This is a genomic window from Halomonas sp. A11-A (assembly GCF_003182195.1).
GTDB lineage: Bacteria > Pseudomonadota > Gammaproteobacteria > Pseudomonadales > Halomonadaceae > Halomonas > Halomonas alkalicola.
In genome coordinates, this window is sequence record NZ_QGTM01000001.1 from 277,854 (window position 1) to 334,761 (window position 56,908).

Consider the following 56,908-nt stretch of genomic DNA (forward strand, 5'->3'; position numbering starts at 1 on the left):
CGAACACCGGGTGGCCGGAAAGCCCCCCGGCCTCCTCGGCGTGGGGCAGCCCCGCCACCGCCTCGCGGGAGATCGTGGTGTTGGTGGCGATCACCGCATCGATGGCGTTGCCGGCCAGGCAGCGCGCCACCAGGCCGACCTCCTCGGCCTCCATGTCCGGGGCGATCTTCACCGCCAGCGGCACCCGACGGCCGCCGTCGCGGTCGAGCCGGCTGCCCTCCTCGCGCAGCGCCGAGAGCAGGCCATCGAGCTGCTCGCCGAACTGCAGGTTGCGCAGCCCCGGGGTGTTGGGCGAGGAAATGTTCACGGTGATGTAGTGGGCATGGGCATGCACCTTGCGCAGGCAGGCGAGGTAGTCGTCCACCGCCTGCTCCACCGGCGTGGTGAGGTTCTTGCCGATGTTGATGCCGATCACGCCGTCATAGCGGCTCGCCCTGACCTTCTCGACCAGGTGGTCGACCCCGGCATTGTTGAAGCCCATGCGGTTGATGATGGCGCCGGCCTCGGGCAGCCGGAAGAGCCGCGGCCGCGGATTGCCCGCCTGGGGCTTCGGGGTCACGGTCCCGACCTCGACGAAGCCGAAGCCCAGCGCCCCCAGGACGTCGAGGTGGTCGGCGTTCTTGTCGAGGCCGGCCGCCAGGCCTACCCGGTTGGGAAAGCGCAGTCCCATCAGCTCAACCGGGTCCTCGACGCGCTCGCCGCCGAGGCGGCCCGCCAGCCCCAGGCGCCCGGCCAGATCGAGCCCCTTCAGCGCCACCCCGTGGGCGGTCTCGGCATCGAGGCGAAAGAGGATCGAGCGGGCGAGGGAATACATGGCGTCTCCAGGCGGCGAGGGGCTAGACGTGTCGGCGCAGGAGTATAGCAGCGCCCCCGCCCCATGACGACGCACCCCGCCTGGCGGCGGGGTGCGTCGATGCCGGAGGCAAGGCGCGCTCAGCTCTCCTGGCTGCTCTCCGCCAGGTCCACCAGCTCGCGCACGACCACGGCAAACAGCGGGAAGCCGCCCTGGCCACCGCTGCCCACCTGCTCGAGCAGCTTGCACCAGCGGCTGTGCATGCCGGCGTGCAGCTCAAGCCACTGATCGACCCGCTCGCCGGCCTCCCGAGCGCCGCCCTCCATGCGCAGCACGCTGACGGTGAGCGCCAGCTGCTGGCGGTCGACGTCGTCGCGGAAGGTGTCGCGGGCCTGGGCCTGCCAGCTGTCGCGCACCTTGAGGGCGGTAATCTGACCGATCAGCCACGGCAGCTCCAGGCGATCGCCGATCTCGTAGAACACCTCGGACACCCGCTGGGGCTTCTCGCCGGCCTGGCGGGCCGCCTGGATGATACCGAGCCCGGCATAGAGGCTGGCGGCCGCCGCCGAGGCGCCGGCCAGCGCCTCGGGCACGCCGGCCTCGATGAGCTCGGCGCGGCGCGCCTCCCAGGCCTTGAGCTCCTCACCGCGCAGCCGCTTACCGATGCCCTCCTGGAGCTGGGCCAGGCGCGGGGTGAAGTACTCGATGGTCTCGCGGGTCTCCATTCCCAGCCGGGCGCGTAGGAACCAGCGGGTCGCGCGGCGGATCAGGCGCATCAGGTCGATCATCATGCCGTACTGCACTGCGCTCGGCACCCGGTTGTCCAGGGCCTCGATCTGCTGCCACAGGCTGTCGAGCTGGAACACCTCCCGGGCGATCACATAGGCGCGGGCGATCTCGGCGCGACTGGCCCCGGTGGAGTCGATCAGCCGACGCACGAAGACGATGCCCATATGGTCGACGAGGTCGTTGGCCACCTGGGTCGCCACGATCTCGCGCTTGAGGCGATGCTCGTACATCTCGTCGCGGTAGCGCTCCACCAGCACCGCGGGGAAGATCCACTCCACGTGGCGCTCCATGACCGGATCATCGGGCACCTCGGAGGCGATCAGGTCGCCCTTGAGCACGCGCTTGGCATAGGAGATCAGCACCGAGAGCTCCGGCAGCAGCATGCCCTGCTGGTTGGCGGCGCGCTCCTCGAGCACCTCGTCGGCGGGCAGGAACTCCAGCTCGCGATCCAGCAGCCCCTGAGCCTCGAGCTCGCTGATGAAGCGGCGATAGGGGCCGATCCCTTCCCGGGAGATGATCTCGGCCAGGTCCAGCGCCTGGGTCTGGCGGTAGTTGTCGCGCAGCACCAGCTCGGCGACCTCGTCGGTCATGTCGGCGAGCAGCTGGTTGCGCTGCTTCTCGGTCATGTCGCCGCGCTTGACCACCTCGTCGATGAGGATCTTGATGTTGACCTCATGGTCGGAGCAGTTGACCCCTCCGGCGTTGTCGATGAAGTCGGTGTTGATGCGCACGCCGCGGGCGGCGGCCTCCATGCGGCCGCGCTGGGTGAAGCCGAGGTTGCCGCCCTCGCCCACCACCCGGCAGTTAAGCTCGCGACCATCGATGCGCAGGGCGTCGTTGGCCTTGTCGCCCACCTGGGCGTCGCTCTCCTCGCTGCCCTTGACGTAGGTGCCGATGCCGCCGTTCCAGATCAGGTCGACCTCGGACTTGAGCATGGCGCGGATCAGTTCGCTGGGCGAGAGCCGCTCCTCCCGGATGCCGAAGAGGCGCTTCATCTGGGCCGAGATCGGGATCGACTTGGCGCTGCGCTTGAAGACGCCGCCCCCCTCGGAGATCAGCGAGGCATCGAAGTCCTCCCAGCTGGAGCGCGGCATCTCGAACAAGCGCTGGCGTTCGGCGAAGGTCGCCGCGGCGTCGGGGTCGGGATCAACGAAGATATGCAGGTGGTTGAAGGCCCCCACCAGGCGGATGCGGTCGGAAAGCAGCATGCCGTTGCCGAAGACGTCGCCGCCCATGTCGCCGATGCCCACCACGGTGAACTCGTCCTGCTGGGTGTTCACGCCGAGGTTGCGGAAGTGGCGTTTGACCGACTCCCAGGCCCCCTTGGCGGTGATGCCCATCTTCTTGTGGTCGTAGCCGTTGGCGCCACCGGAGGCGAAGGCATCGCCCAGCCAGTGGCCATACTCGGCGGAGATCTCGTTGGCGATATCGGAGAAGGTGGCGGTGCCCTTGTCCGCCGCCACCACCAGGTAGGGGTCATCCTCGTCGTGGCGCACCACCGCTCTCGGCGGCACCACCTCGCCCCCCTTGAGGTTGTCGGTCACGTCGAGCAGGGCGCGGATGAAGGTCTTGTAGCACTCGATCCCCTCGCGCTGGTAGGCCTCGCGATCGCCCTCGGGCAGGCGCTTGCAGACGAAGCCGCCCTTGGCGCCCACCGGCACGATCACCGAGTTCTTGACCTGCTGGGCCTTGACCAGGCCGAGCACCTCGGTGCGGAAGTCCTCGTGGCGATCGGACCAGCGCAGGCCGCCCCGGGCCACCTTGCCGCCGCGCAGGTGAACGCCCTCGAGGCGCGGCGAGCAGACGAAGATCTCGAAGGCCGGGCGTGGCTTGGGCATGCCGGTGACCTTCGACGGCTCCAGCTTGACGGCGATGTAGTCCTTGACCCCGCCGTCGGCGCGCCGCTGGTAGTAGTTGGTGCGCAGGGTGGCGCGGATCAGTTCCATGTAGCGGCGCAGCAGCTGGTCGTCGTTGAGGCTGGCGACATCATCCAGCAGACGCTGGATACGCTCCACGCAGGCCGCCTCCTCGCCCTCGGCGGGACGCTCCTCGGGGTCGAAGCGCAGCTCGAAGAGGGTCACCAGCTCGCGGGTGATCTCCGGGTGGCTGGCGAGGGTGTTGGCCATGTACTCCTGGGAGACACCGAAGCGGATCTGCTTCATGTAGCGCGCATAGGCACGCAGCATGGCCACCTCGCGCCAGGTCAGGTTGGCGCCGATGATCAGCCGGTTGAAGCCGTCGTTGTCCGCCTCCCCCGCCCAGATGCGCTGGAAGGCCTCGATGAAGGGCTCGCGCATCTCCTGCAGGTTCACCTCGACGCTGGTGTGGTGCTCGAGGTCGAAGTCGTGGATCCAGTAGACGACATCGCTGGCCTCTATCTCGTAGGGGCGCTCGCCGATCACCCGCAGGCCGAGGTTCTCCATCATCGGCAGCACGTCGGAGAGCGGAATCGGCTTGTCGCGATGGAACAGCTTGAGGTTGACCCCGCTACCCTCCTCCTCCACCAGCCGGTAGAGCGACAGCGACAGCGGTGCGCCATCGTCCAGCTCGCTGATATGCTGCAGATCGTAGACGGCGGTGCGGGCGCTGAAGTCGTCGCGATAGCTGGCCGGGAAGGCATCGCGGAAGCGGTCCATCAGACGGTTGGCCTGCTCCTCGCCGAAGCCCTCGATGCTGGCGGCCTGCAGGTCGTCGCGCCAGTTGCGGGCCAGTTGGGCCACCTTGGCCTCGAGCCGCCTGACGTCATACTCCACCGGCCGGTCGCCCTGGAAGCGCAGGATGAACTGGATGCGGGCCAGCACCGACTCCGAGAGGTAGGTGTTGAAGTCGCCGAAGGTGGCATCGAGCTCCTCGCAGAGCAGGTTCTGGATGCGCACGCGCAGCTCGGTGGAGAAAACATCCCGCGGGATGTAGGCCAGGCAGGAGTAGAAGCGCCCGGGGCGGTCCTCGCGAATGAAGAGCCGCACCCGGCGCCGCTCGCGGATGCTGAGGATGCCCAGCGCGGTCTCGGCCAGCTCGTGGGTGTCGATCTGGAAGAGGTCGTCACGGGGATAGACCTCGAGGATCTGCAGCAGCTGCTTGCCGTTGTGCCCCTTGGGGTTGAAGCCGGCGATCTCCATCACCGCCTTGAGCTTGCGGCGCAGGATCGGCACGTTGCGCGGCGACTCGTTGTAGACGGTGGCGGTGAAGAGCCCCAGGAAGCGGTGTTCACCGATCAGGTTGCCCTGCTCGTCGTAGCGGTCGACGGAGATGTAGTCGGGGTAGGTCGGACGATGCACCCGGGCGTGATGGGCACTCTTGGCAAACGACAGCAGCTCCGGCACCAACACGAACCGGCCATTCTCGACGCCGAGCTCGGTGCGGATGCGCTCGCGATAGCGCGGCTGGTCGAGCCGGAAGACCCCCAGCTCGCTGCCCTTGACCTTGACCAGCTGCTGCTGGCCGCCCTTCTCGATGACCTGGTAGGCGTCGTAGCCGAGGAAGGTGAAGTTGTCGTGCAGCAGCCACTCGAGGAAGGCGATCGCCTCCCGGTGATCTTCCGGGTCGATCTGAGCCGGACAGGCAGCGCGCAGCTCCTCCAGGGCGGCCTTCATCTGCTCGCGCATCGGCTCGAAGTCGGTGACCGCGGTACGCACGTCCACCAGCACCTCATGCAGGCTGGCCTGGAGCTCGGCCAGCGCGGCCGGGTCGGAGCGGCGATCGATCTCGATGACGATCAGCGACTCCCGGCCGCTCGGCGCATCGGCATCGCGGGGCGAGGCGACCCGAGTCAGGCGAGTGTCTGTGCCGCGCTCGGTGGCCAGCACGGCATTGTGAATGGCATGCACGGTGATGCCGCGACGGTTGAGCTCGATGCGCACCGAGTCCACCAGGAAGGGCATGTCCTCATGCAGCACCATCACGAAGGTGTGGGGCGACTGCCAGCCGTGCTCCTCGTAGTCGGGATTGAAGACCCGCACCTTGGGGGAGGCAGCGTCGAACTGCTGGAGGAAGTGCCAGACCGACAGGGTGGCCCCGTAGAGGTCGTCCAGGCAGCGATCCTCGAGGTCATCAAAGGGCACGGAGGCGTAGAAGTAGCGAGCGAAGGCGCCCACCTCCGCCGCCTTGCGCTCCTCGAGTCGGGCGTTCAACCGCTCGGAGAGCTGCTTGAGAAAGTCCTGTCTGGCGTCGTCGTTCGCAACATTCAGCATCCTTCACCTCGTGCCTTGGGCCGCGACAGCGACCGGAAGTGTTCGACATGGCGCCCGCCCCGGGCGCCCTGTCGCCAGCTTACGCCACTCTCCGCACCGGCCCCACCGGGATGCCAACATGCTCATGGAGCATGACGGTTGGGCATCGCCACTTGACAGGCACGCCCCGCGACCCGGTCAGTCGCGCCGCTCCAGCAGCACCCCGCACTCGCAGTGGTGGGTCCAGGGAAACTGGTCGAACAGCGCGAAACGGGTGATGGCGTGGGTCTCGGTCAGTCGCTCCAGGTTGTCCGCCAGCGTATCCGGATTGCATGAAATATAGACGATGCGCTCATAGCCGCTGAGCTGGCGGCAGCTGGCCTCGTCCAGTCCGGCGCGGGGCGGATCCACCAGCACGGTGGTGAAGTCGTAGTCGTCCAGGGCCCACTCGGCCACCCGCCGGCCGCCCTTCTCGCCCTGAAGTGCCGCGGCGAACTCCTCGGCCGACATGCGTCCCACGGTGACGTTGTCGAGGCCGTTGGCGGTGAGGTTCTCGCGGGCGCTGGCCACCGAGGTGCGCGAGATCTCGGTGGCCAGCACGCGGCGGAAGTTCTCGGCCAGCGCCACGGTGAAGTTGCCGTTACCACAGTAGAGCTCCACCAGGTCGCCGGCCTGGCTGCCCCGGGTCACCTCCCGCGCCCAGGCGAGCATCGAGCGGCAGATCTCGGCATTGGGCTGGGTGAAGCTGTTCTCCACCTGCTGGTAGACGAACTCGCGCCCCTCCACCGTCAGGCGCTCCCAGACGTGGTCGCGCTCGAGCACCAGGCGCTGCTTGCGGGCGCGCCCGATGATCATCACCCCGAGCGTCTCCTGGAGGCGGCGCGCCTCGGCCTCCCAGGCCTCGTCCAGCGGGCGGTGATAGACCAGGGTCACCAGCGCCTCGCCGGCGAGCGTGGTGAGGAACTCCACCTGGAAGAGCTTGCGGCGCAGCAGGGGCACCCCACGGATGGCGTCGAGCAGGGCCGGCATCAGCTCATTGATACGACGGCTGGCCACCGGGTACTCGTCGAGGCGAATCACCCTCTTCGTCTTTTTCTTCGGCTCCTCGGGGCCCGCCTCGGACTCCTGTATCTCGAACATGGCATAGAAGAGGTCGTCACCCTCGTGCCAGATCCGGAACTCGCAGCGCTGGCGGTAGTGACTGGGCGGCGAGGGATAGACCTCGAGGGTCGGCGGCGAGAAGCGCGCAAAGTCGCGGGTGATGCGCTCGCGCTTGGCCTCGAGCTGCTGGTCATAGCGGGCGGGGTCGACAACAGGAATGGCCAAGAAGCCTCCTTCGGGGAATGGCAGGAAACGGATGGGGGACTGCGCTCAGTCCAGCACCAGAAGTCGCGGCTCGGCAAAGCCGAAGCGGGCAAGGCCCGCGGTCAGCCGGGGGTCCAGGGCGGTGACATGGCTCTCTCCCGGACCGCGCCGGGGGGCCACGCCGCGCGCCACCTGGGCGGTGCGCCGGGCGATGGCCTCGCTGGAGTCGATCCACGCAATCTCGCGGGGGGCAGCGGCGGCCAGGAAGTCCCGCAGCAGGGGAAAGTGGGTGCAGCCGAGCACCACGGTATCCAGCAGCGGATCCTCCCACAGCGGCGCCAGGGCCCGGCGGATCACCGCGGGGTCCGGGGCCTCGCCGGCCAGCCAGCGTTCGGCTTCGCGCACTAGCTCATCGGCGGCCACCCGGGTCACCCGGCAGTGGGCGGCGAAGGCCTCGATCAGGCCCAGGGTATAGGGACGCGCCACCGTGGCGGAGGTGGCCAGCAGGCCGAAGTGGCCGCTGCGCGAAGAGGCCGCGGCGGGCTTGATGGCCGGTACGGTGCCGACCACGGGAATCGTAAGCCGGCTGCGCAGGGCATCCAGCGCCAGGGTGCTGGCGGTGTTGCAGGCCACCACCAGGGTCACGCAGCGGCTGGCCAACACGGCGGCCTCGCACACCCTCTGGATGCGCGCTACCAGCCAATCATCCTCGCGCAAGCCGTAGGGAAGCATGGCATTGTCGCAGGCGTAGACCAGCGCGGCCTCCGGCAGCTGATGGCGCAGGGCCGTCACCACGGAGAGCCCACCCACCCCGGAATCGAAGACCAGGATCGGTCCGCCGCTCATGGGCACGCCCCGTCAACGCCGCAGGCGGCATCACGGTCGGAACGACGAGAGAGCGTCGACAAGTGTCGGGAGTCTGGCATCACGAGGCACCGGCAGGGAGTGGCGCCATTCTACCCCAGCCGGCACGCGCTGGCAGCCCGGGTCAGGCGGGTTCAGGTGTCTCGCGCAGTTCGGCGTAGAGCTCCGGATAGGCCTCCTGGAGACGCTCCAGCTCGGCCTCGGCCCCCTCAGGAAGTGCCTGGGCGAGGCGATCGAGGTCCTGTTCATTGAAGTGCTCGCGAATCATCGGGAAGAGCAGCTCCCGCTCGTCGCGCAGGTAGGCGCGGTGGGCGTCCAGGTACGCCTTGAGGTCGTCGGCGAAGCGATCCATGGGGATCACCGCGTCCATCAGGATCATGTCGATATCGCTGGAGAGGCGGCCCAGCTGGACCTTCAGCGCCTGATAGTCGGCGGCGAGGCGCTCGGTTATCGGCCGGCTGCCAGGATCGAGCTCTGCCAGGCGCTCGCTGAACAGCCGCTCCAGGGGTAGGGTGAAGCCTTCCATGTAGTCCAGAATGTAGTCCACCACCTCGCGCACCAGCTGGAAGTTGGGGCGCTCGCCTGCCGCGAGGGTCTTATGCTTCAGCTGCAGAACGTGCAACATGCGAGCCATGTTGGCATGATCCAGACGCAGTTGGGTCAGCACGGGCATGTCGGGCCCTCCTGTGTAGTGACATCATTGCAGGGACAAGGGAGTAGGCACACGCTTTCATTGGATGCGCCATCCGGGACGAGGTTCATCGACTGCCTAGCCGGCGATGATCCTTCCCCACTCTAGCAGCCACTCCCCCGACCTGCCTCTGTCGAGATCAACGTAAGGAATCTGCCATGGATCTCTTCGCCGACGAGAGCGATCACGGCGCCCCGCTGGCCTGGCGCATGCGCCCCCGCACCCTGGCCGACTATGTGGGCCAGCGGGCGCTGGTAGGCCCCGGTAGGCCCCTGTCCCGCATGGTCGAGACCGGTGTGGTGCGCTCGATGATCCTGTGGGGCCCCCCGGGCAGCGGCAAGACCACCCTGGCGGAGATCCTCGCCGCCGAGTCCGGCGCCGAACTGGAGCACCTCTCGGCGGTGATGGCCGGCGTCAAGGAGATCCGCGCCGCGGTGGAGCGGGCCAGGGCGCGCCAGGCTCACGGCCAGGCGACGCTGCTGTTTCTCGACGAGATCCACCGTCTCAACAAGAGCCAGCAGGACGCCCTGCTGCCCCATGTGGAGTCGGGGCTGCTGACCCTGATCGGCGCCACCACCGAGAATCCCTCCTTCGAGGTCAACTCGGCGCTGCTCTCCCGGGCGCGGGTATATGTGCTCAAGCCGCTGGAGGAGGCGGAGCTGGTAGAGGTGCTCAGGCGCGCTCTGAGCGATGAGCTCCGCGGCCTTGGCGCACGGCGCCTGCGGGTGGATGACGATATCCTCGCCCTGCTGGCCCGGGCCGCCGCCGGCGACGCCCGCCGCGCCCTGGGCCTGCTGGAGACCGCCTGCGACTTCGCCGAACCCGACGAGCAGGGTGGCGAAGTGCTCCGGCGTGAGGCGCTGGAGGACGTCATCGGCCACCAGGCCAGCGCCTTCGACAAGCAGGGCGACCACTTCTACGACCTGCTCTCGGCGATCCACAAGTCGGTGCGCTCCTCGCGACCGGACGCCGCCCTCCTCTATATCGCCCGCTTCGTGCAGGGCGGCGGCGACCCGCTGGACGTGGTCCGGCGCCTGGCTGCGATCGCCTCCGAGGACGTGGGCAACGCCGACCCGCGCGCCCTGCCGCTGGTGATGGCCGCCTGGGACGCCTACCTGCGCCTGGGCGACCACGAGGGCCAGCGGGCCATCGCCCACGCCGCCATCCATCTGGCGGTGGCCCCCAAGAGCAACGCCATCGACCAGGCCTGGAAGCGCGCCCAGGCCTTCGTGGCCGGCCAGCCACGGCTGGAGGTGCCCGGCTACCTGCGCAACGCTCCGACGAAGCTGATGGAGAGCCTGGGCCACGGCCAGGGCTACCGCTACGCGCACCACGAGCCCCACGGCTACCCCGCCGGCAGCAGCCATGACTGCTGGCCGGCTGCCGTCCCTCACCGGCGCTTCTATGCGCCCACGGAATATGGCCAGGAGAAGCGCTACGGCCAGCTGATGGCCTGGCGGGAGCAGCTCGATGCCGAGGCGGACGACGGCGCAAAGCCGTAAGCCGTAAGCCGTAAGCCGTAAGCCGTAAGCCGTAAGCCGTAAGCCGTCAACAGCCTGAAACGAATCGCCCCCGTGGCAAGATCACGGAGGCGATCCTCTTACAGCTTAAAGCTTACCTGATTACACACGTTATTCAGCCATTGTCCCGGCTTAGGTCTATCCTGGAATCATACGGACAGTCAAGGAGATAATGCCATGGCTCGCAATCCCATCCAGTTCCAGCCCGGCCTGTCACTGCCGGCCTTCCTGGGTCAGTACGGCACGGAAGGGCAATGCCGGGAGGCGCTCTTTCGGCATCGCTGGCCGAGGGGCTTCGTCTGTCCTGACTGCGGCAACACGACCTTCTGCCAACTCTCGCGTGGGCTCTACCAATGCCATCGCTGCCATCATCAAACCTCGCTGACCGCCGGTACCATCTTCCATGGCACGCATCTGCCGCTGACCACCTGGTTCCTGGCGATCTACCTGCTCACCCAGCGCAAGAGCGGCATCTCGGCGCTGCAGCTGTCCCGGGAGCTCGGTGTCAGCTACAACACGGCCTGGAAGCTCAAGCACAAGCTGCTGCAGGTCATGTACGAGCGCAACCAGGGTGAGCGGCTCTCAGGGCGGATTGAGATCGATGACGCCTACCTGGGCGGTGAGCGGCCGGAAAAGCGCGGGCGCGGCGCTGATCACAAGTTCCCCTTCATCGCCGCCTTGCAAACCAATGAGGAGGGCCACCCACAGCGGGTTCAGCTGCGCCGAGCGAGTGGTTTTACCCTGACCGGGATCCGTCGCATGCCCGACATGCCGTTGTGCCTGGCAGTCAGGTGAGCAGCGACGGACTCGGGAGCTTCCGGGCCTTCGATGCGCCTCCCTATCCTCATGTGCGCCATATCACCGGCGGTGGGCGTGCCAGCGTGGCGAACCCGGAGTTCAACTGGGTCAACACGCTGCTCGGTAACCTCAAGAACGCGATCACCGGTACCTATCATGCCATATGCGGGCAGCACGCCCCGCGCTACCTGGCCGCCGAGCTCGAGTATCGCTTCAATCGGCGCTATGACCTCAAGGCCATGATCCCGCGCTTTCTCACGGCCACCGCCCGAACGCCGCCGATGCCGTACCGGTTCCTGAGGATGGCTGAGCTTTATGCGTAATCAGGTAATGTCTTGCTCATGCATTCTGCTTCTTTTGGGCGGCCAGCAGATCCAGCGCCACATCCACGATCATGTCTTCCTGCCCCCCCACCATGCGGCGTTTGCCCAGCTCCACCAGAATGTCCACGGGCTTCAGGCCGTACTTCTGCGCCGCCACTTCGGAGTGGCGCAGGAAGCTGGAGTACACACCGGCGTAGCCCAGGGCCAGGGTTTCGCGGTCAACGCGCACCGGGCGGTCCTGCAGTGGGCGCACGATGTCGTCAGCAGCATCCATCAGGGCGTACAGGTCGGTACCGTGCTCCCAGCCCATCTTGTCGAAGGCAGCCACACAGACTTCCAGCGGCGCGTTGCCGGCGCCTGCGCCCATGCCGGCCAGGGAGGCGTCAACGCGGTCACAGCCCTCTTCCACCGCCACGATGGAGTTGGCCACACCCAACGCCAGGTTGTGGTGGGCGTGAATGCCGGTTTCGGTTTCCGGCTTGAGCACGTCTTTTAGCGCCCGGAAGCGGTCACGGATGTCGTTCATGTTCATGGCGCCGCCGGAGTCGACGACATAGAGGCAGGTAGCACCGTAATCTTCCATCAGCTTGGCCTGCTCCGCCAGGCCCTGCGGGGTCTGCATGTGGCTCATCATCAGAAAGCCCACGGTGTCCATGCCCAGCTTTCTTGCGTGTTCGATGTGCTGCTTCGAGACATCCGCTTCGGTGCAATGGGTGGCAACCCGTACGATTCTGGCGCCGGCGTTGTAGGCGTTGTCCAGGTCGTGGACGGTGCCGATGCCGGGCAGCAGCAGGGTGGCGATTTTGGCGTGTTCGATGACTTCAGCGACCGCTTCGATCCACTCCAGATCGGTGTGGGCGCCGAAGCCGTAGTTGAAGCTGGAGCCCTGCAGGCCATCACCGTGGGCCACTTCGATGGAATCCACCTTGGCCTTGTCCAGGGCCCGTGCAATGTCCTGCACGTTCTTGATGGAGTACTGGTGACGGATGGCGTGGCTGCCGTCCCGCAGGGTCACGTCGGAGATGTAGAGTTTCTTGCCGGGATTGAATGTCATTGTTCGTTCCTCCTCAGTTGACCAGCGATTCGGCGATGCGCTCGGCGGTGCCGAGAGCCGCGGAGGTCATGATGTCCAGATTGCCGGCATAGGCCGGCAGGTAATGGGCGGCGCCCTCTACTTCCAGGAAGATCGAGGTCTTTAGACCGCTGAAGCGGCCCAGGCCCGGGACGTTCATGGGCTGGTCTTCGGGGATGTCGTCGAACTGCACTTTCTGCTTGAGGCGATAACCGGGCACGTAGCTGTTGACGGCCTTGACCATTTCTTCCACCGAGGCTTCCACTTCCGCCTGGTCGGCGGCATCGGAGAGCACGTAGACGGTGTCGCGCATCAGCAGGGGCGGCTCGGCCGGGTTCAGGATAATGATGGCCTTGCCCTTCTGGGCACCACCGACCACTTCGATGGCCTTGGAGGTGGTTTCGGTGAACTCATCGATGTTGGCGCGGGTGCCGGGGCCGGCGGATTTCGATGAAATGGACGCCACGATTTCGGCGTAGTGCACCTTGGCGACCCGGGAGACCGCTGCAACCATGGGAATTGTCGCCTGGCCACCGCAGGTGACCATGTTGACGTTGCCTTCGTGCAGGTTCTGCTCCAGGTTCACCACCGGTACGCAGTAGGGGCCGATGGCCGCCGGCGTCAGGTCGATGATCTTGATGTTTTCCTTGTGGCCCCGCAGGAACACTTCGTTGTGGCGGTGGGCGCCGGCGGAGGTGGCATCAAACACAATGTCGATGTCGGCAAATTCCGGCATTTTCACCAGGCCGTCCACGCCTTCGGCGGTGATGGCGACACCCATACGTGCGGCGCGGGCCAGGCCGTCGGATTCCGGGTCGATACCGACCATGGCGCCCATTTCAATATGCTTGCCATTGCGCAGGATTTTGATCATCAGGTCGCTGCCAATGTTGCCCGAGCCGATGATCGCTGCCTTGATTTTCTTGCTCATGAATTTTTCCTGTTGCTTATAGTTACTCGAATCGCACGGAGCAGCTTCCAATACCCGCCAGCGTCATCCGCAAATTGTCACCCGCATTGACCGGCACCATGGCGGACAAAGCGCCGGACAAAATGACATCACCGGCCTTCAGCGACATTCCCAGCTGGCCAAGGGTGTTGGCCAACCAGGCAACCGCAATCGCCGGAGACCCCATGGTGGCTGCACCTGCGCCCGTACCCACGATCCGGCCGTTTTTTTCCAGCACCATACCGGTTGTGAACAGGTCCAGATTACGGGGATCCACCAGGCGATCACCAAGTACGAACACGCCACACGACGCGTTATCCGCGATCGTGTCCTGAATCCGAATCTTCCAGTCGCGAATTCGTGAATCGACAATCTCAAAACACGCCATCACACCTTCGGTGGCCCTAAGCACATCAGCGACGGTGACACCGGGACCGTTCAGATCCCGCTTCAGAACAAAGGCGATTTCACCTTCCGCTTTCGGTTGGATCAGAGATTTCATGGCAATCGACTCGCCCTGGTTGATCACCATGCGGTCCGTCAGCTGGCCAAAATCGGGTTGATTCACACCCAGCATGTCCATGACAGCCTGACTGGTAACGCCTATTTTTTTTCCAATAACTCGCTCACCTAGCGCTAACCTCTTAGCAAGAAATAGTTTCTGTATTTGGTATGCATCTTGGACAGTTAGCTCTGGATATCGATCCGTAATACTCTGTATCGGCGTAGAGCTCTGGTACGCAGAAAAAAGTTCCTTTGCAATCCTGTCACTGGCACTAGAACACATATTTATTCCTCACCCCCCCATTTCCTCGCCTGAAGAAATTTGATTTCAAATCGGCGCCTTCAATAACTGCATCAATACAAATCCGAATTATTATTAACGCTTGCATCAAAGGCACCCGATTCTATCTACCCACAAAATTCAGCATACTACTCGTTGATCTCATTAAAGAAGTCAGCTACGAGACGGTTGAATCGATCTGTATGTTCAATTTGTGTCCAATGCCCACAGCGACCGAAAACATGCAACTGCGCACGATCTATGACTTCAGCCAAGTGCAAGCTGCTGGATAACGGGACAACCCGATCCTCTCTTCCATGAATAATCAATGCCTCATTGGAAAGACTTTTAAGCTCTTCGTCAGAGCTGGCTAACGAGTCTATCCACTGCTGGCGTGGGGCAGGGAACATACTTGCGAATGACTCCTGAACCCCAGGGCGAATACTTGCTTTATATCGCACCTCTGCTAATTCATCGCTCACCAGGGAACGGTCATAAGCGAAGAGATCGAGAAGCTTGCGCATATTCTCTATAGACGGTTGGTAACCCCAGACTGCATCCAGGCCCTCTGTGAGCTTGAACTTAGTGCCAGCTGCGCCCATCAGGACCAAACGACCCACTCGCTCCGGATACCTCAGAGCGGTAGCAATCGCGAGCCCCCCCCCAAAAGAATTACCTACGATGTGAGCCTTTTGAATATTCAAAGCGTCCATAACACCGATGATGTGCTGGACCCAATTATCCAGGGAAAATTCATAGCCCTCAGGTTGTTCGGTATAGCCGAATCCAACCATATCGGGCGCAATAACACGATAGAACTGGCTTAGATATGGAATATTAGGGCGCCAATTAGCGTAGGCAGTCACACCCGGTCCAGAGCCGTGAACCAGTATTACCGGGTATCCTTCTCCAACGTCGTGGTAATTGGTTTGGATACCTGCCGCTACAACGCTCTTACCGATTTCAGGGTTCGTCATCTCTCATTCCTCATTTTTCGAAATATTGGGTCACTAGGTTTCAGAAGGCGCACATAGATTCTTACAACCGCTATCCCAAAGAAGATATATGCAACTCGATCCGGAGTATCTCGAATAAATTACATACACTATCGATAGAACCTCCTTGTTCTATCCAAGCCGAGGGAAATTTAAAATCTATAAGTGTAAGCTAAACCAAAACTATCTTGGGAATGCTTAGCCCTTATTGGGTCAGAAGTGTTAGGCAGCCTAGAGTTCTCCATCGTCTCTTCAAAGGAGTGGGTCCAGGCAAAGTCCACTTTACTTGCCTTTGACCATTGATAAGAAAACCCCAGAGACCCGAAAGTATTAGGAATAGCAGGAATAACCGCAAGTAATGTATCTGAGCGTAGCGCCTGAGTCGCAAATCTGACACCGCCTCGCAGCGTCCACTTTCCCGTCATATAGGCAGCACCTAGCGAAAGCGCTGTTTGATCTTTATAATTCTGCGGAAGGAGAATATCGATATTTTGGCCAGTATCCGCCTCAAAAGCAACATCGATATCTTTCATTGCATCCTTCCAGAAGATCCGGGAGAGGTCAGCCGCCAGCAACCACTGGCTACCAACCTGGTGGCTTATCCCCAGATTCAATTGCGCGGGTGTTTGAAAGTCCCGAATTTTAACCGTTCCAGGCAGCGCTATTTGTCCTGCCACTGCATCAACCGCCGTCAGAACGCCATCACCCTTCATATCCCCGATATGGCTCTCCATGGAATAAGCAACGCCTATCCGGGTATCCGGGCTGTACTTGTAGATCATACCTACACGCCCTCCATAACCCCAGGCATCGACACCACTTGCAACCGGGTGGGTTCTTGAAAAGCTAAAATGCGCGCCACGAAGGTCGGGCAAACTTCCAAGTACAGGCAACAGTGAACCTCCCGCGCGACCAGACCCTATAAGCGAGCCCACTTGATCCGCCCCCAACAACGTTTCAAGGTTCAGGCCTTGCCACAGGGCATCCACGCTGGCCCCTACTATAAGCTGGTCATTAACCTCATAGCTGGCAGCAAACGGGATATTCATGGTAAGCAGCCGACTGGAAGACTCGAGCCCCGTATCAAGCCCCCCACTGGCGCGGGAGAGAAAACCGTCATTACCGTACTCTGTCCCTACCCCACCTTGGGCAAAGGCGCCAACACCAAGCACCAGAGGGCCGTTGTGATAGGTGTAGGCTAATTGTGGAGCAGCGTATGGGCCGCGGTTTTTTGAACGATCATCGGAGGATGAGACTTCCCCTGTGGCTTGGTCTTTAGCCTTGATGTCGGTCAGCACAACATCGAATCCTACATGAATCTCAGAACCCTGCCCCATCAAAGAGAGGGTCGCGGGGTTTGTCATCATGCCCGCTGCACCCACATCAAAGGCAGTCGCGGCCCCGCCCATCGCTGCGGAAATTGGACCATGTCCAACAAATCTCAATACGTCACTGACCGCCAGAACATTTCCGGAGATCATCATCAAGCCTGCAATAGCAGATATTTTTTTTATTTTTACCTTCATTTTTATTTTATCTCTGCCAATTCCCGTTAGTAGAAGCTGTTATTTTCTTCGTACTGACTTATGGCCCCACATGGCGGTTCGGTTATGGCGCGTCACTACCCAAGAGGGGTCTTTCACATCGCGAGCACCCCAACCAAATTCAAGCTCAAACCCGGATGGTGTTTCAGCATAAAATGAGACCATGTGGTCGTTAACGTGACGTCCGATCGTCGCAGTGATCATGCTAGATGTATTGTTGTCACTTTCCTCAGCCCGAAGGTTAGAGTCGGTTAATTTGTCTGACGAACCATCGAGTCGGTCGTAGGCATAACCTACATCATCAAGCGTCAAGGCTTGCAGCAAGAAATGGTGAACCCTCTTGGGTAACGGGGCCTCGGCGATAGCCAGGGTGTGGTGGCGACCATTGCAATGAAGGAAATAACCTCGCACAGTAATATCCGGGCCCATCGCGATGTCGATTACGTCGGATAACTGAAAGCCTAACAGTTCCGTGTAAAACGACAGGCCTTTCTCAATATCTGGAACCGCATAGAAATAATGTCCCGCTCCTTGCTCTCCGGTAACGAACCCGCTGACACCAGCGCTAGAGATAAAAGGCTGCTCAAATAACTCTGTGGCCCCATAGTAAAGCTCCAAGGACATCCCAAATGGATCATTGAATGAGATCAAATCCATCACGCCACGTTTTTCTGCCAGTTCAGTGTCGCCAGTCTTGACCTGGACCCCTGCTTCACGTAGCCGTTCCGTCATTAGCCTCAATGCCTTAGAATCAGCCACTTCATAGCCTGCAAACTCGAGGTCGTCAGAGTCACCTTTTTCTATCGCTATTCGCCACTCCCTTGAATCCATACGAAATAAGGCTTTCTCATCAGAGCCATTAACCTCCATCAATCCGATTTTCTTGGTGAGATAGGAGCGCCACGCTTGCACATCGCTTACAGAGAACCCCATGTAGCCCAGGCTTTTGATACCCATTTATATCTCCTTATTCGATTTATTCGATATTGAGCTTGTCAAGGAGGTCATTACCTCCAGCCACAGAAAAGAGCCCACGGACACCCATGCCACCGTCATAGTTTAACAGTGCACCAGTAGCGGGTGCGGAATCCCCTCTTGTGGCGAAAAACACATAAGCCCCTGTGTACTCATCAACATCGGGCATACGACCGATTGGTAGTACGCTTTCCAACATTTCCCCCAACGGGATTTCAGATATGGATTTCTCGTTCATACCTAATGAACCTGGCCCTGACAGGCTCGTATTCATCCCGCCAACGCCAACACCATTAACGCGTATGTAGGGTGCCAACTCAAATGCAAGTTCACGTACCAGGCCGACAACCGCGTGTTTTGTAGCCGTATATAGAGGTCCACCGCCATTGGGATAAAAGCCCGCATTTGAAATCGTACATATAATGCTGCCACGACTGGCAACGAGAGCCCGCAGGCAAGCCTTTACAGCGAGAATATAGCCCTTTACATTAATCTGAAATAATTCATCAAACGCCTTGTCGATATTATCTTCCGGTAAATCGACAAGCGGCATGTTGTAATCCCATATACCCGCATTGGGTATTAACACATCGATTTTTCCAAACGTGTCAACACATTGGGTGGCCGCTCTTTTCAGATCCTCCAAAGAACGCACATCACCGGCAATCGATACCACTGCTTTACCGTGCTCTTGCTCCAGCTGGCGAACTCGATCCGGAGATTTATCGAAAACTGCGACCTTGGCACCTTCCTTAACGAATCTATCTACCAGGGCACGACCCAACCCTGACGCACCCCCGGTAATAAAGACTACTTCATCTTGTAATTTCATAAATAGGCTTCCTAATTGAAAATCCTGTAGACCTTCAAAATTAATCTCGCTCGGCGTCGCTATGCCTTAGCCTTCAAAAAGTCCCTCAGACTGAATTGAGGATCAGCCAACTCTGGCGTGGAAACAGGAACACCTCGCGTCACCAGACGGCTTGCAATCGAAAAATCTCGCGGATCATCAATGGCTATGGCCGCTTCCACGCGGTTATCCAGGACCCTGAACAACAGACGGGATCTACTCTGTTCGTTATTGCGCACAACAATTTCGCCTGGGCCGTTAATATCACCTGCCATCTGGAGTCTGTGCCCTGCAATTTCAGTCCAGGAGGTTTGGGTCTGAGGCGAGGGTTGGGGCTTGCCCAACATAGCGAGGGCGGCAGTTTCCGCCTCTATTTGGCTGTTCAGGTATGTCTCAAGTGAGCGCCGCTCACCCGATCTCAGTGGCCAGGCAGCCACATCCCCAGCTGCGAACACGCTGGGATCTGAGCTTTTCCCAGTGGCATCGACGAGTACACCACCACCCGGTTGACACTCAATACCGGCTGCGCGAGCGAGATCATCGGCCGGCTCGGCCCCGATGCTTACCAGAACGGTGTCAGCTTCAATTTGTCGACCATCGGTGCACACAACCGCACGCACCCGCTCGTCGCCTTCGAAACGCAAAGCCTGCGCATTTCGCTCGACATGAACGCCAAAACGTTCCAATTCGTTACGGCACCACTCGCCAGTTTCACGGCCTAGAACACGTAACAGCAGTTCGTCCCCACACTCCAAAACGGTGACATTGGTACCAAAACCAATAGCGGTGGTTGCCACTTCACATCCGATCAGGCCGCCACCAACGATTACCAGGGACTTGGCCGTTGCCAGTGAATCCTTCAGCCTGTTGGCATCTTCGTATGTTCGCAGTGTATGGATGCCCGGCAGATTGCTGCCCTCAGCCTGGATGCGCCTTGCGCGTGACCCCGTTGCCAAGAGTACATAGTCGTAGGGAATGTGACCGTCGGACTGCAAGCGAACCTGCCGGTTTGCGATATCAATTCCAGTCACACGCTCCGCCAGATGGAGCGTTATGTTAGCTGACTTACTCCAGTCAGGCCCCAGGATCGCCGCCGGCTCGTTCACTTTTCCCGCCAGGAGCTCCTTGGACAGACACGGTCGATCATAGGCAATACAAGGTTCTTCTCCTATTAGGTGAATCGTCCCCTGATACCCTTCAGTGCGCAGACAGCGAGCCGCAGTTACCCCGGCAAGCCCGGCGCCAATAATAACAATTGATTTACTCATGGCGCATAATACCCGGCGTCAAAATCAACGAGGACATCATCGCCCTCGATTTTTAACGGAAACATTTTGAGCGGATCACATGGAGGTGCCGCTTTTACCTTGCCCGTGCGTACACAGAACTTACCCATATGCAGAGAGCATTCGACGATGTCACCTTCGAGGTAGCCCCCTTCAGATAAGGACCAATCTCCATGAGTACATCTATCCTGTGTCGCGAACAGCTCACCATCGACGTTGAAAATCGCGATAGCTCCCTCGCTACCTTCAACCTTCAGGGCCTCACCAACGGGAATGTCAGATACCTTACATGCTACGGAAAATGTCATTTCTTTATTGTCTCCTAACACTTGATTTGATCCGCGACTCAATTTACAGGTAGGAATTAATAAAATTCACCCATAAGAACCCATGTTTGGGGTCTTATGGATGAATGGCGGGTGCGTTATATCAATCAGAAGAATTGGCTAAGATTGTTAGCAGTAACCGTACTCTGGTCGAATAGGATTGTCCGTCGAGAAATCTTGAAACCGAACCCATCGGGCACACGGTGCAAAATATCTCTGCGCTCACCAACATATATGTCCGTCATACGCTCCAGTCGGTTTCTGTAACAAAGGAACGCGGAACTAACCTCCAACGTATCGGCATCCTCTGTTTCACGGACGATCACATTGGTGACAATGTGCCGACTGCGGGAAGCAGGATCTTCGGTCCAGTTCAAGCCTGACAACCTTCCGCGGATGCGCGCCCGTAAGCTCGCATAATCTTCGTCGAAGTGGGCATTGCCTCCTGGAGGAATGTACTCCAGAGCCTTGTCCCGGGTGGTGTGATTGGTTCGAAGCGGCATCCAGTACCGAATATCTTCGGTCATCAACCCCAGCCACTCATCGTATTTCTGGTAATCAAGCAACTGGGACTCGCGATAATAGAACTGTTCCACCGCATATTGCAGCTCACGATCAACGGGTTTCAGTGGCCATTCGATCGGTTTAGTAAGATCATTATTTGACATTTTATAATCCTTCTATCTTTCTTTTAGGCGCCGGCACCAGACTTAGTCTTTAAGCAAAGCGAACCCCTGACTTGGAACCGATGCCTTTGGATTTCAGCTAGACTAAAATCCGCAAGGATGAGTCGTTTATCTTTCACCGCCTCAACCCGCTTTCGCATTCCCTAGCTACACAAGCGACAGTAAATAGAGAATGCGATCACCTTTTCGGTGCTTTTAGTCCTTCGGCCACAGGGTTTCCCAGCTCGGCTCAGACATCATACGAGTCCAGTGGTGATAAAATCCTCGCGCGGCCTCTTCGCTATAGACGTAGCTAGTCTTTCCAGGAAACTCTGGGTTATTTTTATTCGGTACGCCGGCACCCATCTGAGCACAGAAGGGTTGACTTCTCGCTTTATAACCCCGCAGCACTCCTTGAACTTCTACCCAGTTTTCGCCGTCGTCCTGCTCATAGGTTCCACCCTGGTTGAAGGTGAAAATGTTCTTCCTGCGATACTCTTCCTTAATTTCCTCCGGTGCATCGGCATCCACTACAATGAAGGACCATACCTCGACCTCATGGGGCCCGCGCGGATGCCAAGTACGGACGGTGTTGATTCCGGGAAGGAATGAACAGGTCGGGAAAATTGTCATGTGCTGTGTAACCATCCGGTTAGCTGGGATCCCCAACCGTTGCTGAGCACGCTCAGCAGCAGGCCCTTTGGTCCAGTAATCGACCACTTTGGGCCCCATAATGGCTTGAAGGAGCGCGAAATCATCGTTGTACCAACCGGTTCCGTGCCCACCCCATTTGGCTCGAAACTGGTTGCCGGTTGACGGCAGCTTCACCTGAGACAGATCCACGTCGGGCGGAAGGCTGGATACCACCCCTGCCAGATGCGACATCGTGCCTGCGTGGTACATATCACTGCAGAACTGCTCGGCGGCAAATTTCCAGTTACATGGGATTACCGTTTTCTGCATGCCACTAATAACCTCGGTACCCGCCTCGGTCCGATCGAGCATTACATCCATATAGGGGGTTGCGTCACTCAAATAGGTGAGCAGATCCGGGGCCTCTTCATCCCAGTTGGCGAAAATCAAACCTTTATAGGTATCCACACGCGCTTGCAGCGGTCCCCAATCGGCCTTGTCGAACCCACAGTCACCCTCTTTCTTGTCACAAAAGGCTTCTTTCTCGAAGGGGACGTTGACTAGATTTCCGGCGGTATCGTAGGCCCAGCCGTGATATGTACAGGTGAATGATTTTGCGTTTCCGAAATCCGAACGCTCAATTCGCATACCACGATGCCGACACTGGTTCAGGAAGACCTTGATGCTCCCATCTTTCTGCCGAACGACGATAACAGGATCTTCACCCATATAAGTTGTGATGTAGTCACCAGCTTTGGGAATGTGCCCCTCATGCCCAAGAAGCAGCCAGGAACGAGCAAAGACTCTTTCAAGCTCAATCTCATACAGATCCTGGTCTGAGTAAATACGAGGATCTAGCAGCCCAACTTCCTGATCCACCAGCTTTCTGATCTGCTCATCAGACCAATGATGTACCCATTTGATAGGCTTTTCGGTCATTTCACTGTTGTTCATTATTGAACTCCTATGCTTTGTCTTCTCTCAAGATGCTCCAACGAAAGCATCTACCCTACCTGAATCCGTGAACCCGGCACCAAAAAACGCTCCTAACCCGCTGACCTGCATGGTAATATCGTCAAATCAGCCCTTCACCCGTAGCGTACCATGCCCAACATCCAGTTCCGCGCCAGTGGTCGTACCCTCACCAGCCATGCCGGCCTCTCGATCATCGGCCAGTGCGTCGAGATGGCCGGTATCGACAGCCTCGACAGTCGCTTCCCCATCTCGCAAGGAGTGCGTAACAGTGACATCGTCAAGGCCTATCTGGGGCTGCTGTGTCTGGGCATGAGTGACTTCGATGCCATCGAGAACTTCCGTCAGGACAAATCGTTCAAGCACTTGCTCAACCTGCACAAGGTGCCCAGCACGGCGACGCTGCGCCAACGCCTGGAGAAGCTCGCCACCCAAGGGCTTCAGGAGAGTACCGCGTCCTGGTCCACGACGCTGCTGTCGCTGGCCAAGGCACCGATCACCGCCGAGACGACACACGTCTGCCTGGACATCGACACCTTCGTCATGGACAACAGCAACTCCAAGAAGGAAGGCGTCTCGCGGACCTACCAGAAGGTCGATGGCTACACCCCGATCGCCGCTTATCTGGGCAATGAAGGCTGGTGTCTGGGCCTGGAACTGCGTCCCGGCAAGCAGCACACCATGAAGGAGAGCAACGCCTTCCTGGAGCGGGTGCTGCCCCGCGCCCAGGGCCTGACCGAACAGCCCCTCCTGCTGCGTGAGGACAGCGGCTTCGACAGCCAGGCGCATCTGGCGCTGCTTGAACAGCAACGCCGGGCCTGCGCCGAGGACGGGCGCGTGCTGGACTATCTCGTCAAGTGGAACCCGCGCCGCTCGGCCAAGGAAGACCTGGCCACCTGGCTGGCCGTGGCCGGGGACTACTGGGAGGAGCTGCGCCCGGGTAAGCGCCAGGCGCTGTGGACGCAGACCGTCTCAATCCGCGATGACGACAAGGTCGAATACGTCGTCAAGCGTGTGATGCGCCTGGTCGAGCGCACCGCCGATCGCGATGGCCAGCTGCTGATCGAACCGGACTATGAACTGGAAGGCTGGTGGACCAGCCTGGACGAGGCACCGCAGGCGGTGATCCAGCGCTACCAGGCGCATGCCACTCACGAGCAGTTCCACAGCGAGCCCGCGTCAGGTCGCGCACCGCCTCCTGCTCCGGCGTGGGGACCCATACCGGCGTCAGCTCACCGGAACGCGATAGACGTGCCAACATTTTCCTGATTACGCATTAAACTCAACCACGCTGGAGGATTTGCCACCTAAACGCCTACGATTCAAGCTCATGCGGAGAAAAACCCACATCGTGAATTTTGACCCAGACCGGCACCTCCAATGCAGTGATGATCATATATTTTTGAAAATTAAGGATTTTTCGATGGCTTTCGTAGCACAGCTGAGCGTCGTACGTAATCAGGAAAGCTTATAGCTTACAGCTCCGGGCGTAGCCCGGGATTACTGCGTATCGCGGATCACATCGGTGCCCTCGGGGATATCGAAGACGAAGCGGCTGTCGTCGATGGCCTGGTTCATGGTGGCATCGCGAAACTCGATGGCGGTGCGCTGCCCGGTGCTGTCGGTCATCTGCAGGGTGGTCAGCAGCTCACCGCGGAAGGTCATCTTCAGCTCCTCGAACAGGGTATCCGCCGACTTGGGCAGCAGGGTGAAGGTCTCGGCGCCCCCCTGCTGCTGGCGAGTCACGTCATAGCTGTCGACCAGGTCGCTGGCACTGCCGGAGAGCAGCAGGGCCGGGGTATGGGTGACGCGATGATCCAGGGCCTGGATGGTGGCCTGCTCCAGGTCGGGGTCGTGCAGCATCACCTCCTGGCCGTCGGAGATCACCTCCTGCTGGTAGGGAGCCTCCACCTCCCAGCGGAACTTGCCGGGACGCGCGAGCCACATCTGGCCGTGGGCTTCCTGGAGACGCTCGCCGCTGGCGTCGAGGATCTGCTGCTCGAAGCGCGCCTCGAAGGTCTGCAGCGGCTCGAGCATGCGGGTCAGGCGATCCGCCCCTTCGCTGGCCAGGGCCGCGAGCGGCATGGCCAGGGTCATGGTGATAACGGCAAGGGTCTTCTTCACTATCATGGTGCTCTGTCTCCCTGGACGGTTCCAACTGGAATCCTGTCACTCGGACTGTATGGACGCCGGCGGGTTGCAGGCCTGCCGGCGCTTTCATGCTGGTTGCATGGTTGAAGGGGGGCGTCTCCCAGGGGAGACGCCCGCGTCGGTGGCGGGCGCGCTGCTAGTCGCCCCCCGCTCGCGGGGACAGCACCTCGCGGGAGCCGTTGGTCCCCATGGTGGAGACGACACCGGCCATCTCCATGGCCTCCACCAGGCGCGCCGCGCGGTTGTAGCCGATCTTGAAGCGGCGCTGCACGGCCGAGATCGACGCTCGGCGCGAGTCGATGACGAACTGCACCGCCTCGTCGTAGAGGGCATCCTGCTCGGCATCGTCGCCGTCACCGACGCCCTCGGCCTCGAGGCCGGTGAGCGCCTCGGCGGAGACCCCGCCGGAGAGGATCTCCTCGATATACTCGGGCTCGCCGCGGCGCTTCCAGTCCTCCACCACCCGGTGCACCTCGTCGTCGTCGACGAAGGCGCCGTGGACCCGGGTCGGCAGGCCGGAGCCCGCCGGCAGGTAGAGCATGTCGCCGTGGCCCAGCAGGTTCTCGGCGCCGCCCTGGTCGAGGATGGTGCGCGAGTCGATCCGCGAGGAGACCTGAAAGGCCATCCGCGTGGGGATGTTGGCCTTGATCAGGCCGGTGACCACGTCCACCGAGGGGCGCTGGGTGGCGAGTATCAGGTGGATGCCGGCGGCCCGCGCCTTCTGGGCCAGGCGGGCGATCAGCTCCTCGACCTTCTTGCCGACGATCATGAACATGTCGGCGAACTCGTCGACCACCACCACGATATAGGGCAGCTTCTCCAACACCGGCGGCGCCTGGTGCATCTCCCAGGGCTGCGGCTCCCACAGCGGATCGGCCACCTGGGCGCCGGCCTGCTCCGCCTCGTCGAGCTTGGCGTTGAAGCCGGCGATGTTGCGCACCCCCATGGTCGCCATCAGCTTGTAGCGACGCTCCATCTCGGCCACGCACCAGCGCAGGGCGTTGGCCGCCTCCTTCATGTCGGTCACCACCGGCGCCAGCAGGTGCGGGATGCCGTCGTAGACGGAGAGCTCGAGCATCTTGGGGTCGACCATGATCAGCCGCAGCTGTTCGGGCGTGGCCTTGAGCAGCATGGAGATCAGCATGGCGTTGACGCCCACCGACTTGCCCGAGCCGGTGGTACCGGCCACCAGCAGGTGGGGCATCTTGCCCAGGTTGGCCACCACCGGGCCGCCGCCGATGTCCTGGCCCAGCGCCAGGGTCAGGGCGGAATCGGCCTGCTGGTAGCGGTCGGAGTCGATCACCTCGCGCAGGCGGATCATGGCGCGGTGTGGGTTGGGAATCTCGATGCCCACCGTGGGGCGGCCCGGGATCACCTCCACCACCCGCACGCTCTTGACCATCAGCGAGCGCGCCAGGTCCTTGGCCAGGTTGCTGATCTTGGAGACCTTCACCCCGGCGGCAGGCTTGATCTCGAAGCGCGTGATGACCGGCCCCGGCCAGGTGTCGACCACCTCGGCCTTGACGCCATACTCGCGCAGCCGCACCTCTAGGAGCTCGGCCATCTCGGCCAGCTGGTCACCGGTGTAGTTCTGCTGCTGGGGTTCCGGTGGCGTCAGCAGGCGCAGGCTGGGCAGTTCGCCCTCGGGCTCCGGCAGCTCGTCCAGCACCGGACGCTGGCTCTGCAGGTGCTCCACGGTCCACAGCCGCATGCCGGACTCGTCGGCGGCCTCCCGGGCCTGCTCGGCGGTGGCCAGGCGCGGCGTAGCATCGCTGCCCTGCGCGTCGCCATCGAAGGCCTCCTCGAACTCCTCCGGCTCCGGCGGCTGCAGCGCTGCGCTGCGCTGGGCCGGGGCCTCCGGCGCGGGTGGCCGGGGGGGCTCCACGGCGCTGTCCGCACGGTCCGCACTGTCGACCTGCTCGGGCTCGTCCCAGGCGAGCCTCGGCTCATCGTCATCCGTCTCGTCCCAGTCGATCTCCTGCCAGTCCACCAGGCCAGGCTCGCGACGGCCGCTCTCGCGCAGGGGGTGCGGCGAGGCCGCAGAGGAGGCACGGGCGGGCGGCATCTCCGGCTCGGCGGCGCGCAGCGGGTCGACGGGTTCGTCGCGGGGGGAAGGCTCGGGAGAGGCCGTGGCGCCCTCCTCCCGGAACGCCTCGGCGGAGGCCGGCGCTTCATGGCGGCTCGCCCGCAGCGAGGGGCCCTCCCAGGCGGCGGCGGGCTCATCATCGTCGGGAAGCATCGGCTCGGGCACCGTTTCCGGCCTGCGAGGCGTGCTGGCCTCGCCGGCGGGTGTCGCCGCCGGCGTTAGGGGCTCGGAGGCCTGGCCGGTGGGTGCCGCCGCCGTCGTTCGGGGCTCGGGGGCCTGGCCGGCGGGTGTCGCCGCCGTTGCTGCCGTCGCCTCGTCGTCGGGCCTGGCGGCGCCAGGCCGTGCCGCCGGAGCCGTCGGCGCGGGGCCGTCGGCGCGGGCCACCCCACCAGCCGAGGCGCCTTCGGTCGCGGCACTGGCCGCGCTGGCGGCCACGGCGGCCGCACCGGCCACTCCCCCGGCCCCCGGCACGCCGCCCGGCGAGCGATCGCTGTAGGCCGCTCCCGGCTGCTTGGCCGAGGGGGTCTTCTCGGGGACTTCCCAGGGGATCTCGGTGTCACCGTCGTTGCCGAAACCGGGCTCGCGACGGCCGGCGGCCTGGAGATCGATCTCGGGCTCACGGGAGCGGCCGCCGGGCAGCAGCCGCTGCCACCAGCGGGAGCGGCGGCTCGCCCCCTCCTCGGTGGGCGCCGCCGATTCCGCCTCGGCCATCGGCTCGGCGGTGTCCTCCCCGGCCGACCCTGCCGCATCCGGTTCGACGCGCTCATAGGCCGGCTCACGGGAAAAGGCGAAGCGCTCCGCCAGCCAGCTCCACACGCGCAGGGCGCGCAGCCCCAGCTCGTCCATCACCGAGAGCCAGGAGAGGCCGGTCAGCAGCGGCAGACCGCAGAGCAGCGCCGCCAGCGCCGCCAGGCCGGTGCCGCCGGAGCCCACCAGGGGCACCAGGGCGCCCACCAGCCCCTCGCCGAGGATGCCCCCCGAGGAGTAGGGCAGCACCGTTTCTGCCGGGGGACGATAGAAGTGCAGCGCGCCCATGGTGGTGGTGCCGAGCAGCACCAGCACCAGGCCGCCTCCGCGCACCGCCAGCGCCGTGGCGTCCCACTCCAGGACGATCCCCTGGCGGGCCCGCAGCAGCCGCCAGGCGGCATAGCCCAGCATGGCCGGCCACCACAGGGCGCTGGCGCCGAACAGCGAGTAGAGCACGTCGGAGAGCCAGGCCCCCACCGCCCCCATCCAGTTGTCGATGTGGGTCTCGGGCCCGCTGCGCGACCAGCCGGGATCACCGGGTTCGAAGCTGAACAGGGCCAGCAGCAGGAAAACGCAGCCGGCCAGCAGCACGATGGCCACCCCCTCCCGCGCCGAGCCCTGCAGCTTCACGCCGAAACGCCTGGCCGTCTCCCTGGCCTGGGCCGCGCTCACTCGACGCGGCGAGGACTTCTTGTTGACACTCAAGTGGTCATCCCCCTTGCGCCACCGCTGGCGTCTTCCAGTTGATTGGCGCCAATCATACCGAGCCAGGCCCGCCCATCACAGTGGCCCGAACGCCTTGAGCCGAGGCGCCGCGGGCGGCACACTGGCCTCCCCTACTGCTGGATGCCCGCCGATGGTGCCCTGGCTGCTCGAGCGCCCGATCCGCTTCCCGCCCGTCACGGCGGCCCTGCGCGACCCCGACGGTCTGCTGGCCGCCGGCGGCGCCCTCGATCCCGGCTGGCTGCTGGCCGCCTACCGCCGCGGCATCTTTCCCTGGTACGGGGACGATCAGCCGATCCTGTGGTGGAGCCCGGACCCGCGCATGGTGCTCTTCCCGGAGGAGCTCAGGGTGCGTCGCAGCCTCGCCAAGCGGCTGCGCCACGCCGGCTTCACGATCACCGCCAACCGCGCCTTCGACGCCGTGATGACCGCCTGCGCCGAGCCGCGTGCCGGGCAGCCAGGCACCTGGATCACCGACGAGATGCGTGCGGCCTACGTCCGGCTTCACGCCCTGGGGGCGGCACACTCCGTCGAGGTCTGGCAACGGGAGCGCCTGGTGGGCGGCCTCTACGGCGTCGCGCTGGGACCGGCCTTCTTCGGCGAGTCGATGTTCACCCGGGTGGCGGACGCCTCCAAGGTGGCCCTGGTGCACCTGGCCCGGGCCATGTCGTCGGGCGGCGGGCGGCTGATCGACTGCCAGATGCACACCGCCCACCTGGCAAGCCTCGGCGCCCGGGATATCGCCCGCGCCGAGTTCATCGGCTATCTTGAGAAGTGGCTGGGCAAGCCCCAGGATGTGGAGCCCGACGGCCTATCCTTCACCCCGGCCTGCTGGTCCTTCGAAGCCATCGGCGAGCCCCCCGGGGGGCCGCCAGTGAACGCCACCAGGAGCCGGAGAGAGTCGTCGTGAGCAGCAACGCCCCCCGCCAGCCCGTCCGGGATCTACGCTTCTTCCTGACCGTGCCCCATGCCTGCAGCTATCTGGCCGGGCGCGAGGCAACGACCCTGTTCCTCGACCCCCAGGAGTCGCCCGGGCAGGGCGTCTACGACTCCCTGGCACTGCTCGGCTTCCGGCGCAGCGGCCGCCATCTCTACCGCCCCCACTGCGAAGGCTGCAGCGCCTGCATCTCGGTGCGCCTACCGGTGGCGGAGTTTGCCCCGAACCGCAGCCAGCGCCGGCTGATCCGGCGCAATGCCGACCTGACCCTGCACCTGCGACCGGCGATCTTCGACCCGGAACACTACGGCCTCTATGCCCACTATATCCGCACCCGGCACGCCGACGGCGACATGTACCCGCCGAGCCACGAGCAGTACCGCACCTTCCTGACCCTGGATCAGGAGTATGCTCGGCTGCTGGAGTTCCGCCTCGCGGGCCGGCTGGTGGCCGTCGCGGCCTTCGACCAGCTCGAGCACGGCCTGTCGGCCATCTACACCTTCTTCGACCCCGACCCCGCACTGGAGCGGCGCTCCCTGGGCACCTTCGCGGTGCTCACCCTGGTGGAACAGGCGCGTCGCCGCGGCCTGCCCCATGTCTATCTGGGCTACTGGATACGCGAGTGCCGCAAGATGGCCTACAAGCAGGCGTTCCAGCCTCTGGAGATGCTCGAGGGCCGCCACTGGCGGCGCCTGATTCCCGCCTGACCTCCCGCCGCCGAGTGCGATGCTTTGCCATGTCGGCCGGCATGCGGCACAATATCGCGCTATTCTTTCAGGGCGGCAGCGCCCTGCCGAGCGTCATATCCATCAGCGAGGAACCGCCTATATGGCACGTGAAGACCATATCGAAATGGAAGGCGTCATCGTCGACACCCTCCCCAACACCACCTTCCGCGTCGAGCTGGAAAACGGCCACGTGGTCACCGCGCACATCTCCGGCAAGATGCGCAAGAACTACATCCGCATCCTGACCGGCGACAAGGTCAAGGTGGAGCTGACTCCCTACGACCTGACCAAGGGTCGCATCGTCTACCGCTCCCGCTGAGCCGCGGTCGAGCCTCCCCAAGCCCGACGCCAGCCGCACAGGACAACGCCCCGTCGATCGACAGGGCGCTGCGTCGTGTGCGGGTGTCGGCCGTCAGGGCGCGTCGGCCAGCTCCGCTTCGGTGGAGAGATGGAGTTCGCCCTCCTCCACGGTGACGTGCACCACGCCGCCGTGCTCCGACAGCTCGCCGAACAGGATCATCTCCGCCAGCGGCTTCTTGAGCTTCTCCTGAATCAGCCGCGCCATCGGGCGGGCGCCCATGTCGGGATCGTAGCCCTTCTCGGCCAGCCAGTCCCTGGCCGCCAGGTCCACATCCAGCTGCACCCGCTTCTCGTCGAGCTGCGCCTGCAGCTCCACCAGGAACTTGTCCACCACGCTGCGCACCACCGAGGCGGGCAGGGCGTGGAACTGGATGATGCCGTCCAGGCGGTTGCGGAACTCCGGTGAGAAGGTCTTGCGAATCACCTCCATGGCATCGGTGGAGTGGTCCTGATGCTGGAAACCGATGGAGCGCCGCGTGGCCTGCTCGACCCCGGCGTTGGAGGTCATGATCAGGATCACGTGGCGGAAGTCCGCCTCGCGGCCGTTGTTGTCGGTCAGACGACCGTGGTCCATCACCTGTAGCAGCAGGTTGAAGACCTCGGGATGCGCCTTCTCGATCTCGTCGAGCAGCAGCACGCAGTGCGGATGCTTGGTGATCGCCTCGGTCAGCAGGCCACCCTGATCGTAGCCCACGTAGCCCGGCGGGGCGCCGATCAGCCGCGACACCGTGTGACGCTCCATGTACTCGGACATGTCGAAGCGCACCAGCTCGATCCCCATGATCTTCGACAGCTGGCGGGCCACCTCGGTCTTGCCCACCCCGGTGGGGCCGGCGAACAGGAAGCTGCCCACCGGCTTGTCCGGCGCCTTGAGCCCGGCCCGGGAGAGCTTGATCGCCGCCGCGAGGCTGTCGATCGCCTCGTCCTGGCCGAAGACCAGCATCTTGAGGTCGCGATCGAGGTTCTCGAGCAGCTTGCGGTCGGAGCTGGAGACGCTCTTCGGCGGAATCCGCGCGATGGAGGCGACCACCGCCTCCACCTGGGCGGTGTCGATGGTGTCGATGCGCACCTCCGGCGGCAGCAGGCGCTGATGGGCGCCGGCCTCGTCGATCACATCGATGGCCTTGTCCGGCAGGTGGCGGTCGCTGATGTAGCGGTCCGCGAGCCTCGCGGCGCTCTCGAGGGCCGCATCGGTGTACTTGAGCCGGTGATGCTCCTCGAAGCGCGAACGCAGCCCCTTGAGGATGCGGATGGTGTCCTCCACCGAGGGAGCCGGCACGTCGACCTTCTGGAAGCGCCGTGCCAGGGCGCGATCCTTCTCGAAGATCCCGCGGTACTCCTGGAAGGTGGTGGAACCGATGCAGCGCAGTTCACCGGAGGAGAGCAGCGGCTTGAGCAGGTTGGAGGCGTCCATCACCCCGCCCGAGGCGGCACCGGCGCCGATCACAGTGTGGATCTCGTCGATGAAGAGGATGGCGTTGGGCTGCTTGCGCAGCTCCGCCAAAAGCCCCTTGAGGCGCTTCTCGAAGTCGCCGCGGTACTTGGTGCCAGCGAGCAGGGCGCCCATATCCAGCGAATAGACCACGGCATCGCTGATCACCTCGGGCACGTCCTCCTCGACGATGCGCTTGGCCAGCCCTTCGGCGATGGCGGTCTTGCCCACGCCGGCCTCGCCGACCAGCAGCGGGTTGTTCTTGCGCCGCCGAGCGAGGATCTGCACCACCCGCTCGAGCTCGTGCTCGCGACCGATCAGCGGGTCGATCTTGCCCATGCGGGCCTGTTCGTTGAGGTTGGTGGCATAGGCGGTGAGCGGGTTGGCCCCGTGCTCACTGCCCCCCTCCTCGCTCTCCTCGGACTCCGAGGGGGACGACGAGGGGCTCGGACCGTGCCCGGCCACCTTGGAGATGCCGTGGGCGATATAGTTGACGGCATCGACCCGCGCAACATTCTGCTGCTTCAGGAAGTAGACCGCCTGGCTCTCCTGCTCGGAGAAGATCGCCACCAGCACGTTAGCGCCGGTGACCTCGCTCTTGCCGGAGGACTGCACGTGGAAGACCGCCCGCTGCAGGACGCGCTGGAAGCCCAGGGTCGGCTGGGTCTCGCGGTCTGACTGATCCTCGGGAATCAGCGGCGTGGTGGAATTGATGAAGTCCTGCAGGTCGGAGCGCAGCTTGTCGAGGTTGGCCCCGCAGGCACGCAGCACATCGGCCGCCGAGGCGTTGTCCAGCAGCGCCAGCAGCAGGTGCTCCACGGTCATGAACTCGTGCCGCTTGGAACGCGCTACGGTAAAGGCCGTGTTCAGGGTCAGTTCAAGTTCTTTGCTCAGCATGGCAGTCCCCTTCTTGCCGCCCAGGGCATTGCGTCGGATCTTTCGTCATCCGGCATCATCAACATCGGGCACAAACGCCGCCGTTGCAAGCCTTGCTGCCAACGGCGGGCGGTGACCACCCGTCGCGACCATGTCCGGGGGGAGTCAGTCCGCCGCCTCGATGTCCGAGAGCAGCGGATGTTGGCACTCTCTAGCGTATTGATTGACCTGATGGCTTTTGGTTTCCGCGATATCGCGGGTGAAGATGCCGCAGGTCGCCTTGCCCTGCGTATGCACCGCCAGCATCACCTGCACCGCGGTCTCGCTGTCCATATGAAAGAAGGTCTGCAGCACCTCCACCACGAACTCCATGGGGGTGAAGTCGTCGTTGTGCAATACCACCTTGTACATCGGCGGACGCGCCAGCGCAGGCTCGGCGCTCTGCACCGCCAGGTCGCCCTCCTCGTCGGTCCCCGGAGGGCGGGTCATGCTGCACCATATCTGTCGTTGCCACATAGCGGGAGACTACTCGTTTCACGGGCCGGCTAGCGGGCAGGTCAGGACGTTTAGACGTCGCCCGGCCGGCGGGGTTCATCTTGCGCTTCAACGCAGCGCCAGGCCTCAACGCAACGGCCCCTGCCCGTCACCCAGGCAGGGGCCGATGCACGCGCGGCTGCCGGCGCTACGGCCTTCTCGGCATCAACGGCGCCGAGAGGCCGCTCAGCCCTTGACCGCTCAGTCCTTGGAAACCAGGGTCAGGGCGGCGTTGAACGTCGCGCTCGGGCGCATGGCCGCTTCGGTCAGCTCACGGTCAGGGTGGTAGTAGCCCTTGATGTCCACGGCCTGGCCCTGCACCGCATTGAGCTCCTCGATGATCACCTCCTCCTTGGCCTTGAACTCCTCGGCCAGCCTGGTGAACAGCGCCTTGAGCTCGGCATCCTCGTCCTGCGCCGCCAGGGCCTCGGCCCAGTACATGGCCAGGTAGAAGTGGCTGCCGCGGTTGTCCAGCTCGCCGACCTTGCGCGACGGTGACTTGTTGCTGTCGAGGAACTTGCCGTTGGCCTCGTCCAGCGCCTTCGCCAGCACCAGCGCGCGGCGGTTGTCGAAGGTCTTGCCCAGGTGCTCCAGGGAGGCGGCCAGGGCCAGGAACTCGCCGAGGGAGTCCCAACGCAGGTGGTTCTCTTCGAGGAACTGCTGGACGTGCTTGGGCGCAGAGCCGCCGGCGCCGGTCTCGAACAGGCCGCCGCCGTTCATCAGCGGGACGATGGAGAGCATCTTGGCGCTGGTGCCCAGCTCCAAGATCGGGAAGAGATCGGTCAGGTAGTCGCGCAGCACGTTGCCGGTGACGGAGATGGTGTCCTCGCCGCGACGGATGCGCTCCAGGGAGAACTTCATGGCCTCCACCGGGGACATGATGCGAATGTCCAGGCCGCTGGTGTCATGCTCGGCCAGGTAGGCCTCGACCTTCTTGATCAGTTGGGCGTCGTGGGCACGATTCGCATCGAGCCAGAACACCGCCGGGGTCTCGCTGTCGCGGGCGCGGGTCACGGCGAGCTTGACCCAGTCCTTGATCGGCGCGTCCTTGGTCTGGCACATGCGCCAGATATCGCCCTTCTCCACGGCGTGCTCGAAGATCACCTCGCCGGCCTCGCTGGTCACGCGCACGGTGCCATCCGCCGGGATCTGGAAGGTCTTGTCGTGGGAGCCGTACTCCTCGGCCTTCTGGGCCATCAGACCCACATTGGGCACGCTGCCCATGGTGGTCGGATCGAAGGCGCCGTTGGCCTTGCAGTCCTCGATCACCGCCTGGTAGATGGTCGCGTAGCAGCGATCCGGGATCACCGCCTTGGTGTCGTGGAGGGCGTCATCGGCACCCCACATCTTGCCGGAGTCGCGGATCATCGCCGGCATGGAGGCGTCGATGATCACATCGCTGGGCACGTGGAGATTGGTAATGCCCTTGTGGGAGTCGACCATGGCCAGGCGCGGACGCTCGGCGTAGAGGGCCTCGATATCGGCCTTGATCGCCTCCTGCGTCTCGACGGGCAGCTGCGCGATGGTGGCGTAGAGATCGCCGATGCCGTTGGTGGCATCGAAACCGACCTTCGCCAGGGTGTCGGCGTGCTTCTCCAGCACGTCACGATAGAACTCCTCCACCACGATGCCGAACATGATCGGGTCAGAGACCTTCATCATGGTGGCCTTGAGGTGCAGGGAGAAGAGCACGTCCTTCTCCTTGGCGTCGGCGATCTGCTCCTTGATAAAGGCCGTGAGCGCCTGGTGGCTCATCACCGCGCCGTCGATCACCTCGCCGGCCAGCACCGGGGTCGCCTCCTTGAGCACGGTGGTGGTGCCGTCCTTTCCAACCAGCTCGATCTTCACCGAACCCTCGGCGGCCAGGGTGGCGGACTTCTCGCTGCCGTAGAAGTCACCCTCGCTCATGCAGGCCACGTGGGACTGGGAGTCGGCGCTCCATTCGCCCATGCGATGGGGGTACTTGCGGGCATAGTTCTTCACGGACTTGGGCGCGCGGCGGTCGCTGTTGCCCTCGCGCAGCACCGGGTTCACCGCACTGCCCTTGATGCGGTCGTAGCGCGCTTTGATGTCACGCTCCACCTGGGTGGTGGGCTCATCGGGATAGTGGGGAAGTTTGTAACCCTGGGCCTGCAGCTCGCGGATGGCCGCCTTGAGCTGGGGCACCGAGGCGCTGATGTTGGGCAGCTTGATGATGTTCGCTTCGGGGGTCTTGGCCAGTTCGCCCAGCTCGGCCAGGTGGTCGCCGACCTGCTGCGCCTCGGTCAGGTATTCGGGAAACTGGGAGAGAATGCGGCCGGCCAGGGAGATATCGCGGGTCTCCACGATGATGCCCGCGGAGTCGGTATAGGCATCGATGATCGGCAGCAGGGAAAAGGTGGCCAGGGCCGGCGCTTCGTCGGTCAGCGTGTAGATAATCTTCGGCGTTTTGGACATATTGGCGTTGATCTCTCTGGTCACTGCGGTGGCATGAAACTGGATCGGTAGCGCGCGCTCACGATGTCTGGAGCGGGGGACCCGGTGTGCTCCACCACTGTGAGGATCGTGCGGGGATGCGCTCGGCATCGACCCGGTGGCGGAGTCTCGGCAGGTCCCGGAACGACGAGGGCGCTCCCGGCGAGCGGGCGCATTATATCAGCCTGCCCGAGCCGGCGCATGAGTAATAAGGCTGACGCGCCGCCCCCTGCCATCCTGCCCCGCTTGCCGGTAAGCTTGTCCCATGAGCACCCTCTATCTACTGCACAAGCCCTACCGCATGCTGTCCCAGTTCACCGACCGGGCCGGCGTGGACGGCGAGCGTCGCGCGACGCTTGCCGACGTCATCGGCGTGCCCGGCATCTACCCGGCCGGGCGCCTCGATCACGACTCCGAGGGGCTACTGCTGCTCTCCGACGACGGCGAGCTGATCCACCGCATCAGCCACCCGCGCCACAAGCAGCCCAAGACCTACCGGGTCCAGGTGGAGGGCGAGCCCGATGACGCCGCCCTGCAGGCGCTGCGCCAGGGCGTCGCGCTCGGTGACGGCATGACGAAGCCGGCCAAGGTGCGCCGCCTGGAGGTGAGCGGCCTGCCGGAACGCGACCCGCCGCTGGACCCCAGGCGCCACCCGGTGACCACCTGGCTGGAGATCACCATCAGCGAGGGGCGCAATCGCCAGGTCCGACGGATGACCGCCCACGTCGGCCACCCCACCCTGCGCCTGGTGCGCGTGGCCATTGGCCCCTGGCGCCTCGACGGCCTGGCCCCCGGGGAGTGGCGCCGCGAGACCCTGCATGCTCCGGCCCCATCGCCTCGCGGCAGGCCGGGTCAGGGCCGCGCCCCGCGCCGCCAGCCCGCCACGCGAGGCGGTAGACGATGAGCCGCTGGCAGCCCTATGTGACCGTGGCCTGCGTGGTGGAGCGCGCCGGCGCCTTCCTGATGGTGGAGGAGGAGCGCGGCGGGCCCACCACCCTCTTCAATCAGCCCGCCGGCCACCTGGAGCCGGATGAGAAGATCCTCGACGCCGCCCTGCGCGAGGTGGCCGAGGAGACCGCCTGGCGGGTCGGCCTCAGCGACTACCTGGGGATGTACGTCTACCGGGCGCCGGATGGCAAGACCTTCCACAGCCACGCCTTCTTCGGCATGGCGCTGGCCCACCTGGGCAGCGAGCTGGACCCGGCGATCCGGGCCGTGCACTGGCTCACCCTCGAGGAGGTCGAGGCCCTGGATCGCGAGGGTCGCCTGAGAAGTCCGCTGGTGCTGCGCCGCATCCGCGATGCCCAGGCCGGGCGCTTCTACCCCATGGACGTCATCCACGAACGCTGAGTGCGCCGCGCCCGGCGCTCAGATCATGTATAATCCTGCCCCATTTATCTCACACCGATTCCGAGGGCGCCCATGACCGCCACCCCAGGCAAGGTGATCGTCGGCATGTCCGGCGGCGTCGACTCCTCCGTCTCTGCCCTGCTGCTGCTTGAGCAGGGCTATCAGGTCGAAGGCCTGTTCATGAAGAACTGGGACGAGGACGACGGCACCGAATACTGCACCGCCAAGGCCGACCTGGCCGACGCCGAGGCCGTCTGTGACAGGCTCGGCATCCAGCTGCACACCGCCAACTTCGCCGCCGAGTACTGGGACAACGTCTTCGAGCACTTCCTGGCCGAGTACCAGGCCGGGCGAACGCCGAATCCGGACATCCTCTGCAACCGCGAGATCAAGTTCAAGGTGTTCCTGGAGTATGCCGAGATGCTCGGTGCCGAGAAGATCGCCACCGGCCACTATGTGCGGGGCGGCATCCGCGACGGCCGCCCGCGGCTGCTCAAGGGGTGTGATGCCAACAAGGACCAGAGCTACTTCCTGCACGCCGTGCCCGAGGCCGCCATCGCCCGTACCCTCTTCCCGGTGGGCGAGCTGGAGAAACCCGAGGTGCGCGCCATCGCCGAGCGCCACGATCTGGTGACCGCCAGGAAGAAGGATTCGACCGGTATCTGCTTCATCGGCGAGCGGCGCTTCCGCGACTTCCTGCAGCAGTACCTGCCGGCCCAGCCCGGGGTGATCGAGACCCCCGAGGGCGAGGCGATCGGCGAGCACATGGGGCTGATGTACTACACCCTGGGCCAGCGCCAGGGCCTGGGCATCGGCGGGCTCGCCAACCACCCGGAGGCCCCCTGGTACGTGGCCGCCAAGGACCTCGACCGCAACGTGCTGATCGCCGTGCAGGGCAAGCACCACCCGCTGCTCTACACCGACAGCCTGGCCACCGAGGCCATGGAGTGGGTGGCCGGCGAGGCGCCGATGGCCGAGGGGCGGCTCACCGCCAAGACCCGCTACCGCCAGGCCGATGTGCCCTGTGTCTTCCGCTCCCGGCCGGATGGCGGCGTGGAGGTGCGCTTCGACGACCCCCAACGCGCCGTCACCCCCGGCCAGTCCCTGGTGCTCTACGACGGCGAGATCTGCCTGGGCGGCGGGGTGATCCGCGACACCTGGAACGCCGAGGAGCCTGCCCCATGACCGCCTCGACCCCGATCCACCGCGTCCCCGACGACCCTGTCACCCGCCAGGCCCTGGCCCTGGCCGGGGTCTTCCAGTCCGCCAGCCTGGTCGATGAACTGGCCCGCACCGGCCAGGTCGACCCGCGTAGCTGGGACACCCTGATTCGCGCCACCCTGGACACCAACCCCGAGAGCTTCGAGGCGATCTACGGCGGCCACCCCAACAACCTGCGCCGCGGCCTCGACGTACTCGAAGCCGTGGTGGGCCGCAAGCAGGCCAACCCGGTGGTGCTGCGCTATGGCTTCACCCTGCTGCTGCTGATGAACCAGGTGCGTAAGAACGACGCCATGCTGGGCGAACTGGGCAGCCGGCTGGTGCGCATCCAGGGGCAGGCCGAGCACTTCGGCGAGACCCACGAGAACGTCATCGCCAGCCTCGGCGAGGCCTACCAGGAGACGCTCTCGACCCTCAAGACCCGCATCGTGGTGCAGGGCGACCCCTCGCTGCTGCAGAGCCGGATGATGCCCGAGCGGGTGCGGGCCTGCCTGCTCGGCGGCATCCGCTTCGCCCTGCTCTGGCACCAGCAGGGTGGCCGACGCTGGAAACTGATCTTCCAGCGCGGCGCCCTGAAGAGGGCCCTGGACCAGCTCTCCTGACCCCTTACCCAGCCCGACACCCCAACGCTCATCGACCCGGAACCCGAACCATGCACGCCCTGTCGCACTCTTCGCTTCCCCTGTCCGCCCTTACCGCCCTCTCTCCCGTCGACGGCCGCTACGGCAGCAAAGCCGCCAGCCTGCGCGAGCACTTCAGCGAGTTCGGCCTGATCCGCGCCCGTGTGATCGTCGAGGTTCGCTGGCTCCAGCGCCTGGCCGAACTGGCCGGGGTCACCGAGGTACCGCCCCTCTCCGCCGAGGCCACCGCCTTCCTGGAGGCGCTGATCCGTGACTTCTCGCTGGAGGACGCCGAGCGCATCAAGGAGATCGAGCGCACTACCAACCACGACGTCAAGGCGGTGGAGTACTTCCTCAAGGAGAAGATCGCCGGCCAGCCGGAGCTGCACGCCATCACTGAGTTCGTGCACTTCGCCTGCACCAGCGAGGACATCAACAACCTCGCCCACGGCGTGATGCTCACCGACGGCCTCAAGAGCCTGCTGCCGGTGATGCAGCGGGTGGCCGACGAGATCGCCAAGCTGGCCCAAGAGCATGCCGCGCTGCCGATGCTGTCGCGCACCCACGGCCAGACGGCGAGCCCCACCACCCTGGGCAAGGAGATGGCCAACGTCGCCTATCGCCTGCGCCGCCAACTCGCCCAGATCGAGGGCGTCGAGATCCTCGGCAAGATCAACGGCGCGGTGGGCAACTACAACGCCCACCTGGCCACCTACCCGGAGGTGGACTGGGAGGGCAACGCCCGCACCTTCGTCGAGGGGCTGGGGCTGACCTTCAACCCCTACACCACCCAGATCGAACCCCACGACTACATCGCCGAGCTGTTCGACGCTATCTGCCGCTTCAACACCATCCTGATCGACTTCGATCGCGACATCTGGGGCTACATCTCGCTGGGCTACTTCAAGCAGAAGACCGTCGAGGGCGAGATCGGCTCCTCGACCATGCCCCACAAGGTCAACCCCATCGACTTCGAGAACTCCGAGGGCAACCTGGGGCTTTCCAACGCCATCCTCGGCCACCTGGCCCAGAAGCTGCCGATCTCCCGCTGGCAGCGCGATCTCACCGACTCCACGGTGCTGCGCAACCTGGGCGTCGGCCTGGCCTATGGCCTGATCGCCTACGAGGCCGCGCTCAAGGGCATCGGCAAACTCGAGGCCAACCCCGAGCGCATCGCCGAGGACCTCGACGCCAGCTGGGAGGTGCTCGCCGAGCCGATCCAGACGGTGATGCGCCGCTACGGCATCGAGAAGCCCTACGAGAAGCTCAAGGAACTGACCCGCGGCAAGCGCATCGACCAGGCCGGCTTGGCCGCCTTTATCGACACCCTGGCGCTGCCCGATGAGGTCAAGGCCGAACTCAAGGCGCTGAGCCCGGCGACCTATATCGGCAACGCCGAAGCGCAGGCGAGGAGCCTATGAGCCCCGACACTCCGCTGGCCATGCTCGGCGGACTCACGCCGGCCGAGTTCCTGGGCGACTTCTGGCAGCAGAAGCCGCTGCTGATCCGCGGCGCCTTTCCCGACTTCGAGTGCCCGCTGACCCCCGACGAGCTGGCGGGCCTGGCCTGCGAGGAGGGCGTCGAGGCCCGCCTGGTGGAGGAGCACGGCAAGACTGGCCCCTGGCAGGTCAGCCACGGCCCCTTCGATGAGCGCACCTTCGCCCGGCTGCCCGAGGGGGACTGGACCCTGCTGGTGCAGGCCGTCGACCACTATGTGCCGGAGGTGGCCGAGCTGCTTGCGGCCTTCGACTTCCTGCCCCGCTGGCGGCTCGACGACATCATGATTAGCTACGCCCCCCCGGGCGGCAGCGTCGGCCCCCACGTCGACCAGTACGATGTCTTCCTGCTCCAGGGCATGGGCCGGCGCCGCTGGCAGCTGGGCGGCCTGGTGCCCGACGACGCCCCCATCATCGCCGGCATCGACCTGCGCATCCTCGAGCGCTTCGAGGTGGAGGCCGGCAATGACTGGGTGCTGGAACCGGGCGACATGCTCTACCTGCCACCGGGTTGGGCCCACCACGGCGTCAGCCAGTCCGACGACTGCCTGACCCTCTCGGTGGGCTTCCGCGCCCCCTCCGCCGACGAGGCGATCACCTCCTTCGCCGACTACCTGGGCGAGCAGCTGCCGGCATCGCTGCGCTACTCCGACGCCGGCATGGCGGCTCCCGGCGACCCCGCCGAGCTCGATGACGAGGCCGTGGCGCGCATGCGCCGCTTCATCCTCGGGACCCTGGACGACCCGGCCCGCCTCGCCCAGTGGTTCGGCCGGGTGATGACCCAGCCCAAGTACGCCGACCAGCTGGTGGCCAACGAGACGCCCACCGACCCGGCGGCGCTTGTCGCCGCACTACAGGAGGGCGAGGAGCTGGTGCGCACCCCGGGCTCGCGTTTCGCCTGGCACGCCCTGGGCGGGGGTCGCGCCACCCTCTTCGCCGACGGCGACGGCGCCGAGTGCGCCCAGCCCCTGGCGCGGCGGATCGCCTCCGAGGCGGCGCTGGATGCCGAGCTGCTCGCCCACGAGGGGGCCGAGGTGCTGCTCGCCGCGCTGCTCGATGCCGGTAGCCTGGCCTGGGCGGATGAATTTGAAGAGTAGCGGCCTGCCACCGGATCAGCCCCGAGCAAGGGAAAGGATGACATGCAAGAAGCCAAACTGGAGATTCGCGAGGGGAGCTGGGAGGCGCTGGGCGCCGAGGCCACCGAGATCCGCCGGATGGTCTTCATCGAGGAGCAGCGCGTCCCCCTCGAGGAGGAGTGGGACGGCCGCGATCCCGAGTGCCGCCACTTCCTCGCCCTGCTGGAGGGGCTCCCGGTGGGCACCGCCCGCCTGCTGCCCGACGCCCATATCGGCCGGGTCGCGGTGCTCGCCAGGGCCCGCGGCTCAGGGATCGGCGCGGCGCTGATGGCGGCGGCCATCGAGGCCGCCCGCCGCGACGGCCACCCCGCCGTGGAGCTCGCCGCCCAGACCCACGCCCTCGCCTTCTACGCGCGCCTGGGCTTCACGCCCTTCGGTGACGAATTCCTCGACGCCGGTATCCTGCACCGCAATATGCGCCTTCCGCTGGCCGATTCCTGAGCCGGCTAACCACCTTTCAAACGAAAATTGACTACACGAGCGGGGCCGTTTCGGCCCTGCTTGTAGTCGAGTTACAACGCCTTCTTCCCCAAAGAGCCCATTGTTGAAGCCCATGGCCATGGGCCATAGTGCTTGCCATGGCGGACGACGAAACAACTGTTTGACACCGGCCCCACAAGCGCCTTCATACATTCGTTTCAAATTCGCCCGGGTTCGACCAAGGCCGCAGAGACAAGCCGGCGGCGATGAACGAACCTGACCCTACTTCGCAGGTGCAGCATAAGCGACACCGGCAAGCCAACGACCAGACCAGGACCAGGAGAGGATGACACCATGTCATACCAGGACGATATCAAGGCGCTGTCCCAGCTGCGTGAAGCCATGCAAGGCAAGTGGGCGAACATCAGCCCCGAGAACGCCGCCCGCATGCGTGCCCAGAACCGCTTCAAGACTGGCCTGGACATCGCCAAGTACACCGCCAAGATCATGCGGGAAGACATGGCAGCCTACGACGCCGACACCGCTCAGTACACCCAGTCCCTGGGCTGCTGGCACGGCTTCATCGGCCAGCAGAAGCTGATCTCCATCAAGAAGCACTTCGGCACCACCAAACGTCGCTACCTCTACCTCTCCGGCTGGATGGTCGCCGCCCTGCGCTCCGAGTTCGGCCCGCTGCCCGACCAGTCCATGCACGAGAAGACCGCCGTCCCCGACCTGATCGGCGAGCTCTACACCTTCCTGCGCCAGGCCGACGCCTGGGAACTGAACCACCTGTTCCGCGCCCTGGAAGAGGCCAAGCAGGCCGGCGACAGCGCCAAGGCCGCCGAGCTGGTGAAGCAGATCGACAACCACGAGACCCACGTGGTGCCGATCATCGCCGACATCGATGCCGGTTTCGGCAACGCCGAGGCCACCTACCTGCTGGCCAAGAAGATGATCGAGGCGGGTGCCTGCTGCATCCAGATCGAGAACCAGGTCTCCGACGAGAAGCAGTGCGGCCACCAGGACGGCAAGGTCACCGTGCCCCACGAGGACTTCCTGGCCAAGATCAACGCCGTGCGCTACGCCTTCCTGGAGCTGGGCGTTGACGATGGCGTCATCGTCGCTCGTACCGACTCCCTGGGCGCCGGCCTGACCCAGAAGATCGCCGTGACCAAGGAGCCCGGTGACCTGGGCGACCAGTACAACAGCTTCCTGGACGGCGACGAGATCACCTCGGCCTCCGATATCGACAACGGCGACGTGGTCATCAAGCAGAACGGCAAGCTGGTCAAGGTCAAGCGTCTGGCCTCCGGCCTCTACCAGTTCAAGCCGGGCACCGGCGAGGACCGGGTGGTGCTGGACTGCATCACCAGCCTGCAGAACGGCGCCGACCTGATCTGGATCGAGACCGAGAAGCCCCACATCGGCCAGATCGCCGGCATGGTCAACCGCATCCGCCAGGTGGTGCCGGACGCCAAGCTGGTCTACAACAACTCGCCCTCCTTCAACTGGACCCTCAACTTCCGCCAGCAGGTGTTCGACGCCTGGGAGAAGGAAGGCAAGGATGTCTCCGCCTATGACCGCGCCAAGCTGATGAGCCCGGAGTACGACGCCACCGAGCTGGCCCAGCTGGCCGACGAGTGGACCCGCAACTTCCAGCGCGACTCCTCTCGCGAGGCGGGCATCTTCCACCACCTGATCACCCTGCCGACCTACCACACGGCGGCTCTCTCCACCGACAACCTGGCCAAGGGCTACTTCGGCGACGAGGGCATGCTGGCCTACGTGGAGGGCGTGCAGCGCCGCGAGATCCGTCAGGGTATCGCCACCGTCAAGCACCAGGACATGGCCGGCTCCAACATCGGAGACGACCACAAGGAGTTCTTCCACGGCGAGGCCGCACTGAAGGCCGGTGGCAAGGACAACACCATGAACCAGTTCGGCTGATACCGGATCGGTTGATCATGGCACTGCGGTAAAACTGGAACTTGGGGGAGGCAGCTGCCTCCCCTTTTTTTGTGCCTGCTCGCCAGGCTTTCGCCGCCGTCGCTAGCGCAAACAGAAGGGGCAGCCCCCAGGCTGCCCCTTCTGTTACGTGCGGCGAGCGCCGCGTCGGCTGTCGGACACCGCTCAGTGCTGGTGACCGCCCTCGCCGTGCACGTGGCCGTGCTCGATCTCTTCCTGGCTGGCCTCACGCACCGAGGCGATCTCGACGGCGAAGTTCAGGGTCTGGCCGGCCAGCGGGTGGTTGCCGTCGACAGTGACGGTGTCACCCTCGACCTTGGTCACGGTGACCATCAGCGGGCCGCCCTGAGTCTGGGCCTGGAACTGCATGCCCGGCTCGATGCCCTCGACGCCCTGGAAGGCATCGCGGGGCACTTCCTGCACCAGCTGCTCCTGCTTCTCGCCATAGCCTTCGGCCGGTGATACCACGGCGTTGAGGGAGTCTCCCGCCTGGCGGCCTTCCAGTTCCTTCTCGAGGCCCGGAATGATGTTGCCGGCGCCATGGAGGTAGGTCAGCGGCTCGCGGCCTTCCGAACTGTCCAGCACCTCACCTGAGTCGTTGGTCAGGGTGTAGTGGAACGCGACAACGGAGTTCTGCGCAATCTGCATTAATGAACCTTTCGGTGAGTGCATGTCCCGGCATGGTAACGCGGCGCGGGGGTGGCTGTCAGGGGCATGGCGGATTTTCAGGATCGCAAACGGCATCCTGAAAGGCGTTCACGCACCCGGCCGGCAGCCGTCAGCCGCCGGTAAATGGCATGCCCTCAGGGTTGACCTATGGACGGTTGCGCCCGAGTGCGGCCGCGGCTAACCTAGCTCGCACCTTTTTGATGACCCGCCTTTCACCCCTTGTCTGGAGATCTGCCCATGATCCAAGTAGTGCTCTGGCTGATCGCTTTCGCAGCGATTCTCTTCCTCACCTTCAAGCGCTGGGACAGCGTGAGTCCGGCGCTGGACCGCGTGCTGCCCTCGCTGCTCAAGAGCCGCGGCGACAATCGCACCCTCTGGGGGCTTTCGCTTGCCATCCTGGGGGCCACCGTCCTGGTGCGTCCGGTGGACATCCTGCTGACCGTGGTGCTGGCCGTGATCATCGGCCTCGTCGGCTGGAAGCTTGCTAGCTGGGCGATGAACAAGGTCGACCTGCACTGAGCCAGCAGCGCTGCCGGAGTGGCAGCGCTTGATCGCCGAATGGCAGAAGGCCCGCGGATCTCTCCGCGGGCCTTCTGCTTTCAGCGCTGCGCTATGCCCGGCCCCGGTTAACCCGTAACCGGGCCAGGCGTCGCGGCGCTCAGTAGGGAGCCACGGTCATGTTGGCACCGCTGCCGATCAGGCGCACGCGCTGGCCGGTCTGGAAACGCTGGTCGGCCTTCTGGACGATCACCACGCGCTGGCCGTCATCGCGACGGATCTCCATCTCCAGGGCGTTGACGCGGTTGGTGGCCTCCTCGATGCGCGAGCCAGCCACGGCGCCACCGATCACACCGGCGGCAGTCGCCAGGTCGCGACCGCTGCCGCCACCTACCTGGCGGCCCAGCAGGCCACCGACCACGGCACCACCGCCGGTGCCGACGATGCCCCCGGCGCGGCTGTCGGCCTGGATCTGCACCTGGCGCACGGCCTCGATGGTGCCGAAGGTCACGGTCTGGGCGGTGCCGGCCTGGCTGCCACGGTAGACGTTGCCGCCCATCGTCGAGGTATTGGCGCAGCCAGCCAGGGTCAGGGCACCGATGGCAAGGATGGGAAGAAGTCGCTTCATGAAAAACCTCCTGAAGAAAGGCTGCCGGTCCCCGTCATGTGGGAGCAGGCTCCGGGACGTCCGGAGAGGAATGGCCAGATTAGTGAACAGTGTTTGCTAACGGGATTCTATGCCAGTCTGTAACGCTTTGACCAGCGCAGGCTATCTATGTGCGGCTCATTCTAGCCCGAAATCGCTCAAGGAATGTGAAAGTCCCCTGCCCGGCCTCCCGGGCGGGGCGGCCATGTAGTCGAGCTACAACCGGGGGTTCACCCAATGATGCATTGCGGCAAAAAAGGGCCTGGACCATAGTGACATCATGGATCAGGAGGGTGTGCCGCCATCCCGACTCCCCGCAGACAGCATTGACCAGCGCCGTGATGACCTGACACGAGGAAGACACCATGAACGCCACCGAACTGAGCGAACAGGCCGAGCGTATCGCCGACAGCTTCAGCAAGCAGGACCTGGCCAGGCTGGTGGTTGCCCTGAAGGGCGACCGACAGTCCCTCCAGCACGCTCTCGAAGTGGTCGACACCCTCGACTCCCGCCTGAGCTGCACCCTGGAAGAGGCCTGGGCCGAAGTCCGCGCCGGCGAGAACCGCGAGGAGACCGCCCACGAGGAGTGACAAGGCGTCACCCATCAGGCCGCTCCCCTCTCTTCGCCCCCTGCCATCGGCAGGGGTTTTTCATGGGCGCTGTCGTCGCCACAGCCAGGCGGCAATCGCCAGGGTGACGCCCAGCACCAACCAGGAGGCCAGCGCGACCCCGGGCCAGGCCCCGACCTGCCAGAAGGGTTCCAGCCAGAAGGCCCCCAGACTGGCGCCGCTGTAGTAGAAGACCAGATAGAGCGCCGAGGCGCTGCCCCTGGCCTGTCCGGCATGGCGTCCCACCCAGCTCGAGGCCATGGCATGGGCCAGGAAGAAACCAAAGGCGTTGATGGTCAGGCCGAGCACGATCAGCGCCAGCGACCCCGCCAGGGTCACCAGGGTCCCACCCATGAGGATCAGGATGCCCAGCATCATGCAGGCTGGCGGTGTCAGGCGCCGCGCCAGCCGGCCGGAGAGCGATGAGCCCAGGGTGCCCCCCAGATAGGTCAGGAAGACCAGCCCCAGCACGCTCGGCCCCAGCTCGAAGGGCGCCTGGGCCAGGCGGAAGGTCAGGTAGCTGTACTGGTTGATGAAGATCAGGAAGTTGAGCCCGCCCAGCAGGTAGGCGGCCAGCAGCAACGGGTTACGCAGGTGCCCGGCGAGATCTCGCGCTGCGCCGCGCAGCTCGAAACGGCGTGGCACGAAGCCCCTGGCCGCCGGCAGCAGCTTCCAGAACACCACCAGCCCCACCAGTGTGATCACGCCTACCGCCAGGAAGCTGGCGGAACTGCCGGCCACCTCCCCCACGGCCCCGCCCACCAGGCGGCCGCTGATCCCGCCCAGGGAGTTGGCACCGATATAGAGGCCAATCGCCGGCAGCATCGCCGAAGGCTCGAACTCGTCCCCCATCCAGGCGATGGCCACCGCCGGCAGCCCGCCCAGCACGAAGCCCTGCAGCCCGCGCAGCACCAGCAGCACCTCGAAGCTGGGTGCCAGTGACAGACCCAGCGACAGCGCGCCGGCCGCCAGGAGCGTCAGGCGCATGATGGCCGCGCGACCGATGGCGTCCGACAGCGGACCGAAGACCAGCAGCGAGGCCGCCAGGGCAAGGGTCGCGACCGACATCACCAGCCCCACGGCCAGGGTGGAGACCCCATAGGCCTCGCGCAGCTCCGGCAGCAGCGGCTGAGGGGCGTAGAGATTGATGAAGACGAGGAAGGAACCCAGGCTGAGAGCCAGGGTAGCGCGCCACCAGGCGCGGGTTCGAATCTGGATCATGGCGTGAACGCCTGCGGTCATGGGAGCAGCGAGCCGGTCCGCGATGACGGTCGCCGCCGCGCCGCGACCGCCAGGCGACTCAGCCCTGGTCGCCGACCAGCACGCGCTGGGCCAGGGTGGTGGGCTCCAGGGTGCGGCGGGCCTGCCAGTAGTAGCGCTGCCAGTAGCGGTTGTCGAGTTCGGAGATCATCACCCCCCGGGAGGTGGAGGCATGCAGGAAGCGCCCCTCGCCCAGGTAGATGCCGACATGGTCATAGCGGCCCGGCGGGCGGAAGAAGACCAGGTCACCGGGCACCAGCTCGCCGCGTTCGACCGGCACCCCCTGGTGGACCTGCTCGCCGGTGGTGCGCGGCAGGGAGACGCGGAAGGTCTCCTCGAAGACGCTCTGTACCAGCGCCGAACAGTCGATCCCACTGGAGGAGGTGCCGCCGATGCGGTAGGGCGTGCCGACCCAACGCTCATGCTGGGCCAGCAGTGCCTGCTGGATCAGGGCGGGCGGGGGATTGCCGAGGGCACGTGCCTCCAGGATCGGATTGTCCACCGGCGACATGGCCAACCCCCAGTCGCCGGATATCCCGGGCAGCTGACGGGCGAAGTAGGGCTCCTCGGCGTCGCGGGAGGCGACATCGCGAGGAGCGGAGGCACAGCCGGCCAGCAGGGCCAGCGACACGACAACACACAGGGCGCGGCACGACGAGGTGACGTCCATTCCAGCGGTGACCTCTGACCGGAGCCGCGCCCCGGCGGCGCCGGCGGGCGCCAGCCTTCGGGGGAGTCATCGCTGTGGCAGTGGTGCCGGCAACCGGTATCACTGCCAGAGCGGCCTGTCGGCGGCTCACTGTGGCACACGGCTCCCGACAGGTGGAGCCTTGTTAAGACTCGTCGACTATAAACCAGCCCCGAGCGGGTGGCGAGCCCTGAAACCGCTCTCAGTGCAGGGTGCGCGAATCGCCCGGCAGGGTGTCGACATGCATCGGCGCCCAGTGGCGCGGGCGTGCCCCGGGAAACTCCAGGCTTGCCCAGGGCCCGGCCAGGGGCGGGGCCGCGGACAGCCAGGCCACCAGGGCCTGCCGAAAGCCGGCAACGAAGCTCTCCCGCTCCGGGGTCTCGCCCATGAAGAAGGAGAAGCCGGCGTAGAGCCCGCGAGCATAGGCCTCCCACCCCGAGTAGTGGGCTGCCGCCAGGCCATGGGCACGCTCCAGCACCGCCACGAAGGCGCGCTCCTCCAGCCAGCCCAGCTGGCGTGCGGCGATGGCCAGATCCACCGCCTGAGCCACGTCCCAGGCGGCCATGTCGGTCTCGTTGCAGCCGTCCTCGTTGTCCCGCACCCGCTGCAGGCGCAGCAGGTGGGTGCGCTCCTCGTCGCTGCACTCGCCGGACTCCAGGGTAGCGATCTCGGAGCCGAGCCGGGCGGCGTTCAGGGTGTAGGGCGCGTAGTTGATCAGATACTCCTGACGGTCGCCGGACTCGAGCAGGAACTCCAGGAACTCGCCCAGCTCCTCGGCCCCCTGGAGCCCGTAATGGCCATCGATCCACTCGCGGATCGATACGCGCTCACGCTCGCTTTCCGGGTGGGGCAGGCTCCAGGCCGGGCTGTTGAGCGGCCCCACCAGTGCCATGGCGGTGAACAGGTTCAGGCTGGGGCGCGGCCCCGGCTCCTGCCATTCGCCGGCACGCCAGTCGAGCCAGTGGAACAGGCTGCCGGGGTCCTCCTCATGCCAGCGGATCTCGACCACCAGCGAAGGCTGCCCCTCCTCCGGCAGCAGCTCCTCCCAGGTCGCCCAGGCCTCCAGCAGGCGGCGGGGGTCCGGGTAGAAGCGGCACAGGGAGGCGCGCAGGGCATCGGCCAGGGCCGCCACCCCCTCGGCGTCGAAGGCCTCGCTGTCCATGGCCATCTGCAGGTAGAAGGCGTACTTCTCGGCCATGTGGATGGTAGCCGCATGACGGCTGCCGCGGCGCAGCGCATCGCGGCTTGCCAATCCCGCCGGGTCGGCGTGGCCAAAGGAGGTCTCCGCCGGCGGCAGGGCGCCATGGGCCGCATCGGCGGCCAGCTGGTTGAGGTGGTGCGCCTGGGCCGGCAGCCAGTAGCGGGAGAGCGCCGCGATGCCCTCGTCGGGGTGCAGGTCGAGGGTCTCGGCCAGGTACTGGAGGGCGTCGTCGCGCCGCGCCGCCGATACCGGCCCCGCGGGCCCCTGGCGCGCCGCCAGCTCGGGCTCGCGCACCGCGGCCAGGGCCAGTACCCAGTGCCGGGGATCGGCTCGCCAGGCCCGCATGGCCTGCCGGGAGCGCTCCAGCGGCGCATGCCCCACCAGCCCCTGCAGGGCCGGGCGCCAGGGGCTGACCGGCGACTGCAGCAGCAGCCGCCAGTCGGCCTCGAAGGTGCTCAGCAGGCTGCGCCCTTCGAAGAGGCTCCTGCCGCGCTGATAGGCTCGGGCCAGGGCCGCCCAGTCGCTGTAGCGATGCATCACCAGGTCGGCGCCGTGATGCGCGAAGTCGGCGGCCTCCCGGTCGCTGAGCCAACCCAGGCAGGCACCGGCCCAGGCCAGGTCGATCAGCCGCAGCCAGTCCCAGGCCGCCCACTCCAGGGGCTCGCCGTGCTCGATGAACTCGAGCAGCACCCGGCCATAGCGCTGCTCCTCCGCCTCGAGCTTGTGCAGCCAGGCGTAGCGGCTCGCCGGATCGCTCTCCAGCAGCCGCGTGGCGTCCAGGTCCCAGCCCTGACGATCGCCCTGCCCGCCCAGCCACAGCAGGGAACGAATCAGGTCGTCACGGTGGCGGATCTGCCACGCCTCGCCCAGCCAGTCGGCCAGGCCCGACCAGTCCCCCTCGATGGCGGGCACGCTCACCACCGGCGCGAAGCCGGCACGCAGGCGCCACACCTGAGCCTCCTCCTCGACGGGCCACAGCGGCGGCAGCGTGTCGTGGATCGCCAGCCACTCGCCGAGGCGCTCCCAGGTGATGCCATCGCCATCGTGCTCGAGGGCGGCCAGCGCCTCGCAGGCCTCGAAGAAGCCGTCATCGCCGCGTACCCACCCCACGGCGCTGCGCGCCCGGCGCAGCGCCGAAAGCCAGGCATCCAGGTCGCGGTGATGGGCGCTGATCTCGGCGGCCAGACGGTGGGCCCAGGCGCGCCCGGCCCGCTCGTCCAGCCAGCCCGCGGCACCGGCCAGGGCGACCAGCTCCAGGGCCGCCAGCAGGCGAGCCGGGTCGGCCATGCTGCCGCCCACGCCGAAGGACTCCACCAGGCGCCAGCCGAGCTCGCCGCGGTCCGCCACGCCCAGCCCGTGCAGGCGCATCAGGGCGGCCTGAGGTTCCACGCTCAGCGGGTCGGGGTCGAAGGCCCAGTCACACAGCACCAGCTGCTGGGCCCACCAGGCATTCAGCGGATCGATCAAGGCTCACCTCGGCATCAGTCAGTAGGACGGCAGCGGCCGCCAGCGTATTGCGGCGCCATAGTGTAGCGGAAAGCGCCGCCGGCGCCGATGGGTCGACGCGCGCCTTCTGCCGGTTCCGGTTCCGCTGCTGCCCCCGAGCGCCCTGCCCTTGCGCGCCCCGGCAAACCTGGCAGAGTGAACTAGACTGTGGGAGCGCGGACCGCTCTCGCCCCCCTTATTCTGCCACCGGAGGCATCATGACCAACGCGGAACTCAACGACCTGAAGAAGCGCTATGTCGCCAACGGCGCGGCCAGCCCCGCCACCCAGTTCGCCGATCGCGCCGAGAACGCCGTGATCTGGGATGCCGATGGCAACCGCATCATCGACTTCGCCGGCGGCATCGGCGTACTCAACATCGGTCACCGCCACCCCAAGGTGGTCGAGGCCGTCAAGGCGCAGCTCGACCGCGTGATGCACACCTGCCAGACCGTGATGCCCTACGAGGGCTACGTGAAGGTGGCCGAGAAACTCAGCCAGATCACCCCGGTGCGCGGCCACGCCAAGGTGATGCTGGCCAACTCCGGGGCCGAGGCCCTCGAGAACGCCGTCAAGATCGCCCGCGCCGCCACCGGCAAGAACAACGTGATCTGCTTCGACGGCGGCTACCACGGCCGCACCTTCATGACCATGGCCATGAACGGCAAGGTCGCCCCCTACGCCGCCGACTTCGGCAGCATGCCGGGCAACGTCTTCCGCGCCCCCTACCCGGTGCCCTACCACGGCGTCAGCGAGGACGAGGCCCTGCGCGGCCTCAAGATGGCGCTGAAGACCGACGCCAACCCCCGCGATACCGCAGCCATCGTGCTGGAGCCGGTGCTCGGCGAAGGCGGCTTCTACCCCGCCCCGGCCAGCTTCCTCAAGGCGGTGCGCGAGATCTGCGACGAGCACGGCATGCTGATGATCGTCGACGAGGTGCAGTCAGGCTTCGGCCGCACCGGCAAGATGTTCGCCATCGAGCACAGCGGCGTCGAGCCGGACCTGATCACCATGGCCAAGAGCATGGCGGCCGGCATGCCGATCTCCGCCGTGGTAGGCACCGACGTGCACATGGACGCCTCCGGCCCCAACTCCCTGGGCGGCACCTACACCGGCAGCCCGGTCTCCTGTGCGGCCGTGCTGGCGGTGCTCGAGGTGTTCGAGGAGGAGAACATCCTCGCCAGGAGCCAGGCCTTGGGCGAGAAGCTGGGCAAGCGCTTCGCCAAGTGGCAGCAGGCCTTCGACTGCGTGGACAACGGCCGCCACCTGGGCGCCATGGCGGCCATCGACCTCGTTTCCGACAGGGCCAACCACACCCCGGACGCCGACCTGGCCGCGGCGCTGTGCAAGCGCGCCCGCGAGAAGGGGCTGGTGCTGCTCTCCTGCGGCCTCTACGGCAATACCATCCGCTTCCTGATGCCCGTCACCATCGAGGACGAGGTGCTGGAGGAGGGCCTGGCCATCGTCGAGGCCTCCCTCAAGGAGCTGGTGGGCCAGCCCACCACCGCCTGACCCGCCGCCTCGCGTCCAGCGGCTCACCGCCCGGCTCTGCGCCGGGCGGCTTGTCTTGGGGGGCTTGTGTTGGGGGGCTTGCGTTGGGGGGCCTTGTCATCGCCGGGCGCAGCCGGGAAGATGACGGCGTCCACCGCGAGGCCATCCCGTGATACTGCGAACCCTCTCCCTGCTACGCTCCCTGCAGGGTGCCAGCCACACCGCCCAGGAGGCCCAGGCCACCGTGCAGCAGGCCTGCGACTACCGCTGGCTGCGCGGGGAGCTTCACCACGGCGCCATCACCGAGCCGTCCACCGCCCTGGCCGACGGCACCCCCGGGGTCACCATCACCCTGGCCTACCCTGCCACCCGGGCGCGCCTGGCCGGCGGCCGCTGGCCCGAGACTCCCGAGGAGCGCGAGCGCTGCTTCGTGGAGGGGGCCCACGCCTGTCGGGCCGCGGGCGCCCCCGCCTATCGCACCCTGGAGAGCCTCTCCCGGGGGCTGGCCGAGGGCGCCGCCTCGGTGCTCACCGATGCCGCCCGCCTGCAGTACCTTCTCCAGCAGCGTGCCCTGCGCCTCGCCTGGCGGCGACCGGAGGCCCTGCCCCCGGCCCTGGCCCGGCGCCTGGACTCGGGGGGGCCCGCCGCCGACGGGGTCTTCCTGCTGGCGCTGAGCGTGCCGGCCCGGCGCGAGGAGGTGGTGCTGAACGGCGCCTGGCTCGACCGCACCCTGGACCGCTATCGGCGCATCCTGCCCCGCCCCGCAGGACGCTGAGCCGCCGCCAGAGACGACGACGCCCGGCCGGAGCCGGGCGCCAGGCAGGCATCATGGCAGCGGGGGTCAGGCCTTCCTGACCTTCGAGATCACCCACAGCAGCACCACGGCCCCGACGATGGCGGTGACCAGCGAGCCGACGAAGCCCCCGGCCTGCAGCCCCAGCAGGCTGAACAGGAAGCCGCCGATCACCGCGCCCACCACGCCGACGCCGATATTGCCGAGGATGCCGAAGCCGCCTCCGCGCATGATGTGACCGGCGATCCACCCCGCCAGCCCGCCGATGATCAACCAGGCAATCAGTCCCATATCGCTCTCCTTGCAGTGTGTCGTGTTGAATCCAGGACAGCCCGAGCGGCGCTCAGAATGACGAGCCGGGCTGGTCGAGGAAGGCCAGCTCCTCCGGCGTGGAGGGGCGACCCAGTATCGCGTTGCGGTGCGGGTAGCGGCCGAAGCGCAGGATGATGTCGCGATGGCGATGCTCGAAGTGCAGCTGCTCCTCCAGGCCCGGCTGGTCGAAGAGCCCCAGGGCCTCGTCATGAATGGCCAGGGACTCACTGTGCATCCAGGGCATATAGAGGAAGGCGCGCCAGGGCACCTCCAGGCGGTGATCGATGCCGCTGGCCACGGCCTCCTGGGCCAGCACCAGCGCCACCGGGTCCCGGGCGAAGGCCAGCGGGGTGTCCCGATGAATGTTGCGCGAGAACTGATCGAGCACGATCACCTCGGCCAGGCGCCCCCGGGCCGAGAGCCGCCACGACCACAGCTCGCCGCGCCCCGCCGCCGCCAGCAGCTCGCCGAAGCGCGCCGCGATCTCGCCATCCAGCTCGGGATCCTTGCGAAACCACTGGGCCGGCGTGAGTTCGTCGAACCAGAAGCGAATCACCGCCTCGGTATCCGGTAACCTGGCCATGCGCGTCCTCCTGGTCGGTCCTGCGGAGATACCCCGACACCTGATACCATTCCCCACACTGCACGGCAACCCGAGGAACACGCATGTCGCCCCAGCATTTCATGGAGATGGCCTCCTTCACCCTCAACCTGGTGGGCATGCTGGTCTGCATCGGCGGCCTGACCCTGGCCCACCGCACCCGACATCGAGTGCCCGGCTACCTGCTGGCCGGCGCGGGCTTCGTGATCGCCGCGAGCCCACTGCTCTACACCATGTTTGCCGGCCCCCGCTGAGCCCCGAGGAGGCCCTGCCCATGCGCCAGCCCCTGGCTCGCGAGCTCCATGACCTGATCGAGCGCGGCCGCGACCGCCAGCTGCGCCTGGCGGTGACCGGCCTCTCCCGCTCCGGCAAGACCGCCTTCCTCACCTCACTGGTCAACCAGCTTCGCCATGTCGGCCTGGAGGCCAGGCTCGACCTGCTGCCGGCGGCCCGCCAGGGGCGGCTGCTGGGGGCCCGGCGGGTCAACCAGCAGGACCTGGGCGTCCCGCGCTTCCCCTACGACCAGGCCATGGCGGCACTGGCCGAGACGCCGCCGCGCTGGCCGGAGCCCACCCGCGGCATCAGCGAGCTGCGCCTGGTGCTGCGCTATCGCCCGGCGAAGCGTGGCTGGCTCGGCGGCGAATCCCGCCAGCTCACCCTGGACCTCTTCGACTACCCCGGCGAATGGCTGCTCGACCTGCCGCTGCTGGCCCATGACTACCCCAGCTGGTGCCGCCGCCAGCAGGCCCTCGCGGGGGAGCAGCGCCGCGCCCACTTCGCCGCCTGGCACGCGGCCGTGGAGTCGCTCGACCCCACCGCCGAGGCCGACGAGGCGCGCCTGGCCGAGATCGCCGAGCACTATGCCGAGGGGCTGCGCGCCGCCCGGGAGGCGGGGTTCGCCGACCTGCAGCCGGGGCGCTTCCTGCTGCCGGGGGATCTCGCCGGCGCCCCGGTGCTGCAGTTCTTCCCGCTGCCCGGCGTGGCCGAGGCGGACCCCGCCGCGCTCGCCACCCTGCCGCCCGAGAGCAACTACGCCACCCTGGCGCGGCGCTTCGCGTACTACCAGCAGCACATCGTGAAGCCCTTCTACCGCGACCACTTTCGCCGCTTCGATCGCCAGATCGTGCTGGTGGACCTGCTCGGTGCGCTGAATGCCGGCCCGGAGCGCTTCCAGGACCTCTCCCGGGCACTCGCCAACCTGATGCAGAGCTTCGATTACGGCAAGCGCAGCCTGCTCTCGCGGCTCTTCGCGCCGCGCATCGACCGCCTGGCCATCGCCGCCACCAAGGCCGACCACGTCACCCCGGAGCAGCACCCCCGCCTGGTGGCGCTGCTCGAGGCGCTGCTGGCCGAGCCCCTGAAGGACCTGCGTTTCGCCAGCGTGCCGGTCCGTGCCCTGTCCCTTGCCGCCATCCGCGCCAGCGAGGCTCGCGAGGTGGAGCATCGCGGCCAGCGCACCCCCGCCCTGCGCGGCACCGGGCTCGACGGCGAAGCGCTGCTGCTCTATCCCGGCGAGGTGCCGGAACGCCTGCCCGATGACGCCTTCTGGGCGCGCCAGGGGTTCGCCTATCCGGCCTTTCGGCCGCTGCCCCTGGAGGGCGGTGCCCTGCCCCATATCCGCATGGATGCCGCCCTGGACTGGCTGATCGGAGACAAGCTGTCATGAGCGAGCCGACATGAACGAACCCCGCGACCCGCGACCGGGCCAGCGCTTCTCCCCCGAACCCGACGACCCCGCCGAGGCCCCCACGGCCCGCGACCCGCGCCCCGCCACGGCCTTCGCCACCGACCTGGAAAGCCGCCCGCTGGCCGAGGCGCCAGCGGACGCCGGCGAGCGCGCCCTGGAGACGAGCCTGGCCCGGCCACGCAGGCGGCGCTGGGGCCTGCTCGCCCTGCTCGGCGGCACGCTTGGGCTCGGCGCCGTGGAGGCCGGCACGACCCTCTACGCCGCCGGCCTCGGCGGCGACTGGCTGGCCGGCGCCTGGAGCGGGCTGCTGCTGCTGGCCCTGGCCCTGGGAGGCTCGGCGCTGGGGCGCGAGCTGTGGCGGCTGCGCCGGCTGCGCCGCCATGAACGGCTGCGCGACCGTCTCACCGCCCTGCCCGAGTCGACGCCCCGCGAGGCCCTGGCCACCGCCGAGGCGCTGCGTCATGCCCTGGCCCTGGAGGACGACCACCCCCACTGGCAGGGCTTCCTGGCGGCCCGCCAGGCCCACCACGACGGCCGGGACATCCAGCTGCTGCTCGACCACCATCTGCTGGCCCCCCGCGACCGCGAGGCGAGCCGGCTCGTATCACGGATGTCCGGCGAGACGGCGATCATGGTGGCGGTCAGCCCCTTGACCCTGGTGGACATGGCGCTGGTGGCCTGGCGCAGCCTGGCGATGATCGACCGCCTGTGCCGTCTCTATGGCCTGGAGCTTAGCTATGCGGGGCGGATCCGGCTGCTGCGCGCGGTGCTCCACCAGATGGCCTTCGCCGGCGCCACCGAGATGGCCAGCGACGCCGGCATGGAACTGCTGTCGATGAACCTGGCCGGGCGACTCTCCACCCGGGCCGCCCAGGGCATGGGCGTGGGGCTGCTCGGCGCCCGGCTGGGGCTGCGCACCCAGCGGCTCACGCGACCGCTGCCCTTCGCGGAGAACGCGACCCCTCGCCTGGGCGATCTGCGCCGCGAGCTGTGGCAGCAGCTGCGCCGGCTGGAGAGCCGCGAGTCACCGGACGAGCGGCGCTGAGCCTCGGCCACCTTGACCGGGATCATGACAGCGTGGCCCCGAAGCGCTACGATCAAGGCATCGTCCATCCAACCGAGCAAGGAAGTCCGCTATGTTCAAGTCCATCCTGGTGCCCGTCGACGGTTCCGAGCACGCCAAGAAGGCCCTCTCCGTGGCCTGCCAGCTCGCCCGCCAGGAAGAGGGCTGCACCCTGCACCTGGTGCATATCCCGGAAGAGCTTGCCCACGAGACCACCCTGGTGTGGGGCATCGGCGCCATCGCCATCGAGGCCAGCCGCGAGGAGCGCCAGGAGGCCGGCAAGCAGGTAATGGACCGCGCCGCCGAGGCCGCCCGCGAGCAGGGCGCCACCAACATCGAGACCGTGATCGGCCAGGGCGACCCGG

General features: G+C 65.4%; 48 protein-coding genes and 2 pseudogenes (2 of these 50 only partly in view). 22 read left to right on the forward strand and 28 right to left on the reverse strand.

The window, feature by feature from the left end; all coding sequences use genetic code 11:
- The 5 genes from DER72_RS01335 to DER72_RS01355 all read right to left on the reverse strand — a co-directional run.
- Positions 1 to 814 carry the 5' portion of a quinone-dependent dihydroorotate dehydrogenase gene (locus DER72_RS01335; RefSeq protein WP_110068207.1) on the reverse strand. 212 nt of this gene lie to the left of the window's left edge, so the window shows 814 of its 1,026 coding nt (coding positions 1-814); its start codon is at positions 812 to 814; the stop codon falls past the left edge of the window.
- A gap of 119 nt (positions 815 to 933) precedes the next feature.
- Positions 934 to 5,772, reverse strand: a complete 4,839-nt coding sequence (locus DER72_RS01340) for an NAD-glutamate dehydrogenase (protein ID WP_110068208.1) — start codon at positions 5,770 to 5,772, stop codon at positions 934 to 936.
- 177 nt (positions 5,773 to 5,949) lie between these two features.
- The gene (gene trmA, locus DER72_RS01345) at positions 5,950 to 7,077 is read right to left on the reverse strand and encodes a tRNA (uridine(54)-C5)-methyltransferase TrmA (RefSeq protein ID WP_110068209.1); all 1,128 of its coding nucleotides are present in this window, start codon (positions 7,075 to 7,077) and stop codon (positions 5,950 to 5,952) included.
- Positions 7,078 to 7,122: 45 nt separating this feature from the next.
- On the reverse strand, positions 7,123 to 7,902 hold the full coding sequence (gene murI, locus DER72_RS01350; protein WP_110068210.1) for a glutamate racemase: 780 nt from the start codon (positions 7,900 to 7,902) through the stop codon (positions 7,123 to 7,125).
- A 142-nt stretch (positions 7,903 to 8,044) separates the two neighbouring features.
- The gene (locus tag DER72_RS01355; RefSeq protein WP_181395579.1) at positions 8,045 to 8,593 is read right to left on the reverse strand and encodes a hemerythrin domain-containing protein; all 549 of its coding nucleotides are present in this window, start codon (positions 8,591 to 8,593) and stop codon (positions 8,045 to 8,047) included.
- Positions 8,594 to 8,769: 176 nt separating this feature from the next.
- Here DER72_RS01355 and DER72_RS01360 point away from each other — a divergent pair, with 176 nt between their 5' ends.
- Positions 8,770 to 10,113, forward strand: a complete 1,344-nt coding sequence (locus DER72_RS01360) for a replication-associated recombination protein A (protein ID WP_110068211.1) — start codon at positions 8,770 to 8,772, stop codon at positions 10,111 to 10,113.
- A 195-nt stretch (positions 10,114 to 10,308) separates the two neighbouring features.
- Positions 10,309 to 11,252: pseudogene (locus DER72_RS01365) on the forward strand (IS1595 family transposase).
- A 16-nt stretch (positions 11,253 to 11,268) separates the two neighbouring features.
- On the opposite strand, the gene dmpG reads toward DER72_RS01365, so the two are convergent.
- The 11 genes from dmpG to DER72_RS01420 all read right to left on the reverse strand — a co-directional run bounded on the left by dmpG (position 11,269) and on the right by DER72_RS01420 (position 22,285).
- Complete coding sequence (dmpG, locus tag DER72_RS01370) at positions 11,269 to 12,306, reverse strand: 4-hydroxy-2-oxovalerate aldolase (RefSeq protein ID WP_110068212.1); 1,038 nt, start codon at positions 12,304 to 12,306, stop codon at positions 11,269 to 11,271.
- Positions 12,307 to 12,319: 13 nt separating this feature from the next.
- Positions 12,320 to 13,255 (reverse strand): acetaldehyde dehydrogenase (acetylating), encoded by a 936-nt coding sequence (locus DER72_RS01375; RefSeq protein ID WP_110068213.1) that lies wholly within the window; start codon positions 13,253 to 13,255, stop codon positions 12,320 to 12,322.
- 22 nt (positions 13,256 to 13,277) lie between these two features.
- The gene (gene dmpE, locus DER72_RS01380) at positions 13,278 to 14,060 is read right to left on the reverse strand and encodes a 2-oxopent-4-enoate hydratase (protein ID WP_110068214.1); all 783 of its coding nucleotides are present in this window, start codon (positions 14,058 to 14,060) and stop codon (positions 13,278 to 13,280) included.
- A gap of 146 nt (positions 14,061 to 14,206) precedes the next feature.
- Complete coding sequence (locus DER72_RS01385; RefSeq protein ID WP_110068215.1) at positions 14,207 to 15,034, reverse strand: alpha/beta fold hydrolase; 828 nt, start codon at positions 15,032 to 15,034, stop codon at positions 14,207 to 14,209.
- A gap of 170 nt (positions 15,035 to 15,204) precedes the next feature.
- The gene (locus DER72_RS01390; protein ID WP_219983215.1) at positions 15,205 to 16,578 is read right to left on the reverse strand and encodes an OmpP1/FadL family transporter; all 1,374 of its coding nucleotides are present in this window, start codon (positions 16,576 to 16,578) and stop codon (positions 15,205 to 15,207) included.
- Positions 16,579 to 16,617: 39 nt separating this feature from the next.
- Entirely contained in the window at positions 16,618 to 17,553 is a 936-nt protein-coding gene (bphC, locus tag DER72_RS01395; RefSeq protein WP_110068217.1) for a biphenyl-2,3-diol 1,2-dioxygenase, read from the reverse strand.
- 19 nt (positions 17,554 to 17,572) lie between these two features.
- The gene (bphB, locus tag DER72_RS01400) at positions 17,573 to 18,403 is read right to left on the reverse strand and encodes a cis-2,3-dihydrobiphenyl-2,3-diol dehydrogenase (RefSeq protein ID WP_110068218.1); all 831 of its coding nucleotides are present in this window, start codon (positions 18,401 to 18,403) and stop codon (positions 17,573 to 17,575) included.
- 59 nt (positions 18,404 to 18,462) lie between these two features.
- Positions 18,463 to 19,689 carry an NAD(P)/FAD-dependent oxidoreductase gene (locus DER72_RS01405; protein ID WP_110068219.1) on the reverse strand — a complete coding sequence of 409 codons (1,227 nt, stop codon included), beginning with the start codon at positions 19,687 to 19,689 and terminating at the stop codon, positions 18,463 to 18,465.
- Complete coding sequence (locus DER72_RS01410) at positions 19,686 to 20,015, reverse strand: bifunctional 3-phenylpropionate/cinnamic acid dioxygenase ferredoxin subunit (protein WP_110068220.1); 330 nt, start codon at positions 20,013 to 20,015, stop codon at positions 19,686 to 19,688. The genes DER72_RS01405 and DER72_RS01410 overlap by 4 nt, the downstream gene beginning before the upstream one ends.
- A 125-nt stretch (positions 20,016 to 20,140) precedes the next feature.
- Positions 20,141 to 20,701 carry a 3-phenylpropionate/cinnamic acid dioxygenase subunit beta gene (locus DER72_RS01415; RefSeq protein ID WP_110068221.1) on the reverse strand — a complete coding sequence of 187 codons (561 nt, stop codon included), beginning with the start codon at positions 20,699 to 20,701 and terminating at the stop codon, positions 20,141 to 20,143.
- Positions 20,702 to 20,914: 213 nt separating this feature from the next.
- The gene (locus DER72_RS01420; RefSeq protein ID WP_110068222.1) at positions 20,915 to 22,285 is read right to left on the reverse strand and encodes an SRPBCC family protein; all 1,371 of its coding nucleotides are present in this window, start codon (positions 22,283 to 22,285) and stop codon (positions 20,915 to 20,917) included.
- Between the two features lie 150 nt (positions 22,286 to 22,435).
- On the opposite strand from DER72_RS01420, the pseudogene DER72_RS01425 reads away from it, so the two are divergent.
- Positions 22,436 to 23,416, forward strand: a pseudogene (locus DER72_RS01425) (IS1380 family transposase); the annotation flags it as partial.
- A 387-nt stretch (positions 23,417 to 23,803) separates the two neighbouring features.
- Here DER72_RS01425 and lolA read toward each other — a convergent pair.
- A complete protein-coding gene (gene lolA / locus DER72_RS01430) occupies positions 23,804 to 24,433 on the reverse strand; it encodes an outer membrane lipoprotein chaperone LolA (RefSeq protein ID WP_110068223.1) in 630 nt (209 codons plus the stop codon).
- A gap of 157 nt (positions 24,434 to 24,590) precedes the next feature.
- Entirely contained in the window at positions 24,591 to 27,992 is a 3,402-nt protein-coding gene (locus DER72_RS01435; protein WP_110068224.1) for a DNA translocase FtsK, read from the reverse strand.
- A gap of 151 nt (positions 27,993 to 28,143) precedes the next feature.
- Between DER72_RS01435 and aat the strand changes: the two genes are divergently transcribed.
- The 3 genes from aat to infA all read left to right on the forward strand — a co-directional run bounded on the left by aat (position 28,144) and on the right by infA (position 29,994).
- Positions 28,144 to 28,920, forward strand: a complete 777-nt coding sequence (aat, locus tag DER72_RS01440) for a leucyl/phenylalanyl-tRNA--protein transferase (protein ID WP_110068225.1) — start codon at positions 28,144 to 28,146, stop codon at positions 28,918 to 28,920.
- A complete protein-coding gene (locus DER72_RS01445) occupies positions 28,917 to 29,654 on the forward strand; it encodes an arginyltransferase (RefSeq protein WP_110068226.1) in 738 nt (245 codons plus the stop codon). Before aat ends, DER72_RS01445 begins: the two co-directional genes overlap by 4 nt.
- Before the next feature lie 121 nt (positions 29,655 to 29,775).
- Complete coding sequence (gene infA, locus DER72_RS01450; protein WP_027961652.1) at positions 29,776 to 29,994, forward strand: translation initiation factor IF-1; 219 nt, start codon at positions 29,776 to 29,778, stop codon at positions 29,992 to 29,994.
- 93 nt (positions 29,995 to 30,087) lie between these two features.
- Here the strand turns inward: infA and clpA are convergent, their stop codons facing one another.
- The 3 genes from clpA to DER72_RS01465 form a co-directional block, all read right to left on the reverse strand.
- The gene (clpA, locus tag DER72_RS01455) at positions 30,088 to 32,364 is read right to left on the reverse strand and encodes an ATP-dependent Clp protease ATP-binding subunit ClpA (protein WP_110068227.1); all 2,277 of its coding nucleotides are present in this window, start codon (positions 32,362 to 32,364) and stop codon (positions 30,088 to 30,090) included.
- Between the two features lie 144 nt (positions 32,365 to 32,508).
- Positions 32,509 to 32,832, reverse strand: coding sequence for an ATP-dependent Clp protease adapter ClpS (gene clpS / locus DER72_RS01460; protein ID WP_110068228.1), 324 nt, complete (start codon positions 32,830 to 32,832; stop codon positions 32,509 to 32,511).
- A gap of 246 nt (positions 32,833 to 33,078) precedes the next feature.
- The gene (locus DER72_RS01465) at positions 33,079 to 35,313 is read right to left on the reverse strand and encodes an NADP-dependent isocitrate dehydrogenase (RefSeq protein ID WP_110068229.1); all 2,235 of its coding nucleotides are present in this window, start codon (positions 35,311 to 35,313) and stop codon (positions 33,079 to 33,081) included.
- Between the two features lie 283 nt (positions 35,314 to 35,596).
- Between DER72_RS01465 and DER72_RS01470 the strand changes: the two genes are divergently transcribed.
- The 8 genes from DER72_RS01470 (at position 35,597) to DER72_RS01505 (ending at position 43,524) form a co-directional block, all read left to right on the forward strand.
- Positions 35,597 to 36,235 carry a pseudouridine synthase gene (locus DER72_RS01470; RefSeq protein WP_110068230.1) on the forward strand — a complete coding sequence of 213 codons (639 nt, stop codon included), beginning with the start codon at positions 35,597 to 35,599 and terminating at the stop codon, positions 36,233 to 36,235.
- Positions 36,232 to 36,681, forward strand: coding sequence for an NUDIX domain-containing protein (locus DER72_RS01475; RefSeq protein WP_110068231.1), 450 nt, complete (start codon positions 36,232 to 36,234; stop codon positions 36,679 to 36,681). The genes DER72_RS01470 and DER72_RS01475 overlap by 4 nt, the downstream gene beginning before the upstream one ends.
- A gap of 72 nt (positions 36,682 to 36,753) precedes the next feature.
- Positions 36,754 to 37,866 (forward strand): tRNA 2-thiouridine(34) synthase MnmA, encoded by a 1,113-nt coding sequence (mnmA, locus tag DER72_RS01480; protein ID WP_110068232.1) that lies wholly within the window; start codon positions 36,754 to 36,756, stop codon positions 37,864 to 37,866.
- On the forward strand, positions 37,863 to 38,504 hold the full coding sequence (gene hflD / locus DER72_RS01485) for a high frequency lysogenization protein HflD (RefSeq protein ID WP_110068233.1): 642 nt from the start codon (positions 37,863 to 37,865) through the stop codon (positions 38,502 to 38,504). Before mnmA ends, hflD begins: the two co-directional genes overlap by 4 nt.
- A 50-nt stretch (positions 38,505 to 38,554) precedes the next feature.
- Positions 38,555 to 39,943: an adenylosuccinate lyase gene (purB, locus tag DER72_RS01490; protein WP_110068234.1), complete on the forward strand. Its 1,389-nt coding sequence runs from the start codon at positions 38,555 to 38,557 to the stop codon at positions 39,941 to 39,943.
- A complete protein-coding gene (locus DER72_RS01495) occupies positions 39,940 to 41,115 on the forward strand; it encodes a cupin domain-containing protein (RefSeq protein ID WP_110068235.1) in 1,176 nt (391 codons plus the stop codon). The genes purB and DER72_RS01495 overlap by 4 nt, the downstream gene beginning before the upstream one ends.
- A 42-nt stretch (positions 41,116 to 41,157) precedes the next feature.
- The gene (locus DER72_RS01500) at positions 41,158 to 41,595 is read left to right on the forward strand and encodes a GNAT family N-acetyltransferase (RefSeq protein WP_110068236.1); all 438 of its coding nucleotides are present in this window, start codon (positions 41,158 to 41,160) and stop codon (positions 41,593 to 41,595) included.
- Positions 41,596 to 41,928: 333 nt separating this feature from the next.
- Positions 41,929 to 43,524 carry an isocitrate lyase gene (locus DER72_RS01505; RefSeq protein WP_110068237.1) on the forward strand — a complete coding sequence of 532 codons (1,596 nt, stop codon included), beginning with the start codon at positions 41,929 to 41,931 and terminating at the stop codon, positions 43,522 to 43,524.
- Positions 43,525 to 43,707: 183 nt separating this feature from the next.
- Here DER72_RS01505 and DER72_RS01510 read toward each other — a convergent pair whose 3' ends face one another.
- A complete protein-coding gene (locus DER72_RS01510; RefSeq protein WP_110068238.1) occupies positions 43,708 to 44,190 on the reverse strand; it encodes a peptidylprolyl isomerase in 483 nt (160 codons plus the stop codon).
- Between the two features lie 258 nt (positions 44,191 to 44,448).
- Here DER72_RS01510 and DER72_RS01515 point away from each other — a divergent pair, with 258 nt between their 5' ends.
- Positions 44,449 to 44,730: a hypothetical protein gene (locus DER72_RS01515; RefSeq protein WP_110068239.1), complete on the forward strand. Its 282-nt coding sequence runs from the start codon at positions 44,449 to 44,451 to the stop codon at positions 44,728 to 44,730.
- Between the two features lie 139 nt (positions 44,731 to 44,869).
- On the opposite strand, the gene DER72_RS01520 is transcribed toward DER72_RS01515, so the two are convergent.
- Positions 44,870 to 45,337: a glycine zipper 2TM domain-containing protein gene (locus DER72_RS01520; protein WP_110068240.1), complete on the reverse strand. Its 468-nt coding sequence runs from the start codon at positions 45,335 to 45,337 to the stop codon at positions 44,870 to 44,872.
- A gap of 383 nt (positions 45,338 to 45,720) precedes the next feature.
- On the opposite strand from DER72_RS01520, the gene DER72_RS01525 reads away from it, so the two are divergent.
- Entirely contained in the window at positions 45,721 to 45,945 is a 225-nt protein-coding gene (locus DER72_RS01525; RefSeq protein ID WP_110068241.1) for a hypothetical protein, read from the forward strand.
- 60 nt (positions 45,946 to 46,005) lie between these two features.
- Here DER72_RS01525 and DER72_RS01530 read toward each other — a convergent pair whose 3' ends face one another.
- The 3 genes from DER72_RS01530 to DER72_RS01540 all read right to left on the reverse strand — a co-directional run bounded on the left by DER72_RS01530 (position 46,006) and on the right by DER72_RS01540 (position 50,579).
- Positions 46,006 to 47,184, reverse strand: coding sequence for an MFS transporter (locus DER72_RS01530; RefSeq protein ID WP_110068242.1), 1,179 nt, complete (start codon positions 47,182 to 47,184; stop codon positions 46,006 to 46,008).
- A gap of 79 nt (positions 47,185 to 47,263) precedes the next feature.
- A complete protein-coding gene (locus tag DER72_RS01535; protein WP_110068243.1) occupies positions 47,264 to 47,893 on the reverse strand; it encodes a C40 family peptidase in 630 nt (209 codons plus the stop codon).
- Positions 47,894 to 48,113: 220 nt separating this feature from the next.
- Positions 48,114 to 50,579 carry a DUF1266 domain-containing protein gene (locus DER72_RS01540; protein WP_110068244.1) on the reverse strand — a complete coding sequence of 822 codons (2,466 nt, stop codon included), beginning with the start codon at positions 50,577 to 50,579 and terminating at the stop codon, positions 48,114 to 48,116.
- Positions 50,580 to 50,815: 236 nt separating this feature from the next.
- On the opposite strand from DER72_RS01540, the gene gabT reads away from it, so the two are divergent.
- The gene (gene gabT / locus DER72_RS01545; RefSeq protein WP_110068245.1) at positions 50,816 to 52,108 is read left to right on the forward strand and encodes a 4-aminobutyrate--2-oxoglutarate transaminase; all 1,293 of its coding nucleotides are present in this window, start codon (positions 50,816 to 50,818) and stop codon (positions 52,106 to 52,108) included.
- 148 nt (positions 52,109 to 52,256) lie between these two features.
- Positions 52,257 to 52,862: a hypothetical protein gene (locus DER72_RS01550; protein WP_110068246.1), complete on the forward strand. Its 606-nt coding sequence runs from the start codon at positions 52,257 to 52,259 to the stop codon at positions 52,860 to 52,862.
- A gap of 66 nt (positions 52,863 to 52,928) precedes the next feature.
- On the opposite strand, the gene DER72_RS01555 is transcribed toward DER72_RS01550, so the two are convergent.
- Together DER72_RS01555 and DER72_RS01560 are read right to left on the reverse strand one after the other, a co-directional pair.
- Positions 52,929 to 53,171, reverse strand: coding sequence for a GlsB/YeaQ/YmgE family stress response membrane protein (locus tag DER72_RS01555; RefSeq protein ID WP_110068247.1), 243 nt, complete (start codon positions 53,169 to 53,171; stop codon positions 52,929 to 52,931).
- Positions 53,172 to 53,223: 52 nt separating this feature from the next.
- Positions 53,224 to 53,775, reverse strand: a complete 552-nt coding sequence (locus DER72_RS01560) for a DUF924 family protein (RefSeq protein WP_110068248.1) — start codon at positions 53,773 to 53,775, stop codon at positions 53,224 to 53,226.
- A gap of 83 nt (positions 53,776 to 53,858) precedes the next feature.
- Between DER72_RS01560 and DER72_RS01565 the strand changes: the two genes are divergently transcribed.
- From DER72_RS01565 to DER72_RS01580, 4 genes are all read left to right on the forward strand, one after another.
- Positions 53,859 to 54,047 (forward strand): hypothetical protein, encoded by a 189-nt coding sequence (locus DER72_RS01565; protein WP_110068249.1) that lies wholly within the window; start codon positions 53,859 to 53,861, stop codon positions 54,045 to 54,047.
- A 20-nt stretch (positions 54,048 to 54,067) separates the two neighbouring features.
- On the forward strand, positions 54,068 to 55,459 hold the full coding sequence (locus tag DER72_RS01570; protein WP_110068250.1) for a YcjX family protein: 1,392 nt from the start codon (positions 54,068 to 54,070) through the stop codon (positions 55,457 to 55,459).
- 10 nt (positions 55,460 to 55,469) lie between these two features.
- The gene (locus tag DER72_RS01575) at positions 55,470 to 56,525 is read left to right on the forward strand and encodes a YcjF family protein (RefSeq protein ID WP_110068251.1); all 1,056 of its coding nucleotides are present in this window, start codon (positions 55,470 to 55,472) and stop codon (positions 56,523 to 56,525) included.
- A gap of 91 nt (positions 56,526 to 56,616) precedes the next feature.
- Positions 56,617 to 56,908 carry the 5' portion of a universal stress protein gene (locus DER72_RS01580; RefSeq protein WP_110068252.1) on the forward strand. 152 nt of this gene lie beyond the right edge of the window, so the window shows 292 of its 444 coding nt (coding positions 1-292); the start codon lies at positions 56,617 to 56,619; the stop codon falls past the right edge of the window.

What these genes read in the sequence shown, in the direction of transcription:
- dmpG (WP_110068212.1), bottom strand. Translation starts at nt 12,306, where the DNA reads ATGACATTCAATCCCGGCAAGAAACTCTACATCTCCGACGTGACCCTG.
- DER72_RS01475 (WP_110068231.1), top strand. Translation starts at nt 36,232, where the DNA reads ATGAGCCGCTGGCAGCCCTATGTGACCGTGGCCTGCGTGGTGGAGCGC.
- dmpE (WP_110068214.1), bottom strand. Translation starts at nt 14,060, where the DNA reads ATGTGTTCTAGTGCCAGTGACAGGATTGCAAAGGAACTTTTTTCTGCG.
- DER72_RS01535 (WP_110068243.1), bottom strand. Translation starts at nt 47,893, where the DNA reads ATGGACGTCACCTCGTCGTGCCGCGCCCTGTGTGTTGTCGTGTCGCTG.
- clpS (WP_110068228.1), bottom strand. Translation starts at nt 32,832, where the DNA reads ATGACCCGCCCTCCGGGGACCGACGAGGAGGGCGACCTGGCGGTGCAG.
- DER72_RS01410 (WP_110068220.1), bottom strand. Translation starts at nt 20,015, where the DNA reads ATGACATTTTCCGTAGCATGTAAGGTATCTGACATTCCCGTTGGTGAG.
- purB (WP_110068234.1), top strand. Translation starts at nt 38,555, where the DNA reads ATGCACGCCCTGTCGCACTCTTCGCTTCCCCTGTCCGCCCTTACCGCC.
- bphC (WP_110068217.1), bottom strand. Translation starts at nt 17,553, where the DNA reads ATGGGTATCAAAAGCCTGGGCTACATGGGGTTCTCTGTAAGCGATGTG.
- DER72_RS01465 (WP_110068229.1), bottom strand. Translation starts at nt 35,313, where the DNA reads ATGTCCAAAACGCCGAAGATTATCTACACGCTGACCGACGAAGCGCCG.
- DER72_RS01500 (WP_110068236.1), top strand. Translation starts at nt 41,158, where the DNA reads ATGCAAGAAGCCAAACTGGAGATTCGCGAGGGGAGCTGGGAGGCGCTG.
- DER72_RS01390 (WP_219983215.1), bottom strand. Translation starts at nt 16,578, where the DNA reads ATGAAGGTAAAAATAAAAAAAATATCTGCTATTGCAGGCTTGATGATG.
- clpA (WP_110068227.1), bottom strand. Translation starts at nt 32,364, where the DNA reads ATGCTGAGCAAAGAACTTGAACTGACCCTGAACACGGCCTTTACCGTA.
- DER72_RS01570 (WP_110068250.1), top strand. Translation starts at nt 54,068, where the DNA reads ATGCGCCAGCCCCTGGCTCGCGAGCTCCATGACCTGATCGAGCGCGGC.
- bphB (WP_110068218.1), bottom strand. Translation starts at nt 18,403, where the DNA reads ATGAAATTACAAGATGAAGTAGTCTTTATTACCGGGGGTGCGTCAGGG.
- DER72_RS01355 (WP_181395579.1), bottom strand. Translation starts at nt 8,593, where the DNA reads ATGCCCGTGCTGACCCAACTGCGTCTGGATCATGCCAACATGGCTCGC.
- DER72_RS01415 (WP_110068221.1), bottom strand. Translation starts at nt 20,701, where the DNA reads ATGTCAAATAATGATCTTACTAAACCGATCGAATGGCCACTGAAACCC.
- DER72_RS01495 (WP_110068235.1), top strand. Translation starts at nt 39,940, where the DNA reads ATGAGCCCCGACACTCCGCTGGCCATGCTCGGCGGACTCACGCCGGCC.
- DER72_RS01560 (WP_110068248.1), bottom strand. Translation starts at nt 53,775, where the DNA reads ATGGCCAGGTTACCGGATACCGAGGCGGTGATTCGCTTCTGGTTCGAC.
- DER72_RS01555 (WP_110068247.1), bottom strand. Translation starts at nt 53,171, where the DNA reads ATGGGACTGATTGCCTGGTTGATCATCGGCGGGCTGGCGGGGTGGATC.
- aat (WP_110068225.1), top strand. Translation starts at nt 28,144, where the DNA reads ATGGTGCCCTGGCTGCTCGAGCGCCCGATCCGCTTCCCGCCCGTCACG.
- DER72_RS01505 (WP_110068237.1), top strand. Translation starts at nt 41,929, where the DNA reads ATGTCATACCAGGACGATATCAAGGCGCTGTCCCAGCTGCGTGAAGCC.
- DER72_RS01530 (WP_110068242.1), bottom strand. Translation starts at nt 47,184, where the DNA reads ATGATCCAGATTCGAACCCGCGCCTGGTGGCGCGCTACCCTGGCTCTC.
- lolA (WP_110068223.1), bottom strand. Translation starts at nt 24,433, where the DNA reads ATGATAGTGAAGAAGACCCTTGCCGTTATCACCATGACCCTGGCCATG.
- gabT (WP_110068245.1), top strand. Translation starts at nt 50,816, where the DNA reads ATGACCAACGCGGAACTCAACGACCTGAAGAAGCGCTATGTCGCCAAC.
- DER72_RS01385 (WP_110068215.1), bottom strand. Translation starts at nt 15,034, where the DNA reads ATGACGAACCCTGAAATCGGTAAGAGCGTTGTAGCGGCAGGTATCCAA.
- DER72_RS01565 (WP_110068249.1), top strand. Translation starts at nt 53,859, where the DNA reads ATGTCGCCCCAGCATTTCATGGAGATGGCCTCCTTCACCCTCAACCTG.
- DER72_RS01340 (WP_110068208.1), bottom strand. Translation starts at nt 5,772, where the DNA reads ATGCTGAATGTTGCGAACGACGACGCCAGACAGGACTTTCTCAAGCAG.
- infA (WP_027961652.1), top strand. Translation starts at nt 29,776, where the DNA reads ATGGCACGTGAAGACCATATCGAAATGGAAGGCGTCATCGTCGACACC.
- mnmA (WP_110068232.1), top strand. Translation starts at nt 36,754, where the DNA reads ATGACCGCCACCCCAGGCAAGGTGATCGTCGGCATGTCCGGCGGCGTC.
- DER72_RS01510 (WP_110068238.1), bottom strand. Translation starts at nt 44,190, where the DNA reads ATGCAGATTGCGCAGAACTCCGTTGTCGCGTTCCACTACACCCTGACC.
- DER72_RS01525 (WP_110068241.1), top strand. Translation starts at nt 45,721, where the DNA reads ATGAACGCCACCGAACTGAGCGAACAGGCCGAGCGTATCGCCGACAGC.
- DER72_RS01470 (WP_110068230.1), top strand. Translation starts at nt 35,597, where the DNA reads ATGAGCACCCTCTATCTACTGCACAAGCCCTACCGCATGCTGTCCCAG.
- DER72_RS01375 (WP_110068213.1), bottom strand. Translation starts at nt 13,255, where the DNA reads ATGAGCAAGAAAATCAAGGCAGCGATCATCGGCTCGGGCAACATTGGC.
- DER72_RS01515 (WP_110068239.1), top strand. Translation starts at nt 44,449, where the DNA reads ATGATCCAAGTAGTGCTCTGGCTGATCGCTTTCGCAGCGATTCTCTTC.
- DER72_RS01405 (WP_110068219.1), bottom strand. Translation starts at nt 19,689, where the DNA reads ATGAGTAAATCAATTGTTATTATTGGCGCCGGGCTTGCCGGGGTAACT.
- DER72_RS01575 (WP_110068251.1), top strand. Translation starts at nt 55,470, where the DNA reads ATGAACGAACCCCGCGACCCGCGACCGGGCCAGCGCTTCTCCCCCGAA.
- murI (WP_110068210.1), bottom strand. Translation starts at nt 7,902, where the DNA reads ATGAGCGGCGGACCGATCCTGGTCTTCGATTCCGGGGTGGGTGGGCTC.
- DER72_RS01360 (WP_110068211.1), top strand. Translation starts at nt 8,770, where the DNA reads ATGGATCTCTTCGCCGACGAGAGCGATCACGGCGCCCCGCTGGCCTGG.
- DER72_RS01520 (WP_110068240.1), bottom strand. Translation starts at nt 45,337, where the DNA reads ATGAAGCGACTTCTTCCCATCCTTGCCATCGGTGCCCTGACCCTGGCT.
- hflD (WP_110068233.1), top strand. Translation starts at nt 37,863, where the DNA reads ATGACCGCCTCGACCCCGATCCACCGCGTCCCCGACGACCCTGTCACC.
- DER72_RS01420 (WP_110068222.1), bottom strand. Translation starts at nt 22,285, where the DNA reads ATGAACAACAGTGAAATGACCGAAAAGCCTATCAAATGGGTACATCAT.